The 56,562-nt window shown below is 71.7% G+C and carries 55 protein-coding genes; 25 read left to right on the forward strand and 30 right to left on the reverse strand.

The features are described 5' to 3' along the window. Positions 1-18 precede the first annotated feature (18 nt). Positions 19-1,443, forward strand: a complete 1,425-nt coding sequence (glnA, locus tag DMB66_RS28200; RefSeq protein WP_125807145.1) for a type I glutamate--ammonia ligase — start codon at positions 19-21, stop codon at positions 1,441-1,443. Between the two features lie 237 nt (positions 1,444-1,680). Here the strand turns inward: glnA and DMB66_RS61425 are convergent, their stop codons facing one another. The 3 genes from DMB66_RS61425 to DMB66_RS28210 form a co-directional block, all read right to left on the reverse strand. Then, on the reverse strand, positions 1,681-2,013 hold the full coding sequence (locus DMB66_RS61425; RefSeq protein WP_158647389.1) for a hypothetical protein: 333 nt from the start codon (positions 2,011-2,013) through the stop codon (positions 1,681-1,683). 464 nt (positions 2,014-2,477) lie between these two features. Beyond that, complete coding sequence (locus DMB66_RS61430; RefSeq protein WP_158647390.1) at positions 2,478-2,651, reverse strand: hypothetical protein; 174 nt, start codon at positions 2,649-2,651, stop codon at positions 2,478-2,480. Positions 2,652-3,280: 629 nt separating this feature from the next. Then, complete coding sequence (locus tag DMB66_RS28210; RefSeq protein WP_125807147.1) at positions 3,281-3,670, reverse strand: hypothetical protein; 390 nt, start codon at positions 3,668-3,670, stop codon at positions 3,281-3,283. 848 nt (positions 3,671-4,518) lie between these two features. Here DMB66_RS28210 and DMB66_RS61435 point away from each other — a divergent pair. Both DMB66_RS61435 and DMB66_RS61440 read left to right on the forward strand, forming a co-directional pair. After that, positions 4,519-4,803, forward strand: coding sequence for a hypothetical protein (locus tag DMB66_RS61435; RefSeq protein ID WP_158647391.1), 285 nt, complete (start codon positions 4,519-4,521; stop codon positions 4,801-4,803). Continuing rightward, positions 4,758-5,093, forward strand: a complete 336-nt coding sequence (locus tag DMB66_RS61440) for a suppressor of fused domain protein (protein WP_158647392.1) — start codon at positions 4,758-4,760, stop codon at positions 5,091-5,093. The genes DMB66_RS61435 and DMB66_RS61440 overlap by 46 nt, the downstream gene beginning before the upstream one ends. On the opposite strand, the gene DMB66_RS28220 is transcribed toward DMB66_RS61440, so the two are convergent. From DMB66_RS28220 to DMB66_RS28230, 3 genes are all read right to left on the reverse strand, one after another. Further along, complete coding sequence (locus tag DMB66_RS28220) at positions 5,094-5,453, reverse strand: hypothetical protein (protein ID WP_233624883.1); 360 nt, start codon at positions 5,451-5,453, stop codon at positions 5,094-5,096. Between the two features lie 183 nt (positions 5,454-5,636). Next, positions 5,637-6,185 carry a hypothetical protein gene (locus DMB66_RS28225; RefSeq protein WP_125807150.1) on the reverse strand — a complete coding sequence of 183 codons (549 nt, stop codon included), beginning with the start codon at positions 6,183-6,185 and terminating at the stop codon, positions 5,637-5,639. A 37-nt stretch (positions 6,186-6,222) separates the two neighbouring features. Then, the gene (locus DMB66_RS28230) at positions 6,223-6,915 is read right to left on the reverse strand and encodes a DUF4191 domain-containing protein (RefSeq protein WP_125807151.1); all 693 of its coding nucleotides are present in this window, start codon (positions 6,913-6,915) and stop codon (positions 6,223-6,225) included. Positions 6,916-7,113: 198 nt separating this feature from the next. Here DMB66_RS28230 and DMB66_RS28235 point away from each other — a divergent pair, with 198 nt between their 5' ends. After that, a complete protein-coding gene (locus DMB66_RS28235) occupies positions 7,114-7,296 on the forward strand; it encodes a hypothetical protein (RefSeq protein WP_125807152.1) in 183 nt (60 codons plus the stop codon). Beyond that, complete coding sequence (locus DMB66_RS28240; protein ID WP_233624884.1) at positions 7,293-10,208, forward strand: helix-turn-helix transcriptional regulator; 2,916 nt, start codon at positions 7,293-7,295, stop codon at positions 10,206-10,208. Before DMB66_RS28235 ends, DMB66_RS28240 begins: the two co-directional genes overlap by 4 nt. Positions 10,209-10,349: 141 nt before the next feature. Here DMB66_RS28240 and DMB66_RS28245 read toward each other — a convergent pair whose 3' ends face one another. Next, entirely contained in the window at positions 10,350-11,012 is a 663-nt protein-coding gene (locus DMB66_RS28245) for a DUF998 domain-containing protein (protein ID WP_125807153.1), read from the reverse strand. A 142-nt stretch (positions 11,013-11,154) separates the two neighbouring features. Between DMB66_RS28245 and DMB66_RS28250 the strand changes: the two genes are divergently transcribed. Together DMB66_RS28250 and DMB66_RS66040 are read left to right on the forward strand one after the other, a co-directional pair. Continuing rightward, positions 11,155-11,478, forward strand: coding sequence for a YciI family protein (locus DMB66_RS28250; RefSeq protein ID WP_125807154.1), 324 nt, complete (start codon positions 11,155-11,157; stop codon positions 11,476-11,478). Between the two features lie 40 nt (positions 11,479-11,518). Then, positions 11,519-13,648: an RNA polymerase sigma factor gene (locus tag DMB66_RS66040; protein WP_370319347.1), complete on the forward strand. Its 2,130-nt coding sequence runs from the start codon at positions 11,519-11,521 to the stop codon at positions 13,646-13,648. Between the two features lie 50 nt (positions 13,649-13,698). Here DMB66_RS66040 and lipA read toward each other — a convergent pair whose 3' ends face one another. After that, the gene (gene lipA / locus DMB66_RS28265; protein WP_125807202.1) at positions 13,699-14,595 is read right to left on the reverse strand and encodes a lipoyl synthase; all 897 of its coding nucleotides are present in this window, start codon (positions 14,593-14,595) and stop codon (positions 13,699-13,701) included. 382 nt (positions 14,596-14,977) lie between these two features. Here lipA and aspS point away from each other — a divergent pair, with 382 nt between their 5' ends. After that, positions 14,978-16,288 (forward strand): aspartate--tRNA(Asn) ligase, encoded by a 1,311-nt coding sequence (gene aspS / locus DMB66_RS28270; protein ID WP_125807155.1) that lies wholly within the window; start codon positions 14,978-14,980, stop codon positions 16,286-16,288. A gap of 52 nt (positions 16,289-16,340) precedes the next feature. Here aspS and DMB66_RS28275 read toward each other — a convergent pair whose 3' ends face one another. The 6 genes from DMB66_RS28275 to lpdA form a co-directional block, all read right to left on the reverse strand. After that, a complete protein-coding gene (locus DMB66_RS28275; protein WP_125807156.1) occupies positions 16,341-16,505 on the reverse strand; it encodes a peptide ABC transporter substrate-binding protein in 165 nt (54 codons plus the stop codon). Further along, on the reverse strand, positions 16,502-17,131 hold the full coding sequence (gene lipB, locus DMB66_RS28280) for a lipoyl(octanoyl) transferase LipB (RefSeq protein WP_125807157.1): 630 nt from the start codon (positions 17,129-17,131) through the stop codon (positions 16,502-16,504). Before lipB ends, DMB66_RS28275 begins: the two co-directional genes overlap by 4 nt. Positions 17,132-17,149: 18 nt before the next feature. Then, the gene (locus DMB66_RS28285) at positions 17,150-19,012 is read right to left on the reverse strand and encodes a DUF2079 domain-containing protein (RefSeq protein ID WP_199752663.1); all 1,863 of its coding nucleotides are present in this window, start codon (positions 19,010-19,012) and stop codon (positions 17,150-17,152) included. Positions 19,013-19,039: 27 nt separating this feature from the next. Continuing rightward, the gene (locus tag DMB66_RS28290; RefSeq protein WP_125807158.1) at positions 19,040-19,963 is read right to left on the reverse strand and encodes a TIGR01777 family oxidoreductase; all 924 of its coding nucleotides are present in this window, start codon (positions 19,961-19,963) and stop codon (positions 19,040-19,042) included. 87 nt (positions 19,964-20,050) lie between these two features. Further along, the gene (gene sucB / locus DMB66_RS28295; RefSeq protein WP_125807159.1) at positions 20,051-21,895 is read right to left on the reverse strand and encodes a 2-oxoglutarate dehydrogenase, E2 component, dihydrolipoamide succinyltransferase; all 1,845 of its coding nucleotides are present in this window, start codon (positions 21,893-21,895) and stop codon (positions 20,051-20,053) included. A gap of 41 nt (positions 21,896-21,936) precedes the next feature. After that, a complete protein-coding gene (lpdA, locus tag DMB66_RS28300) occupies positions 21,937-23,352 on the reverse strand; it encodes a dihydrolipoyl dehydrogenase (RefSeq protein ID WP_199752664.1) in 1,416 nt (471 codons plus the stop codon). Between the two features lie 72 nt (positions 23,353-23,424). On the opposite strand from lpdA, the gene DMB66_RS28305 reads away from it, so the two are divergent. Continuing rightward, positions 23,425-23,808: a hypothetical protein gene (locus tag DMB66_RS28305; RefSeq protein ID WP_370319351.1), complete on the forward strand. Its 384-nt coding sequence runs from the start codon at positions 23,425-23,427 to the stop codon at positions 23,806-23,808. Between the two features lie 22 nt (positions 23,809-23,830). Here the strand turns inward: DMB66_RS28305 and DMB66_RS28310 are convergent, their stop codons facing one another. Next, positions 23,831-25,381: a leucyl aminopeptidase gene (locus DMB66_RS28310; RefSeq protein ID WP_125807162.1), complete on the reverse strand. Its 1,551-nt coding sequence runs from the start codon at positions 25,379-25,381 to the stop codon at positions 23,831-23,833. A gap of 143 nt (positions 25,382-25,524) precedes the next feature. On the opposite strand from DMB66_RS28310, the gene gcvT reads away from it, so the two are divergent. Further along, positions 25,525-26,628 carry a glycine cleavage system aminomethyltransferase GcvT gene (gcvT, locus tag DMB66_RS28315; RefSeq protein ID WP_233624885.1) on the forward strand — a complete coding sequence of 368 codons (1,104 nt, stop codon included), beginning with the start codon at positions 25,525-25,527 and terminating at the stop codon, positions 26,626-26,628. 21 nt (positions 26,629-26,649) lie between these two features. On the opposite strand, the gene cobS is transcribed toward gcvT, so the two are convergent. Continuing rightward, a complete protein-coding gene (gene cobS, locus DMB66_RS28320; protein ID WP_233624886.1) occupies positions 26,650-27,411 on the reverse strand; it encodes an adenosylcobinamide-GDP ribazoletransferase in 762 nt (253 codons plus the stop codon). Beyond that, a complete protein-coding gene (locus DMB66_RS28325; protein WP_125807164.1) occupies positions 27,404-29,332 on the reverse strand; it encodes a bifunctional adenosylcobinamide kinase/adenosylcobinamide-phosphate guanylyltransferase in 1,929 nt (642 codons plus the stop codon). Before DMB66_RS28325 ends, cobS begins: the two co-directional genes overlap by 8 nt. Positions 29,333-29,468: 136 nt before the next feature. Between DMB66_RS28325 and DMB66_RS28330 the strand changes: the two genes are divergently transcribed. Further along, positions 29,469-29,666, forward strand: a complete 198-nt coding sequence (locus tag DMB66_RS28330; RefSeq protein ID WP_125807165.1) for a hypothetical protein — start codon at positions 29,469-29,471, stop codon at positions 29,664-29,666. Then, positions 29,663-30,490: a site-2 protease family protein gene (locus tag DMB66_RS28335; protein WP_125807166.1), complete on the forward strand. Its 828-nt coding sequence runs from the start codon at positions 29,663-29,665 to the stop codon at positions 30,488-30,490. Before DMB66_RS28330 ends, DMB66_RS28335 begins: the two co-directional genes overlap by 4 nt. Before the next feature lie 121 nt (positions 30,491-30,611). On the opposite strand, the gene DMB66_RS28340 is transcribed toward DMB66_RS28335, so the two are convergent. After that, the gene (locus DMB66_RS28340; protein ID WP_125807167.1) at positions 30,612-31,610 is read right to left on the reverse strand and encodes an aldo/keto reductase family protein; all 999 of its coding nucleotides are present in this window, start codon (positions 31,608-31,610) and stop codon (positions 30,612-30,614) included. Positions 31,611-31,631: 21 nt separating this feature from the next. Further along, a complete protein-coding gene (locus DMB66_RS61445; RefSeq protein WP_233624887.1) occupies positions 31,632-34,511 on the reverse strand; it encodes a WG repeat-containing protein in 2,880 nt (959 codons plus the stop codon). A 904-nt stretch (positions 34,512-35,415) separates the two neighbouring features. Between DMB66_RS61445 and DMB66_RS28355 the strand changes: the two genes are divergently transcribed. The 4 genes from DMB66_RS28355 (at position 35,416) to DMB66_RS28370 (ending at position 39,652) form a co-directional block, all read left to right on the forward strand. Continuing rightward, a complete protein-coding gene (locus tag DMB66_RS28355; protein WP_125807170.1) occupies positions 35,416-35,697 on the forward strand; it encodes a hypothetical protein in 282 nt (93 codons plus the stop codon). Positions 35,698-37,220: 1,523 nt separating this feature from the next. Then, positions 37,221-37,895 carry an ABC-2 family transporter protein gene (locus DMB66_RS28360; RefSeq protein WP_233624888.1) on the forward strand — a complete coding sequence of 225 codons (675 nt, stop codon included), beginning with the start codon at positions 37,221-37,223 and terminating at the stop codon, positions 37,893-37,895. Further along, the gene (locus tag DMB66_RS28365; RefSeq protein ID WP_125807172.1) at positions 37,888-38,688 is read left to right on the forward strand and encodes an ABC transporter permease; all 801 of its coding nucleotides are present in this window, start codon (positions 37,888-37,890) and stop codon (positions 38,686-38,688) included. Before DMB66_RS28360 ends, DMB66_RS28365 begins: the two co-directional genes overlap by 8 nt. A 10-nt stretch (positions 38,689-38,698) precedes the next feature. Further along, positions 38,699-39,652 (forward strand): ATP-binding cassette domain-containing protein, encoded by a 954-nt coding sequence (locus DMB66_RS28370; RefSeq protein WP_125807173.1) that lies wholly within the window; start codon positions 38,699-38,701, stop codon positions 39,650-39,652. Here DMB66_RS28370 and DMB66_RS28375 read toward each other — a convergent pair. Then, entirely contained in the window at positions 39,649-40,206 is a 558-nt protein-coding gene (locus DMB66_RS28375) for a helix-turn-helix domain-containing protein (protein WP_125807174.1), read from the reverse strand. The two genes, DMB66_RS28370 and DMB66_RS28375, sit on opposite strands and share 4 nt — an antisense overlap. Before the next feature lie 66 nt (positions 40,207-40,272). On the opposite strand from DMB66_RS28375, the gene DMB66_RS28380 reads away from it, so the two are divergent. Beyond that, positions 40,273-41,250, forward strand: a complete 978-nt coding sequence (locus tag DMB66_RS28380; protein WP_125807175.1) for an AzlC family ABC transporter permease — start codon at positions 40,273-40,275, stop codon at positions 41,248-41,250. Next, complete coding sequence (locus tag DMB66_RS28385; protein ID WP_125807176.1) at positions 41,244-41,552, forward strand: AzlD domain-containing protein; 309 nt, start codon at positions 41,244-41,246, stop codon at positions 41,550-41,552. Before DMB66_RS28380 ends, DMB66_RS28385 begins: the two co-directional genes overlap by 7 nt. Before the next feature lie 490 nt (positions 41,553-42,042). Here the strand turns inward: DMB66_RS28385 and DMB66_RS28390 are convergent, their stop codons facing one another. The 4 genes from DMB66_RS28390 to DMB66_RS62770 all read right to left on the reverse strand — a co-directional run bounded on the left by DMB66_RS28390 (position 42,043) and on the right by DMB66_RS62770 (position 45,841). After that, a complete protein-coding gene (locus DMB66_RS28390) occupies positions 42,043-42,678 on the reverse strand; it encodes a DUF3043 domain-containing protein (RefSeq protein ID WP_125807205.1) in 636 nt (211 codons plus the stop codon). Positions 42,679-42,804: 126 nt separating this feature from the next. Further along, on the reverse strand, positions 42,805-44,160 hold the full coding sequence (gene murA, locus DMB66_RS28395; protein WP_125807177.1) for a UDP-N-acetylglucosamine 1-carboxyvinyltransferase: 1,356 nt from the start codon (positions 44,158-44,160) through the stop codon (positions 42,805-42,807). A 214-nt stretch (positions 44,161-44,374) separates the two neighbouring features. After that, entirely contained in the window at positions 44,375-45,589 is a 1,215-nt protein-coding gene (gene nadA / locus DMB66_RS28400) for a quinolinate synthase NadA (protein WP_370319359.1), read from the reverse strand. 102 nt (positions 45,590-45,691) lie between these two features. Further along, positions 45,692-45,841 (reverse strand): hypothetical protein, encoded by a 150-nt coding sequence (locus DMB66_RS62770; protein WP_199752667.1) that lies wholly within the window; start codon positions 45,839-45,841, stop codon positions 45,692-45,694. A gap of 49 nt (positions 45,842-45,890) precedes the next feature. On the opposite strand from DMB66_RS62770, the gene DMB66_RS28405 reads away from it, so the two are divergent. From DMB66_RS28405 to DMB66_RS28420, 4 genes are all read left to right on the forward strand, one after another. Then, positions 45,891-47,057 (forward strand): glycerate kinase, encoded by a 1,167-nt coding sequence (locus tag DMB66_RS28405; RefSeq protein WP_125807179.1) that lies wholly within the window; start codon positions 45,891-45,893, stop codon positions 47,055-47,057. Positions 47,058-47,104: 47 nt separating this feature from the next. Continuing rightward, a complete protein-coding gene (locus tag DMB66_RS28410; RefSeq protein WP_125807180.1) occupies positions 47,105-47,479 on the forward strand; it encodes an iron-sulfur cluster assembly accessory protein in 375 nt (124 codons plus the stop codon). A gap of 134 nt (positions 47,480-47,613) precedes the next feature. Further along, on the forward strand, positions 47,614-48,597 hold the full coding sequence (locus DMB66_RS28415) for a carbohydrate kinase family protein (protein WP_125807181.1): 984 nt from the start codon (positions 47,614-47,616) through the stop codon (positions 48,595-48,597). 58 nt (positions 48,598-48,655) lie between these two features. Next, a complete protein-coding gene (locus DMB66_RS28420) occupies positions 48,656-49,171 on the forward strand; it encodes an ATP-binding protein (RefSeq protein WP_233624889.1) in 516 nt (171 codons plus the stop codon). Here DMB66_RS28420 and DMB66_RS28425 read toward each other — a convergent pair. Continuing rightward, a complete protein-coding gene (locus tag DMB66_RS28425) occupies positions 49,147-49,359 on the reverse strand; it encodes a sulfurtransferase TusA family protein (protein ID WP_125807182.1) in 213 nt (70 codons plus the stop codon). The two genes, DMB66_RS28420 and DMB66_RS28425, sit on opposite strands and share 25 nt — an antisense overlap. 145 nt (positions 49,360-49,504) lie before the next feature. Here DMB66_RS28425 and DMB66_RS28435 point away from each other — a divergent pair, with 145 nt between their 5' ends. Next, positions 49,505-50,677 (forward strand): RNA-guided endonuclease TnpB family protein, encoded by a 1,173-nt coding sequence (locus tag DMB66_RS28435; protein ID WP_125807183.1) that lies wholly within the window; start codon positions 49,505-49,507, stop codon positions 50,675-50,677. A gap of 59 nt (positions 50,678-50,736) precedes the next feature. On the opposite strand, the gene DMB66_RS28440 is transcribed toward DMB66_RS28435, so the two are convergent. After that, complete coding sequence (locus DMB66_RS28440) at positions 50,737-51,885, reverse strand: cysteine desulfurase family protein (protein ID WP_125807184.1); 1,149 nt, start codon at positions 51,883-51,885, stop codon at positions 50,737-50,739. Positions 51,886-52,124: 239 nt separating this feature from the next. Between DMB66_RS28440 and coxB the strand changes: the two genes are divergently transcribed. Together coxB and DMB66_RS28450 are read left to right on the forward strand one after the other, a co-directional pair. After that, positions 52,125-52,988: a cytochrome c oxidase subunit II gene (gene coxB, locus DMB66_RS28445; protein WP_125807207.1), complete on the forward strand. Its 864-nt coding sequence runs from the start codon at positions 52,125-52,127 to the stop codon at positions 52,986-52,988. Positions 52,989-52,997: 9 nt separating this feature from the next. Next, the gene (locus DMB66_RS28450) at positions 52,998-53,423 is read left to right on the forward strand and encodes a cytochrome c oxidase subunit 4 (protein ID WP_125807185.1); all 426 of its coding nucleotides are present in this window, start codon (positions 52,998-53,000) and stop codon (positions 53,421-53,423) included. A 67-nt stretch (positions 53,424-53,490) separates the two neighbouring features. Here DMB66_RS28450 and DMB66_RS28455 read toward each other — a convergent pair whose 3' ends face one another. From DMB66_RS28455 to DMB66_RS28470, 4 genes are all read right to left on the reverse strand, one after another. Further along, on the reverse strand, positions 53,491-53,697 hold the full coding sequence (locus DMB66_RS28455) for a hypothetical protein (protein WP_125807186.1): 207 nt from the start codon (positions 53,695-53,697) through the stop codon (positions 53,491-53,493). Positions 53,698-53,824: 127 nt separating this feature from the next. Then, complete coding sequence (gene trpD, locus DMB66_RS28460) at positions 53,825-54,913, reverse strand: anthranilate phosphoribosyltransferase (protein WP_125807187.1); 1,089 nt, start codon at positions 54,911-54,913, stop codon at positions 53,825-53,827. Positions 54,914-54,960: 47 nt separating this feature from the next. After that, the gene (locus tag DMB66_RS28465; protein WP_125807188.1) at positions 54,961-55,407 is read right to left on the reverse strand and encodes a hypothetical protein; all 447 of its coding nucleotides are present in this window, start codon (positions 55,405-55,407) and stop codon (positions 54,961-54,963) included. 51 nt (positions 55,408-55,458) lie between these two features. Next, positions 55,459-56,460, reverse strand: a complete 1,002-nt coding sequence (locus DMB66_RS28470) for a cytochrome c oxidase assembly protein (protein WP_125807208.1) — start codon at positions 56,458-56,460, stop codon at positions 55,459-55,461. Between the last annotated feature and the right edge of the window lie 102 nt (positions 56,461-56,562).

A 56,562-nucleotide genomic window follows, 5' to 3' on the forward strand; every position in this document is an offset into this window, starting at 1 on the left:
CCTGTGCCAGGAGGACGTGTGTTCGCCAATCCCGAGGAACTCCTGCGATACCTCAAAGACGAGGACGTCAAGTTCGTCGACGTACGGTTCTGTGACCTTCCCGGCGTGATGCAGCACTTCAACATGCCGGTGGAGTCGTTCGACGACAGTGTGGTCACGGACGGTCTCGCCTTCGACGGATCCTCGATCCGCGGGTTCCAGGCCATCCACGAGTCCGACATGATGCTGCTGCCGGACGTCACGACGGCCTTCGTCGACCCGTTCCGGATCCAGAAGACGCTGGCCCTGAACTTCTTCATCCACGACCCGTTCACGCGGGAGGCCTACTCGCGCGACCCGCGCAACGTGGCGAAGAAGGCCGAGACCTACCTCGCGTCCAGCGGCATCGCGGACACGGCCTACTTCGGCGCCGAGGCCGAGTTCTACATCTTCGACTCGATCCGCCACGAGACCTCTGCCCACCAGGCCTTCTACTACATCGACTCGATCGAGGGCGCCTGGAACACCGGCAAGGAGGAGGAGGGCGGCAACCGCGGCTACAAGACCGCGTACAAGGGCGGCTACTTCCCGGTGTCGCCGGTCGACCACTACTCCGACCTGCGCGACTCCATGGTGCGCCGCCTGATCGACGTCGGCTTCACCGTGGAGCGCTCGCACCACGAGGTCGGCACCGCGGGCCAGGCCGAGATCAACTACAAGTTCTCGACGCTGCTGCACGCCGGCGACCAGATGCAGATGTTCAAATACATCATCAAGAACACCGCCTGGGAGCACGGCAAGACGGCGACGTTCATGCCGAAGCCGCTCTTCGGTGACAACGGCTCCGGCATGCACACCCACCAGTCCCTCTGGCTGGGCGGCGAGCCGCTGTTCTACGACGAGACCGGCTACGCGGGCCTGTCCGACATGGCCCGCTGGTACATCGGTGGCCTGCTGCACCACGCGCCGTCGCTGCTCGCGTTCACCAACCCGACGGTCAACTCGTACCGCCGCCTGGTGCCGGGCTACGAGGCGCCGGTCAACCTGGTCTACTCGCAGCGCAACCGCTCGGCCTGCACCCGCATCCCGGTAACGGGCAGCAACCCGAAGGCCAAGCGCGTCGAGTTCCGCGTGCCGGACCCGTCGAGCAACCCGTACCTGAGCTTCTCGGCCCAGATGATGGCCGGCCTCGACGGCATCAAGAACAAGATCGAGCCCCCGGCCCCGATCGACAAGGACCTGTACGACCTGCCCCCGGAGGAGTGGGGCAGCGTCAAGCAGGTCCCGGGCTCGCTGGACGCGGTGCTGCAGTCGCTGGAGAACGACCACGAGTTCCTGACCGCCGGCGGCGTGTTCACGGACGACCTGATCTCAACCTGGATCGACTACAAGCGCGTCAACGAGATCGACCCGGTCCGGCTCCGCCCGACCCCGCACGAGTTCGAGATGTACTACAACGTCTGACCTGTTCTAACTCGCTGACCTGCGGTTCCGGCTCCGGCCGGAGGTGTGGCGACAACTCGCGAAGCGGCGGTCATGCCCGGCTCATAGCTGGCGTGACCGCCGCTTCCGGCTTTCCAAGAGCGCCGTCGACCAGGGTGCGGGTGCGATCCAGCGCGCCCGGCCACTCGTGCACGTACTCGTTGCTGGCTCCGTTGGGTCGGCGACACCTGGGCTCGCAACCGATCGGCGCCAGGAGGGCTACAGGTACCTCTCGCCGGCTTTCGTGATCTGGGCTGCCAAGTGAGTTCGAGCGGAGTTGCTGGACCATAGTTCGACGCGTTGACTTTCGGCGAGAAGCTCGTCGCCGACTACCGGTCGGCCGCGTTCCCACGGCTCCGGCCAATTTTCGAAGCGCCGAACCTCGATGAAGCCGCGGGCTTCCAAGGAGACGAGACCGGGCCCGAGGACGTCGGCGACCCGCTGCCGCGATGGAGCCTCCGGCCAGCCAAGTTCCCAGAGCGGCGCGGCAGAACCCTCTAAGTCTTCGAACACTAGGTGTTCCCCGAGGTCGAGTCCTTGGTCGTCGCCCATAGCCTGATTCTGCCGGACCTGAGTGGCCCTGACACGGGGTTTATTCGTCAGTTTCGGGTTTCGTCACAGGAAGTGTGATTGATCATCTTTGACCCCATTTGCATCGCACAGAAGCCTTCGCTCGCTGCGTGTCGCCTCTTCAGCACCCCAGGTGGACTTAATGCAAATTGGCCCCCACGGCTACGAGCATGATTAGTGTGTTTGCGGATAGGGCTCAGGAGTTGCTTGGCGGAGAAGATTTTGTAAGGGGACGGCGAGGAGTATGGCCGAGTAGAGATAGAGTGCCGCTCCATACGTCTTCAAGGCGGCCCTTCGGGCCGCGCGCGAGCCCATTCGCCGGCCGCCCGCGCCTTGCCGCTTCGCTCCCGGCGCGGCCCGGCGGTGGCTCGGCGGGTCCAGCGGATACGCCGAAGCCCGGCCGCACCGTTGTTGCTGGCGTGGCCGGGCTTCCCGCTGGGCTGCGACTACTCTTCGAGCTTTTCAAGCCGCTCGTCGTGGAGGGCCTGAAATCCCTCCAGCTCGTCCACGCGCCTCCGGAGACTTTCGAGCTCCTCGAGAACGAGCTTGCCGAAGTGCGTGTTCTTGTCAGGGCCTGCGGCTTCGATCGCGGCCTCGAACTGCTTCCTTGATTTGGGCACGCAGAAAGCCTATCGAGTGAGCGGGAACATGGTGACGGGTGGAAGTCTGCGCAAACTATCTGCCTCCGGCGGGCAGGCCTCCGGCCCTACGGCCCGGGTCAGGACTCCGGCGGCCGGGGCAGTCCGCCCCTGGACCCCAGCAGCTCTGGGATGCCCGGCCGTGCCGCAGCGACCCTTCGCACACCGAGGCAACCAGACTGCTCCCGGGTCGGGAATGTCGTTCGTCCGGTAGGGCGCTCCACCTTCCCGACCGGGTGCGGCCCCGGCCGAGCGAAGCTTGCGCGACGGGATGCCACAACAGCAATCGGTTCAGCCCGTCGCGCGAAGGTCAAGATCATGAGCGTCATCAGGGCGACAACTCCGACGCAGAAACACGAGATAACAACGAGAATCGATGCAAAGCGTTGACGCAAGTCAGACGCTGTTCCTGCGCCGTTCGTCCAGGTCGGGCGACACCCTTGATTGATTCGAGATGTACTACAACGTCTGACCTGGTCTTGGGCACAACGTGAGGAATGGCGGTCATGCTCGGCTCTCGGCCGGGGTGGCCGCCGTTTTGCGCTTGCCGAGCGCTGGCCCCGAACGTTCCGGACAGGGGAGTCCGGGGCCTCAGGTCGTCGCGAAAGGGCTCACCAGTCACGCCATTCGTCCGTCAGTTCCGCCCGGTCCACGCCGCGCCGCCTTGTGAGCGCCTCGACGTCGACTCCCGCGTCGGTCAAGGCGTCGTCGATGTAGCCCGCCAGTTCCTCGGCCGTCGTTGTCTCGATCTGACCGGAGTCAGCCGCGTTGATCGCGACGACGACGCGCTCAACCGCGGCCCAGGCCGCCGAGTCGTGTGCCGGATCGAGACGACTGACGTCGCGCTCATAACGCTCGAGGGCACCATCGATCCGAGCGACGAAGTCCTCCGGCCACCACGCCGCCGCGTACGCCTCATCAGGAGCTAGCGTTCCGGCGGCAACGGCTGCTGCCTGCTCCGCCACCTCACGCCGCCAGCGATGCGTCAGTCGCTCGATCATGGGCGACAGGCTAGACGGCACGGCAATGATCCAGGAAGAGCTGCCATCGGAGGGCAGGGCCTACTGTGGCCGGGGCGCTCGTCCCTGCCACTTGGCGGAGGGCTCAGATGGTCATCCGCCTGGGCCGAAGCGGGCACCCAGGCCGCCGAGCCCGCCGACGTCGGTGTGCTTGCCGCAACGCCGGCAGACCTTCAGATTGGGGTCCGGCGTGTCGCGTCGCTGAACCCATGAATGCCACCCGAGGCGGCACTTCCAGGGCTTGCTCATGCCTCGGACGCTACGCCGGTCCGATACGACAAAGCGGGCACCGATCGGACGTCAGCGGCCGGCGCCGAACGTCGTGTCGACAACGTGATGGTCATCGACACATCGGCGGCGAACTGGGCAACGTGTTGCTGCGCCTGCCGGGTCCGCTCGTCGCTTGTTGCCGCGAGGTCGGCAGCACGGGCGTCGAGGCGCTCAGCCCTCCGCTGCAATCGTTGCATTCCCCAGGAGGTGCGGGCGCGATCCGCCCTGTTCCGGACAGCTTCAGCGCCGCCGGGCAGCGTTGCCAACTCGGCGGCGGCGGACACCATCCCTTGGATGGCGGTGATGGGACCCCGCTCGGCTCGATACAGCTCCCGCCGCAGCGGACCCACGGTCAGGAGGAAGGCGTCGCTGGCCGAGCGATGGCCCAGCGCCGATGAGTCCGCCGTGCAGCTTCGCGGGATCGTGACCCTGCAGTTCGAGCTCGGCGATCGCCGCTTTCAGCATTTCTGCCACAGCCATATCTGCTCACCCTGCCATGAGCGTTCGGGGGTCGCTGTTAGGGTCTGCGCACTTCAGTCGCCGGCGCGGAACGGGGCACGATGAGGACGACGCACGAGGACACCCGGGGCTGGGATGCCATCGAGGCTGCGGTGGCGCGGATCGTCGCCGATCCGCACCCGCTGCACTGGGGGACCGGCACCGTGCCCGGCCAGACCGGGATCTACGGGCTGAGCGCCTACCGGGCCGACGGCCACTGGCTGCTCGTGACCTTCGGGCTCACCGACCTGTTCGGGCAGGATGCGGGCGCCGAGTCAGCGGCTGGGGGTTCGAGCTCGTCATGCGCGTGCCCCGGACCGGTGAGCAGCCGCCGGCCTGGTCGCTGAAGCTGCTGGACAAGCTCGGGCAGTATGTCTTCGGCAACGAGCAGCCGTTGGCCTCCGGCCACCGGATGGACCCCGGCGGGCCGATCACCGGCGAGCCCGGCACCCGCCTCACCGCGCTGGCCTTCGCCGAGGATCCGCAGTTGCCGCGCATCGAGTCGCCGCTGGGCCGGGCGCTTTTTCTGACCGTCGTGGGCATCACCGCCGACGAGTTGGCCCGGATGAAGGCCACCAGCACCGACCAGGTGCTCGCCGAGCTGTCCCCGCTCCTGATCACCGACCCGGCGCGCTGATCACCAGTCGCGCCAGGCGTCGGTCAGTTCGCCGCGGTCCAGGTTGCGGCGGGCGGTGAGGGCCGTGACGTCGACGCCCGCCGCGGTCAGCACGGCGTCGAGGTATTCGCAGATCTCCTCGCGCTCGCCGGTCTCGATCACTGCCGCTTCCTCGTCGATGGCGTTGAGGGCGAGCACGACCCGCTCGACGGCCGCCCAGGCGGCCTCGTCCGGGACGGTCGGCTGCGACTCGATCTCCTGCTCGTACGCCGCCAACGTGACGTCGATGGCGGCCGTGGCGTCAGCGGGCCACAGCTCCGCGGCGTACGCCTGATCGCGGGGCAGCGTCCCCGCCGCGACCGCAGCCTCCTGGTCCGCCACGCGGCGCTGCCACCTCTGACTCGGCCTCTCGATCATGGCCGTCAGCCTAGGGGTGTCTGGCGGATCATGACGGCCTGCGCCGGGCCCGGCTTCCGCCTCCCGGCCCACTTGCGACGCGAAACCTGGACCTCGTCTCGGCGACGCCATGATCCGCCAGGCACCCCTGGCGTGGTGGTGTGCCGCTCAGCTGGCTGCGGCGGCGTTGGCTGCTTCGACCGCCGCGCGGATGCATTGCGCCATGCCGATCGCCTGCACCAGGGTGAGCACCGGTGCGGTGATCTCGAACGCCAGGCTGTCCGGCCGCCATGACCACATGCTGCTGGTGGTGACGAGCGCCGCGACCTGACCGCCGGTGCTGTCGGCGACGGTGAAGTTGCGGGCGCTCCAGTTGCCGCTGGTGGTCAGCTCCCGGCCGTCCGCCAGCGTCACGGTTGCTCGCTTCGGGCCGCTCCAGTTGCTGAACTTGACGTTCAGCAAGGGCTCGGACAGCGGGCCGAGGAGCTCGTAACGGTTGCCCCAGAAGCCGGCCGCCATGCCGGTTGCCAGCAGCGTGGCGTCGGCGGCGTCGAAGATCTCGAATTTGTGGCGGGCCGACCATGCCTTGCGGTGGATGACGGCGACCGGACTTCCGTCGCCGAGGGTCACTTCCGCGGTGGTTCCGAAGACGGATTTCGAGGGCAGGAGGAGGACGCCGGTGAAGGTCGACGAGTGCATGGTCCCATCGTCGACCATCGCCGCCAGTGTGCCGCCGCGATCCTCGCGGCCGGGGTCAGCGGGGGCGCTGCTGGCGCATGCCCTTGCCGCCCGGGCGCATGTTCTTCGGGATCGCGCCCTTCGGCATCTGCGGGCGGGCCATCAGGGCGCCCAGGCGCTTGTCGAGCGCGTTGACGTCCTTGCCCGTCAGGTTGCGGGGCAGGCGCATCACCGTCGTGCGGAGCTTGCGGATCGAGAGCTCGCCCTCGCCCTGGCCGATCATGTAGTCGTACATCGGGGCGCTGCCGATCACCTTGGACAGGCGGCGCTTCTCCTGGCCCATCAGGTTGCGGACGCGCTGCGGCTGGCCCTCGCCGAGCAGGATCACGCCGGGGCGCCCGATCACGATGTGCACCATGTCGAACTGGGTGGTGGAGCTCGCTGCCGGGCGCACCCGCCAGTCGCCGCGCATGTTCTCCACGATCGAGGCCGCCGCGCCCGGCTGGCCCTCGGCCGCGTTCATCATCGCCGTGTTCGACCGCAGGTTGAGCACGATCAGCGCCGCCAGCAGGGCGATCATGATGCCGATCGGGATCCACACCCAGCCCAGGCCCAGGAGGACGACCAGCACGGTCAGGGCGAGCGGGATCAGCACCGCCGCGATGATCAGCGGGACGAACCATTTGTCCTGCCGCGCCGTGAACGCGAACACCTGGCCGATCTGCTTCAGGCGCTCGACGAACGACACCTTCTCCTGGGGTTTTGCCATACCCGAAAGTGTAGTGGTCAGCCGGGTGCCTTACTCGCCCAGGACCCGTAGCTGAGGAGGGCCGGGGCCCGGATATGAGGGACCTTCCCCATGCGTGACCGCCACCTTCGCGCGAAGAGTCGAAGACAGCAACGACGACTGAGCCCACCCGCAGCGGAAAACCCATGCAAGTTCGATACATGAGCGCGAGGAGTAGCGATGTTCCAGTTCACGGACGCCGGATTCCAGCTCGACCTCTACCACCAGCGCGCCGGCGAGTGGCGCCGCGCGGCCGCCGCCGACCACCTCGCCCGCGAAGCGACCGCCGACCGCCGGCACCGCCCGCGGTGGCGCTGGCCGGCCCGCCGGCCCCGGGCGGTACGCGCTCCCGCCGCGTCATGACCGTGCTCTTCGGGGCGGGCGCGCCCGCCCAGTGGCATGACATGCTCGATGGTGTGACATCGCACGCCAGCAGTGACGTCCTGGTCGGCCGGGAGGCCGATCTCGCCGTGCTGCGTGACGCCCTGAAGGGCACCCGCAACGCCGAGCCGTCGACCGTCCTGGTCGGCGGCGAGGCGGGGGTCGGCAAGACCCGCCTGGTGGAGGAGTTCTGCCGGGTGGCCACCGGTGAGGGCGCCCGCGTCCTCACCGGCCAGTGCCTCGAGCTCGGCGAGGAGGGCCTGCCCTTCGCACCGTTCGCCGCCGCGCTGCGCCGGCTCGTGCACACCGACGGCCCGGCCGTCCTGGACGGACGCGAGCAGGACTTCGCGCGCCTGCTGCCCGAGCTGGGCCCGCCGCCGCCGGACGCGGTCGGTGAGGCTCGCCGCGGCTACCTGTTCGAGCTGGTCGCGGCCCTGTTCGAGCGGCTCTCCGCGCGGCAGCCCCTGGTGCTGGTGATCGAGGATCTGCACTGGGCGGACAGGTCGACCCGGGACCTGATCGGCTTCCTGGTCCGCTCGGCCCGGCTGCCACACGTGCTGCTGCTGGCCACGTACCGGACTGATGAACTGCACCGCGGCCACCCGCTGCGGCCGTTCCTGGCCGAGCTGGATCGGGTACGCGGCGTGCAGCGCGCCGACCTGGACCGGCTCGACCGTGACGGCACCGCCGAGATGCTGGCCCACCTGCTCGGCGCGGAGCCGGAACCGCGGACGGTCGACACCATCCACGAGCGTGCCCAGGGCAACCCGTTCTTCATCGAGCAGTTCGCCGCGTCCGCCGACCCGAGGTGCAGCGACATCCCGCACAGCCTGCGCGACCTGCTGCTGACCCGGGTCGACCAGCTCACCGACGCCGCGCAGCGGGTGCTGCGGGTGGCCGCGGTCGGCGGCACCAAGTTCGGTCACGAGCTGCTCTGCCGGGTGGCCGGGGTCGACGAGGCCGACCTGGAGTCCGCGCTGCGCGCCGTCGTCGCGGCCCAGCTGATCGTCGTCGACACCGACGGCGGCTACGAGTTCCGGCACGCTCTGGTCCGCGAGGCCGTGCACGACGATCTGCTGCCGGGTGAGCACGCCCGCCTGCACGCCCGGTATGCCGAGGCGGTCGAGGCGGAGCCGAGCCTGGTCGCGGTGGGCCGCGCCCCGGTGGAGATCGCCCATCACTGGTACGCCGCGAACGACCACCCGAAGGCCCTGACCTCGTCGCGCCGGGCGGCGGAGACGGCCGGCCGGCGGTACGCGTACGCGGAGCAGGCCCGGCTGCTGGAGCGCGTGCTGGAGCTGTGGGAGCTGGTCCCGGACGCGGCGGAGCTGCTCGGCGCCAGCCACCTCGACCTGCTTGAGCAGACCGGGCTGGTGGCCATCGACGCCGGCGACCATCAGCGCGCACTGAAGCTGACGAAGGCGGCGCTGGCCGACCTGGACGCGGAGGCCGAACCGCTGCGCGCCGCCCGGCTGCTGGTCCGGCGCAGCAAGCTGCTCTTCAACGCGGGCACCAGCGACGGCGCGGCCGAGGCCCGCGAGGCGTACCGCCTGCTGCAGGGGGCGCCGCCCGCGCCGGAGCGGTTGGCCCTGATCGCCGACGTCGCCTACGCGCTGGGCAAGGTCGACGACGACGAGGCCGAGCGGGTGGCGAGCGAGGCGATCGCCGCCGCCGGCGAGATGGGCGACGTGTCCGCCCAGGTGTCCGCCACCATCACGTACGGGCAGGTGTGCGGTGGCCGGCTGTCGGCCCGGGAGGCGCTGCCCGCGATGGAGGCGGCCGCGGCGCGCGCCCGCGAGACCGATGACCTGCCCAACCTGGCCCGGGCCCTGGTGAACATCTCCGACTCCCTGTACGAGCTGGGCCGCTACGAGGAGTCGGCGACTGCGGCGGCCGAGGGCGTCCCGTACGCGGACCGGGTCGGGGTGCACCGCACCACCGGGGTGTTCCTGCTGGCCAACCACGCCGAGGCGTTGATCGCCCTGGGCCGCTGGGACGAGGCGGACGCCCGGTGCGCGGAAGCGGCGCGGCTGGACCCGCCCGGCACGCTGGCGGTGCCGTGGATGCGGCTGCGCGCCGGGCTGCGGCTGGCCCGCGGTCACGAGGGCGCGGAGCCGCTGGCGCACCGGGCCATCGGCTTCCTCGGCCGGCAGTTCGTGCAGCGGGAGAACAGGCTGTCACTGTCGGAGCTGCGCATCCAGGCCGCCCAGCAGGCCGGGGACAAGGCGGCGGCGCTGACCGCGGCCCGGGCGGCGGTGGCCGAGCCGGCGATCGCCGACCGACCCCGGTACGGCTGGCCCCTGCTCGCCGCAGCGGCCACGGTCGCCGCGGAGTCGGCCGACGGCGAGCTGGCCGCGCGGATCCGGCAGCTAGCCGGGGCGATGCCGCAGCGCCACCCCGCCGACCGGGCGCACGCGGCGCAGTTGGCCGCGACGCTGACGGGCCGGGCGGAGCTGTGGCGCGAGGCGGTCGCCGCCTGGCGGGTCGACGGGCAGCGATATCCGCTGGCGGTGGCGCTGCTGGGCCTGGCGTCCGCGGCGGCGGGCGCGGGCGACCGTCCCGGCGCGGCGGCCGCGGTCGAGGAGGTCGCGGCGGTGGCGGGCGCGCTGGGCGCCAAGCCGCTGTCCGAGGCCGCGGACACCCTGGCCCGCCGGATCGGGTTGCGCTCGGCGGCGCATCCGGTCGCCACGGGTACGGAGACACTGACCGACCGGGAACGTGAGGTGCTGCGGCTGGTGGCCGAGGGGCGCAGCAACAGCGGGATCGCGCAGCAGCTCTACATCTCGCCGAAGACAGCCAGCGTGCACGTCTCCCGGATCATCGCGAAGCTGGCGGTGGCGAACCGCGGCGAGGCCGCCGCGGTCGCACACCGCCTGGGACTGCTGGACGACTGACCGATCCAGGCCGGGCCAGCCGCCGCCGCGGGGGCTCGCCGGCCGGGGTTGGGCCTTGTCGGCGGGGGACGGGGCCTTGTCTGCTGGGTCGGGGTTGGCCCTGTCGGCCGATGGCCGTGGATGGGGCTCTGTCGGCCAGGGTCAGCTTCGGGCGTGCTGGGCCTGCCGGGCGGTGACCGCAGCGACCGCGGAGACCCAGAGCATCGCGGTGATCGCGCCGATCGCCAGAGTCAGGGAGCCGGCCGCGCCGCCGCTCATCGCCCACAGGTCGCCGGCCAGCAGCGCGGTGCCGGCCACCACGGAACCCACGGCGGCGCCGCGCTGTCCAGCCCGGCCGAAGTGCCGGGCCAGCACGTAGCAGGCGGCGATCGAGGCGGTGAAGGCGATCGTGCCGGCGGCCATGTGGCCGTAGCTGTGCCAGCTCAGCGTCGCGGGCATCCCCGCCGGCGTGCCGGCCGGGAAGCCGTCCGCGGCGTCCATCACGAAGACCCCGGCGGCGAGCATGCCGGCGCCGTTCGCCGCGACCAGGCGGGGCAGCCACTTGCTGGGCAATGCCCGGCGCAGCCCGGCCGCACCGGCCATGGTCAGCAGCCCGGCGACGACGAAGTTGGTGATCTGCAGCCAGCCGAGAGCGCCGTTGCTCAGCACGCTGAGCGGATGCCGGGTCAGGTCGAAGCCGTCGCGGGTGGCGGCCTGGGCGAGGGCGACGGTCGCCCACAGCGGCCCGGCGATCGCGGCGCAGGCGAGCAGGGAACGGGTACGGACGGCGACAGTGGGCACGGTACGGGCGGTGAGCGCGGTCATGTCTGGGCCTCTCTCGGATTCGTATGCTGCGGTTCTGCCGCTACGTCGCTCCCACGATGTGACAGAGAATGCTTTCATTACCTGTCACATCAATCGTTCGACGCTGGGGCACACGACCACCACCGAGAACGGAGCACCTCCCATGCGTTACCTGATGATGTCGAAGCCCTCCGACCAGCCCGCCGACGAGAAGCTGTACGCGGAGATGGGCAAGTTCATCGAGGAACTGACCGCGTCCGGCGTGCTGTTGGCCACCGGCGGCCTGGAGGCGGGAGGCGTGCGGGTGACGTCGGTCGGCGACGAGATCACCGTGACGGACGGCCCGTTCACCGAGGCCAAGGAGGCGGTGGCCGGCTTCGCGCTGGTCGAGGTCCGGTCCCGCGCGGAGGCCATCGAGCTGACCCGCCGCTTCCGCAAGATCGTCGGCGACGGCGAGAGCGTGATCCAGGAGGTCTTCGGCCCGTGACCCACCCGCGGAGCACCGTCGGCCCGGAGGTGGGCCGGCGGTGACCGACGTAGCCGCCAGGATCGACGCGGTCGTCAAGCTGGAGTCGGCCAGGATCGTGGCCGCCCTGATGCGCATCGTCCACGACGTCGGCCTGGCCGAGGAGTTGGCACAGGACGCGCTGGTCGCCGCCCTCGAACAATGGCCGGCTGCCGGCGTACCGGAAAATCCCGGCGCCTGGCTGATGACGATCGCCAAACGCCGCGCGGTCGACCACATCCGACGCTCCAAGCTGCACGAACGCAAGGCCGAGCAGCACGCCCGCGAGCTGGACCAGCCGGCGCCCGCCTCGGAGCGGGACGATGTGCTCCGGCTGATGTTCATCTCCTGCCATCCGGTGCTGCCGACCGAGGCCCGGGTGGCGCTGACCCTGCGGGTGGTCGGCGGCCTCACCGCCGCCGAGATCGCCCGCGCGTTCCTGGTCACCGAGCCGGTCGTGGCCCGCCGGCTCGCGACGGCGAAGCGCACGCTGGCCGAGGCCCGGGTGCCGTTCGCCCTGCCGGAGGCGGACGACCTGGCCCCGCGGCTGTCGTCGGTCCTCGAAGTCATCTACTTGATCTTCAACGAGGGCTACTCGGCCAGCTCGGGCGACGACCTGATCCGGCCGGCGCTGTGCCTGGAAGCGCTGCGGCTGGGCCGGCTGCTCGCCGACCTCGCATCCGGCGAGGGCGAGGTGCACGGCCTGGTCGCGCTGATGGAGATCCAGGCGTCCCGCGCGGCCGCGCGCACCGGCCCGGCGGGCGAGCCGATCCAGCTGCACGAGCAGAACCGCGGCCGATGGGATCAATTGCTCATCCGCCGCGGCTTCACCGCGATGCTGCGGGCCCGCGAGATCGGCGGTACGCCGGGACCGTACGTGCTGCAGGCGGCGATCGCGGTCTGCCACGCCCAGGCCCGCACGGCGCAGGACACCGACTGGCCCCGCATCGCCGCCCTGTACGACGCCCTGGCCCGGCTACGGCCGACACCGATCGTCCAGCTGAACCGGGCGGTGGCGGTCGGGATGGCCCGTGGCCCGCAGGCGGGGCTCGACCTGGCGGACGCGCTGCTGACCGACCTGGCGCTGCGCGACTACCACCTGCTGCCGGGCGTCCGGGGCGACCTGCTGGCACGGTTGGGCCGCACCGGCGAGGCCCGCCGGGAGTTCGAGCGGGCCGCCGGCCTGGCACGCAACGCCGCCGAGGGCGCCTTCCTGCGCCGCCGGGCCGATGAGATCACCGTGGCGGGGGCGGCCGGCCGCACGCTGGGGGAGGCGGCCGGTGAATTCCTGGCCCGCGAGGATCTGGACGCGGCGACGCTGCGGTCTTACGGCCAGACGCTGACCCGGCTGTGCCGGACGGTGGGCGAGCGGCTGCCGCTGGCCGAGCTGACGGCGGAACGGGTGGCCGAGGCCTGTGCCACGGCGTGGGGCGACGCGGCGGCCAGGACCTGGAACCGGCACGTGTCGGCGATCCGCTCCTTCAGCGCCTGGGTGTCCACCGCCGACCCCGCTCTGGTTGCTGCGGCTGGCCCTGCGCTGGGTCCTGCGGTTGGCGTTGGGCCGGGTTCGGTGGCTGGCCTTGCGGCGGGTCCTGCGGTTGGCCTTGCGGCGGGTCCTGCGGTTGGCCTTGCGCCGGGTTCTGCGGTTGGCCTTGCGCCGGGTTTGGCGGCTGGCACCGGGCCGGATTTGGTGGGTGTTCGGGTGGGCTTCGCGACTGGTCTCGGGCGGCGCCCGGAGGTTGGGGCTCGGACCGCGCCGTTGGCCGGGCCGGATCTGGACGGGCTGTGGGAGCGGGCCGACGTGGCGTTGCGTGAGCGCACGCTGTGGCGGTTGCTGCATGAGTCCGGCGCCACCGTGCGGGCGGTGCTGGCGTTGAACGTCGAGGAGCTGGATCTGGCGGACCGCCGGGGGCGCAGCGGGACCGGTTATGTGAGCTGGCGGTCCGGGACGGCCAGGCTGCTGCCCGAGCTGCTGGCGGGGCGGGCGCGTGGGCCGGTCTTCCTGGCCGATCGCCGGCCGGGGCCGGGGCGGATGCCGGCGGAGGCGGACCGCTGCCCCGAGACGGGCCGGGGTCGGCTCTCCTACGAGCGCGCGGAATACCTCTTCAAGCGGGCAACCGGCGCCACCCTCCGCCGCCTCAAGCCGCGTTGACCGGTCACCGCGTCGCGTTCGCATCCGCTGCATCAGCGGCGGGCCTCGGGTCAGGCGCGGGCGGCCAGGGCCTGCTGGTAGAGGCGGCCGGCGCGGTAGGACGAGCGGACCAGTGGGCCGCTCATCACGCCGGCGAAGCCGATCTCCTCGGCCTCCGCGTTGAGCTCGACGAACTCTTCCGGCTTGACCCAGCGCTCCACCGGGTGGTGGCGTGGGGTCGGCCGCAGGTATTGCGTGATGGTGATCAGCTCGCAGCCCGCCGCGTGCAGGTCGCGCAGGGCCTGGGAGACCTCGGCGCGTTCTTCGCCCATGCCCAGGATCAGGTTGCTCTTGGTGACCAGGCCGGCCGCGCGGGCCTGGGTGATCACGTCGAGGGAGCGGTCGTAGCGGAAGCCCGGGCGGATGCGCTTGAAGATGCGGGGGACCGTCTCCACGTTGTGGGCGAGGACCTCGGGCGCCGCGCCGAAGACCTCGGCGAGCTGGTCGGGCTCCGCGTTGAAGTCGGGGATCAGCAGCTCGACGCCGCAGCCCGGCTGCAGCTTGTGGATCTGGCGGACGGTCTCCGCGTAGAGCCAGGCGCCGCCGTCCGGGAGGTCGTCGCGGGCCACGCCGGTGACCGTCGCGTATTTCAGGCCCATGGTGGCGACGGACTCGCCGACGCGGCGGGGCTCGTCGGCGTCGAACTCGGCCGGCTTGCCCGTGTCGATCTGGCAGAAGTCGCAGCGGCGGGTGCACTGATCACCGCCGATGAGGAAGGTCGCCTCGCGGTCTTCCCAGCACTCGTAGATGTTGGGACAGCCGGCCTCCTGGCAGACCGTGTGCAGACCTTCCTTTTGCACGAGGCCGCGCATGTGGGTGTATTCCGGGCCCATTTTTGCTTTGACTTTGATCCACGGCGGCTTGCGCTCGATGGGAACTTCGGCGTTGCGCGCCTCGATGCGCAGCATGCGGCGGCCCTCGGGAGCAATAGTCACAGGGCTGAGGTTACGCCGATTACAAGATCAACCGTTGCAGGGGCGGCGAGGCTCACATACCTGATCCTGTGAGCGCCCTCACGCTCGACCGGGAAACCCGGTTTGCCGGTCGTCCGACCGCTGTTAACGTCCCGTGCACGGTGCTGACGGAACCGAGTAGCGCTCCGAATCGCCGGCCGAGAGAGCCACCACGAGCTGTGACGGTGGCCCGGTGCCGGGGCGTGAAGACACTCCCGAGCCGAGTTCTACAAGAGGCGCCCGCATGGCGGGCGTGAAGGTGTGGTGGCACCGCGAGGATCCCGCTCGCCCACACCTCCCTGGGGCCGCGTTGCAGTCACCGAGGAGGTCAACAGCCATGCAACGCATCCTCTCCACCGAACTGGCCCGGCACACCGGCGAGATCGTCACGGTCGCCGGCTGGGTCCATCGCCGCCGGCTGCTCAAGGCCGTCGCTTTTCTGATCCTCCGGGACTCCGCCGGGCTCACCCAGGTCGTCGTCGCCCATCCTGCGGTCCGCGCCCTGGTCGAAGGGCTGGGCGAGGAGTCCGTGGTCGAGCTGACCGGCACGGTCACGGCGAACCCGGCCGCGCCCGCCGGGGTCGAGCTGACTGCTCCCGTGCTGCGGATTCTGAACGCTGTGGACGTACCGCTGCCTTTTGATCTGCATCGGCCCGCGCTCAGCGCGACCCTGCCCACCCAGCTCGACCATGCCGCTCTCTCTTTGCGGCATCCGAGCCGGGCCGGGGCGCTGCGGATCGCGGCGGCCGCGACCGCGGGCTTTCGGGCCGCGCTGGAGCAGCGGCGGTTCGTCGAGATCCACACACCGAAGATCGTCGCCCAGGCTTCGGAGTCTTCAGTCCAGTCAAGGGCGGTGGCGGGGCGGTCGGACGGGGGATCTGGTGCGAATGTGTTCGCGCTCGACTATTTCGGGCGGCCCGCCTACCTGGCGCAGTCGCCGCAGTTCTACAAGCAGCTGATGGTCGGGGTGTTCGAGCGGGTTTACGAGGTCGGCCCGGTGTTCCGTGCCGAGCCGCACGACACCGCCCGGCACCTGGCGCAGTACACGTCGCTCGACGCCGAGCTGGGCTTCATTGCCGACCATCGGGACGTGATGGCCGTGCTCACCGAGGTGGTGGCCGGGATGACCGCCACCGTCGCCGAGCGGACCGGTGCCGCCGTGCCGAAGGTGCCGGCCGAGATCCCGGCGCTGCACTTCGCGGAGGCGTTGCGGATCGCGGGTGCGCCCGCCGACGAGCCCGACCTGGCCCCGGCGCACGAGCGGGCGTTGGGGGAGTGGGCGCTGCGTGAGCACGGGTCGGAGTTCGTCTTCGTCACCGGCTATCCGATGCGCAAGCGGCCGTTCTACACCCATCCGCAGCCGTCGGACCCGGTCTGGTCCAACAGCTTCGACCTGCTGTTTCGCGGGCTTGAGCTGGTCACCGGCGGCCAGCGGCTGCACCGCTACGCCGACTACGAGGCCGCGCTGGCCGCGCGGGGCGAGACGACTGCGGCTTATCGGGGCTACCTCGACGGATTCCGGTACGGGATGCCACCGCACGGCGGCTTCGCGATCGGCCTGGAGCGCTTCGTGGCCCGGCTGACCGGCGCCGCCAACGTCCGAGAGGTCACCGCATTCCCCCGCGACCTGCACCGGGTCACGCCGTGAGGCCGGCGGTGAGACCGTGACCTGCCCCGGGTCGCGGCCGTGAGGTCGGTGGTCAGATGAAGACGGCGATCGTTACGGCGACCACGACGATCAGCGGGATGATCGTGGTGCTGATCAGGATCCACCAGGCGATCGGGTGGCCGAAGTTCAGCGCGACCCCGCCGCCCTTCTTCGGCACGAAGACCCGCTTGTCGCGCGGGTCGCGGTAGAGGATCACAGCAGCGTCGGCAGGTGGCGTTCGACGACCGGCAGCAGGTCGTCGACCGTCACCGGCCGGCCCAGCTCCGCGGTGAGCGATGTCACGCCCGCGTCGCGGATGCCGCAGGGCACGAAGCGGTCGAAGTTGGCCAGGTCGCAGTCGCCGTTGATGGCGAAGCCGTGCTGGGTGACGCCCCGGGCCACCCGGATGCCGATCGCGGCGATCTTGCGGTCGGGGCCGCGCTCGTCCGCGCGGACCCAGGCGCCGCTGCGGCCCTCGACCCGGTCGGTGGTGACGCCGAACTCCGCGCACACCTCGATCAGCAGTTGCTCGACGCGGCGGACGTAGGCGACCACGTCGATCGGGTCGGTGAGCTTGACGATCGGGTAGCCGACGAGCTGGCCCGGACCGTGCCAGGTGAGCTTGCCGCCGCGGTCGACGTCGACCACCGGCGTGCCGTCCATCGGGCGGTCCAGCGGCTCGGTGCGCTTGCCGGCGGTGAAGACACTGGGGTGTTCGAGCAGCAGGATCGTGTCCGGCTGGGTGCCCGCCACCACGGCGTCGTGCAGCTGGCGCTGGGTCTCCCAGGCCTCGCGGTAGTCGACCAGGCCAGGGCGCAGCACCTGCAACGTAGAAGTCGTCACGCCCGCCAGCCTAGTCCGTCAGCTGCCGCGGGCCACCGGGTCGATCCCCGGGCGGATGCGCCACAGCAGGACGCCGCCGACGTGCTCCGGCTCGCCGAACAGGTCGGTCGCCATGACCTCCAGCGCCGCCCGGAACACCGGGCCCTGCGAGCCGGTCACCTGCGGGGGCAGGAACACCGCCTCGACCTTCCAGTACGCCAGGTCCTGCCGGGCCTGGTCGCGGTCGAAGTCGCCGATCGGCTGGGTGTAGCCGTACATGGCGGCGCGCAGGAAGAGCCAGTCGGTCTGGTGCGGGGTGGCCCCGATCTGGCCGGTGCCCTCCGGGCCGCCGGGGCCGAGGAAGTAGCCGTCCGGGATCCGGAACTGCTTGCCGCCGCGGGCCATCGTGTATGCCTGCCAGCGCTGCCCGTCGGCGGTGTCGGTGGTGGCGAACGGCAGCGCGGTGAGCACGCCGCCGTCGCTCACGTACTGCTTCCAGATGCCGTCGGCGATGAAGGCGGGCTCGGGCGCGCGCTCGCTGGTCAGCACCGGCAGCGGGAAGAGCGGCACCAGCGCGACCGCGTAGCCGGCCGCCCACAGGGTGTGCGAGCCCACCGACGGCATCGGCTCGGTCAGCAGGTAGTCCGCGGTGAGCGCCAGCAGGATGCCGATCACGCAGGCCACCACCAGGGCGAAGCGGCCGGGCAGGGCGGAGTCGAAGAGTGGCAGGTCCAGCAGCGCCGCGTACGGCAGCTTGATCTCGCTGGTCTCCTTGAAGTATTTGAGCTGCGGCCCCAGGGACAGCACGAGGAAGACGGCTCCCACGGCGTAGATCGCGACCAGGGTCTCGAGCCGCCCGGGCTTCGCCTTCTGGCGCAGCGTCACCGCGCACGCGATGGCCAGCACCATCAGCGGCAGGCCGAAGAACGACGTCTCCTCGGTCGGGTTCGGCGCCAGGTCGCTGCCGAACCCCAGCCAGCCGGCCAGCGAACGGGTCGGGTATTCCAGGAAGGCCCCGACGTCCTCGACGTAATGTGCCTGGTTGAAGCCGGTGCCGCTGAAGGTCTGCGGCCCGGCGAAGTGCATGTAGAGCGGGTATGCCAGCAGCGTCCCGGCGACCACCGCCGTCACGCCCAGCCCGGCGAGCACGGTCGGCAGCGCGGCGCGGGCCGCCGCCCGGCAGTGCGGCAGCAGCGACCGGGTGCCGAGGAAGACCCCGCTGGCCAGCGCCGTGAAGAACAGCCCCTCGGCGGCGATGGAGAAGCCGACCGCCACCACCACGCCCAGGATCACGCCGTGCCGCAGCCAGCGGCGCGGCTCGGGCAGCTTGAGGACCCACCAGAGCACCAGCGGCGCGACCCAGCCCGCGGTCCAGTTCAGGTGACCGTTGGCGTGCGAGATGAAGCCGGGCGCGAAGCCGCAGAACAGGCCGCCCAGGGCCGCGGCGGCCGGCCGGCGGACCAGATGGCGGCGGAGGAACAGATACCAGCCGAAGGCCGAGCCGGCGAGATTCAGCGTGAGGATCGTCACGAAGCTGACCTGTGGGCCGGCCAGGATGGTCAGCGGCGAGAAGAACACGATGAAGACCGTGATCGACGTGTTGGCGGCCAGGTTGACGCCGACCGGCGCGTTCATCATGTCGGTGAAGAACGGATCACCGCCGTTTCCCAGCAGGTAGACGCCGTAGCCCAGCAGCCACTCGAAGAAGGCCTGGTCGCCGGCGTTCTTCACGAGGACGTGCCCGGCCGGGTCCTGCCACAGGCCGTTGGTCACATAACCGGCGAGGGCCAGCGCGACGGCCGCGACGGTCAGATGCGGGCGCCATGATCCGCCGCCGCGGCGGGTCGGGGACTCGACCGGCGGATCGGCGGACTCGGACGGGGCTGCGGCGACGACGGACACCAGGCGCAGGCTACCAAGTTCGAGCCGTCACGGTCGGCCCGCCGGGCTTGAATGTTGATCGATCGCCGCCCGCAGCGCCGCCTCCAGGGTCGGCAGGGTGAAGGTGAAACCGGCCCGCTGCAGGACGCCCGGCAGCGCCCGTTGGCTGCGCAGCGCCTCGTGGGCGAACTCACCGAGGGCTATCTGCAGGGCGATGCCCGGGACCTGCAGCACGGCCGGACGGTGCAGAACCTGCCCGAAAACCTGGGTGAAAGTGGCGTTGGTGACCGGCTCCGGGCCGACCATGTTGACCGGGCCGGCCAGGTCGTCGCGATGGAGCAGGAACTCGGCCGCGCCGAGCCAGTCGGCCAGGCCGATCCACGGGACCCACTGCTTGCCGCCGCCGAGCTTGGCGCCGGCACCCATCCGGAAGAGCATCATCTGCGGCTTGAGCAGGCCGCCGGTCGCGTCCAGCGGCAGGCCCGTACGCAGCAGTACGACCCGGGTGCCGGCGTCCTCGGCGGGCCGGACGGCGGCCTCCCACACCCGGCACAGATCGGCCAGGAAACCGGTGCCGGCCGGTTCCTCCTCGGTGACCGCGCGGTCGCCGGTTTCGCCGTACCAGCCGACGGCGGAGGACTGCAGCAGGACGCCGGGGCGGTCGGCGGCCGGCAGGCTTTTGATCGCGTGGGCGATCGTGCCGGCCGAGTCCACCCGGCTGCTGCGGATCAGGCTCTTGTAGCGGGCGTTCCAGCGCTTGTCGCCGACCCCGGCTCCGGCCAGGTTGATCACCGCGTCGGCGCCGGCGACCACCGCCTGGTCGAGCTGACCGGAGGACGGCTTCCAGGTGGCCTCGTCGGGAGCCTGGGCCGGGCGGCGGACGAGACGGGTGATGTCGTGGCCGGCGGCACGCAACCGCTCGGCGAGCCGGGTGCCGAGGAAACCGGACGCGCCGGCCAGGAGAATCCGCATATCTCCATCATTCCCGAAGTTGAACCCGCTCAAAACAAAGAAGGGGCGCCGAAGCGCCCCTTCCTCACATTCGTCGCGGATCGCAGGTCATGACGACAGGCCGAGGTCTCCCTCGAACTGGCCTGCCTCCAGGCGCTCCTTCACCGTCACCAGGAAGCGGGCGGCGTCCGCGCCGTCCACGATCCGGTGGTCGTAGCTGAGCGCCAGGTAGATCATCGAGCGCGGCACGATCAGCTCGCCCAGGTTCGGGTCGTCGACGACCACGGCGCGCTTGACCACCGCGCCGGTGCCGAGGATGCCGACCTGCGGCTGGTTGATGATCGGTGTGTCGAAGAGCGCACCGCGGCTGCCCGTGTTGGTCAGCGTGAAGGTGCCGCCGGAGATCTCGTCCGGGCTGATCTTGTTGTTCCGGGTGCGCTCGGCCACGTCGGCGATCCGCTTGGCCAGGCCGGCCAGGTTGAGGTCGCCGGCGTCGCGGATGACCGGGACGATCAGGCCCTTCTGGGTGTCCACCGCGATGCCGAGGTGCTCGCCGTCGTGGTAGGTGACCGTGCCGGCCTCCTGGTCGATGGACGAGTTGACCACCGGGTGCATCCGCAGGGCCTCGACCGCGGCCAGGGCCAGGAACGGCAGGTAGGTCAGCTTCACGCCGTTCTTGACCAGGAAGTCGGCCTTGGCCTTGGCCCGCAGGTTGGCGACCTTGGTGAGGTCGACCTCGACCACCGTGGTGAGCTGCGCCGAGGTCTGCAGCGACTCGACCATGCGGCGGGCGATGGTCGCGCGCATCCGGGTCAGCTTCTCGGTGCGGCCACGCAGCGGGCTGGGCGCCGCCTTCGGCGCGGCGGCCGCGGGAGCGGGCTTTACGGCCTCGACCTTGGCGGCGGACTCAGCGGCAGCGGCCTTGTCGGCCGCCTCGATGACGTCCTGCTTGCGGATCCGGCCGCCGACGCCGGTGCCGGTGATCGACGCGAGGTCGACACCCTTCTCGGCGGCGAGCTTGCGGACCAGCGGGGTCACGTAACCGGCGTCACCGGCGCCGTTGGCCTTGACCGTCTCGGCGGCCGGGGCGGCGGCCTGAGCGGGCGCGGCCGGGGCCGGCTCCGGGGCGGGCTTCGACTCGACCAGCGGCGCGGGCTGCTGCTGCGGCGCGGGCTTGGGTGCCTCGGCCTTGGGTGCCTCGGCCTTCGGCGCCTCAGCCTTCGGGGCCTCGGCCTTGGGCGCCTCAGCCTTGGGGGCCTCGGCCTGCGGGGCCGGGGCGGACGGTGCGGGCGCCGCGGCGGGCGCGCCGCCCGGGGTGCCGATGATGGCCAGTTCGGCGCCGACGTCGGCGGTCTCGTCCTCGGGGACCTTGATCTCCAGGACCGTGCCGGCGACCGGCGACGGGATCTCCGTGTCGACCTTGTCGGTGGAGACCTCGAGCAGCGGCTCGTCGACCTCGATGGTGTCGCCGACCTGCTTGAGCCAGCGGGTGACCGTGCCCTCGGTGACGCTCTCGCCCAGGGCGGGCATCTTCACGGCCGTGCCCTCGCCGCCGGTGGGCGCGGCGGCCTGCGGGGCGGGAGCCTCCTCCTCGACCGGCTTCTCGGTCGACGGGGTGTCCAACGCGGCGGGCTCGGGCTCGGCCTCCTCGGCGGGAGCGGGCTCCTGGGCGGCAGGGGCGGCCGGGGCGGGGGCAGCCGAGCCCGCGTCCTCGCCGTCGCCCGCGATGACCGCGAGCTCGCTGCCGACGTCCGCCGTCTCGTCCTCGCCGACGACGATGCGCGTGAGCACACCGGCGGCGGGCGACGGGATCTCCGTGTCGACCTTGTCGGTGGAGACCTCGAGCAGCGGCTCGTCGGCCTCGACCCGTTCGCCCTCCTGCTTGAGCCAGCGCGTGACGGTGCCCTCGGTGACGCTCTCACCCAGCCGCGGCATGGTGACCGATACCGGCATCTCTCAGAACTCCTTAACCGCTTGCGAACGGGGATCGAAAATCAGGCGTGTGCGTGCAGGGGCTTGCCGGCCAGCGCCAGGAACGCCTCGCCGAGCGCCTCGTTCTGCGTGGGGTGGGCGTGCACCAGCTGGGCGACCTCCTCTGGGAAGGCCTCCCAGTTGTAGATCAGCTGCGCCTCCCCGACGAGCTCGCCCATCCGGGCGCCGACCATGTGCACGCCGACGACCGGGCCGTCGTTGACCCGGACCAGCTTCACGAAGCCCTGCGTCTTGAGGATCTGGCTCTTGCCGTTGCCGCCGAGGTTGTAGTTGTACGTCGAGATCTTGTCGGCGCCGTACTGCTCCTTGGCCTTGGCCTCGGTGAGGCCGACCGAGGCGACCTCGGGGTCGGAGTAGGTGACCCGGGGGATGCCGTTCTCGTCGATGACCGCCGGGTTTCGGCCCGCGATCTCCTCGGCGACGAAGATGCCCTGCTGGAAACCGCGGTGCGCGAGCTGCAGGCCGGGCACGATGTCGCCGACCGCGTAGATGTTGCCGACGCCGGTGTGCATCCGCTCGTTGGTGATCACGAAGCCCCGGTCGAGCGTGATGCCCTGCTGCTCGTACCCCAGGTCCTGGGTCGTCGGGCCGCGGCCGACCGCGACCAGCAGGATCTCGGCCTCCACCGTCTCGCCGCCGGCGAGGTAAGCCTTGACGCCGCCCTCGGTGTATTCGACCTTCTCGAACGGCTTGCCGACCTTGAAGTTGATCTTCCGCTTGCGGAAGGCCCGCTCGACGGCCTTGGAGATCTCCTCGTCCTCGGCGGCGACCAGCCGGGGCAGCGCCTCCAGGATGGTCACGTCGGCGCCGAAGGACTTCCACACGCTGGCGAACTCGACGCCGATGACGCCGCCGCCGAGCACGATCGCGGAGCTGGGCACCCGGTCGAGCTTGAGGGCGTGCTCGCTGGCCAGCACCCGCTTGCCGTCGATCTCGAGGCCGGGCAGCGAGCGGGAATAGGAGCCGGTGGCCAGGATGACGTTGCGGCCGGTGTAGCGCCGGCCCGCCACCTCGACCGTGTCCGGGGCGACCAGCTTGCCGGCGCCCTGCACCACGGTGATGTTCGGCTGCTTGAGCAGGCCCTGCAGGCCCTTGTAGAGCCGGCCGACGACGCCGTCCTTGTAGGCGTTCACGCCCGCCATGTCGATGCCGATCAGGTCGGCCTTGATGCCGAACTGCTCGCTCTCGCGGGTCTGGTCGGCCAGCTCGGCCGCGTGCAGCAGCGCCTTGGTCGGGATGCAGCCGCGGTGCAGGCAGGTGCCGCCCAGCTCGGCCTTGTCGATCAGGGCCACCGACAGGTTGAGCTCGGCCGCGCGCAGGGCCGCGGCATAGCCGCCGCTGCCGGCGCCGAGGATCACGATGTCGAAGGTTCCACCCGGCTGGCTCACGTCTACTCCCAGAAAGCGTCGTTGCCACATGGGTCACATGGTGGAAACGGTCACAGCTGTCCTGGCCATCTTGTCACTTGCCGCACCGATCGATGTAGCCAGGTGCCCGAGAACACCGGTCGAGGACGTACCCTGACCGCAGTCAAACGTGAGGAGTGCGGCGTGGCCTGGTTCCGCCGGCGCAGGGAGCCGTCCCGTGGGAGCGGCCGGACGGCCGATCGCGCCGATTTCGAGCACCTCGCGGAGTTCTTCCGCTCGCGCCGGGGTGTCGAGGGTTTCATCGAGCCGAAAACGACGGTGACCGAGACCACGCTGTTGCTCGTGGCACACGACGGCGAGTGGACCCGGCGGCGGGTCGACTCCCCGGAGGGCGCCCGGCGCTTCGCGCACCAGCTCGCGATGCCGATCTACGACATCCGGCTGATGGGCTACCCGCAGCGGATGCGCGACTACAACGAGCGGCAGAAGCGCCGCCCGGCCTCCTAGCGGGCCGGGCAGCGGCTCCGCGCTAGCCGTTGGCGGCGACGTCGTCGATCAGCGCCAGCAGCGTGCGCACCGGCACGCCGGTGCCACCCTTGGTCCAGTAGCCGTTCGGCTCGCCCGTGTGGTAGGACGGCCCGGCGATGTCGATGTGCGCCCACTCGACGCCCTCGGCCACGAACTCACGCAGGAAGACGCCGCCCTGCAGCATGTGCCCGGCGCGGTCCATGCTCGCGTTGACCTGGCTGATGTCGGCGATCTCCGAATCCATGCCCTTGCGCACGTCGTCGGGCAGCGGCATCGGCCAGGCCGGCTCGCCGACCGCGTCGCCGGCCACCTTGACCCGCTCGCAGGTCGCCGGGCTGCCCATCACGCCGGCGATCCGCTTGCCCAGCGCCACCACCTGACCGCCGGTCAGCGTGGAGGTCTCGAAGACGTAGTCGGTGCCGTCGGCGCAGGCCCGGGCGATCGCGTCGGCGAGCACCATCCGGCCCTCGGCGTCGGTGTTGAGCACCTCGACCCGCTTGCCGCTGAACATCGTGATGACATCGCCCGGCCGGTACGCCGCACCGGAGGGCATGTTCTCCGCCATGGCCAGATAGCCGGTGACCGCGACCGCCGGCTTGAGCGCGGCGACGGCCAGCAGGGCCGCGCCGACGGCGGCGGCGCCCGCCATGTCCGACTTCATCTCCCACATGCCCGCGGTCGGCTTGATGCTGATGCCGCCGGTGTCGAAGGTGATGCCCTTGCCGACCAGGGCGACCCGCTTCGGGTTGGCCACGCCCTGCGGGGTGTAGGTGAGCTTGACCAGCCGCGGCGGCGCCTCGGAGCCCTGGCCGACCGCGACGATGCCGCCGTAGCCACCCGCCTTGAGCGCGTCGAAGTCGAGCACCTCGACCTCGAGGCCGGTGCCGTCCGCGGCGGCGACCACGGCATCGGCGAACTGCGGCGGGCGCAGGTCGTTCGGGGCGGTGTTGACCCAGTCGCGGGTGAGCCGCACGACCTTGGCGACCACCTCCGCGCGGGTCACCTCGGCCCGCGCGGCCGAGTCGGCCGCGTCGGGCACGGTGACCTGCAGGGCTCGCACGGGGTCGCGGCGGGACGGCTGCGGCTTGGTCTTGTAGCCGGCGAACCGGTACGAGCCGAGCAGTGCGCCCTCGAGGATGGCCCGCAGCACACCGGGTGCGTCGGTGTCGTCGGGCACCGGCAGCGCCAGAGCGACGGTCTCGCTGCCGGCGAGCGCGCGGACCGCGGCCCCCGTGCCCCGCCGCAGCGTCTCGGTGGCGGGCGCGGAACCGGACGGCTCGTCGCCGAGGCCGACGGCGACGACCAGCGGCGCGGCGATGGTGCCCAGGGTGGCCAGCTTGGTCACCTCGCCGGGGGCGCCGGTGGCGCCCAGCAGGGCGAGGGTCGACGTCAGCTTCCCGTCGAACGCGGCGGCGATGCTCTCCGCGCCGGCGGCCGGCAGCAGCGCGCCACCCTCGTCGGGCTGACTGTGCAGCCCGATGACGATCGCATCGACGGCCAGTTCGGCGGGGTCGTTGTCGACCAGGGTGAGGGAGGGGGCGGGGTGGGTCACTCGGGCTCTCCGCGACGATGAGGGGCCGGAGCCCCCTCGTGGGCCGCTCCGACGGTGTGGTCACCCCGGCGCGGGTCGCGCCGGACGGTGATGGTGTCCCGCCGATGCTAACCACACACGAGGTCACGGGTAAGTTGCCACTCATGTCGACCGAGGCCGCAACCCCGCTCCGTTCGCCTCTGCACGAGCGCCACGTCGCGCTGGGTGCCAAGTTCGCCGCCTTCGGCGGCTGGGAGATGCCGCTGGAGTATGCCGGCGGCGGCGTCCTGCGTGAACACGCCGCCGTCCGCGAGGCCGTCGGCGTTTTCGACGTGTCGCACCTCGGCAAGGCCCGCGTCACCGGCCCCGGCGCGGCGGACTTCGTGAACTCCTGCCTCAGCAACGACCTGGGCCGTATCGGCCCCGGCAAGGCGCAGTACACCCTCTGCTGCGACGACGCCTCCGGTGGCGTGGTCGACGACCTGATCGCGTACCTGATCGGGCCGGACGAGGTCTTCCTCATCCCGAACGCCGCCAACACCGCCGAGGTGGTGCGGCGGCTCGCCGCCGCGGCGCCCGAGGGCATCACGGTCACCGGCGAGCACCGCCGCTACGCGATCCTGGCCGTCCAGGGCCCGCAGTCCGCCGAGACGGTCACCCGGCTGGGGCTGCCCACCGGCCACGACTACATGTCGTTCAACCCGGCGAAGATCGACGGCGTCGACCTGATCGTCTGCCGCACCGGCTACACCGGCGAGCAAGGTTACGAACTGGTCGTGCCCTGGGACGACGCGGTCACCGTCTGGGACGCGCTGGTCACCGCCGGCGTCCGCCCGTGCGGGCTCGGCGCCCGCGACACGCTGCGCACCGAGATGGGCTATCCGCTGCACGGCCAGGAGCTCTCGCTGGAGATCACCCCGGTGCAGGCCCGCTCCGGCTGGGCGGTCGGCTGGTCCAAGCCGGCGTTCTGGGGCCGCGACGCGCTGCTCGCCGAGAAGGCGGCCGGCCCGCGCCGGCTGCTGCGCGGGCTGGAGCTGACCGGTCGCGGCATCCCGCGGGGTCACATGCACGTGTACGCGGGCGACACGCTCGTCGGCGAGGTCACCAGCGGCACCTTCTCCCCGACGAAGAAGATCGGCATCGCGCTGGCCCTGCTGGACACCGCCGCCGGGCTCGCCGAGGGCGACCTGGTCGAGATCGACATCCGGGGGCGCCGGACGGAGGCACGGATCGTGAAGCCGCCGTTCGTGCAGCCGTCGGTGCGCTGAACCGGGACGTGGTGCCGGCCCTCAGCCCAGGGCCAGCCCGATCAAGGTGACGGTGGTGGTCAGTTCCACGGCCGCGCCGAGCACGTCACCGGTGATGCCGCCGAACCGGCGTACCGCATGGCGCAGCAGCAGGGCCACGACCAGCAGTGCGGCGACGACGGCGGCCGGGCCCTGCCACGGCCGGCCGGGCACCGCCCACACCGCCCCGGCCGCGACGACGGCCGCGGCCGCGACGACCACCGGCGTGGGCACGGTCGACGCGACCAGCGCACCCAGGCCCTCGGGCCGCGCGGCCGGCACGCCGCGGCGGCAGCACAGGGTGACCCCGAGGCGCCCGGCGGCGCACGCCGCGATGATCGCCCACGGACCCACCTCGGTCAGGGCGGCGGCCTGGATCAGCAGGGCCAGCGCGATGGCCGCGACACCGAACGGGCCGATGTCGGACTTCTTCATGATCTCCAGGGCCGCGGCGCCGACGCGGTAGGAGCCCAGCGCGTCGACCGTGTCCGCGAGGCCGTCCAGGTGCAGGCCGCGGGTGAGCAGAGCGCCCGCCGCGACGGTCACCGTGGCGGCGACCGGGCCCTGGCCCAGCAGCACGAACAGCGCGGCCAGGGCCGCGCCCAGCAGGGCGCCGACCAGCGGCGCGACGGTCATCGCGACGGCGGCGCTGCGCCGGTCGACGCGGCCGGTCCGGATCGGCAGCACCGTGAGGGTGGTCAGCGCCAGCCGGAGGCCGTCGAGCACCGGCGGCCGCCCACCGGCCGGCGGGGTCTCGTCAGACACTGGCCGGGCCGGGGCCGGCTGGCTCCGGCTCGGTGAAGTCCTGCTCCTCGTCGCTGCCGGCGGGATCAGGCTCGTCCCCGGGAAGCTCGGCCGGGCCCGCGGCGTCGTGCCCGGCGAGCAGCGCCGGGTGCACCGGCAGCGCGCCGGCCAGGGCGATCGCCGAGCGCAGCAGCGGCAGCACGGCCAGCGCGTTCGCCCCCTCGCCGAGATCCATGCCCAGCTGCACGACCGGGGTCAACCCGAGCACGTCGGCGCCCTGCCGAACCAGCGCCTGGGTGCCCGCGTCGGGCAGCAGGCACCAGTGCCGGGACTGGCTGGCCAGGTCGCGGGCCACCAGCCCCGCCGCGATGCCCAGCGGCCCGTCCAGCAGCACCGGCATCCGCCGGGCCGCCGCGCCGAGCAGCGCGCCCGTGGCGACGGCCAGGTCGGCGCCGCCGAGCTGGGCCAGGATGTCCTTGGCGCCGCGCGACTCCTGCCGGATGCGGTGCATCGCGTCGCGGACGGCCGCGCACCGGACCATCCACGCCGCGTCGTCGTAGAAGCCGCCGGGCACCAGCACCCGGGGCAGGACCGCCACCGGCTCGGCGCCCGTGGTCGCGGCCAGCACGGCGGCCGCCGCGGCTTCCGTGCCCACCCCGCAGGAACCCAGGACGAGCACGTCCCGGCCGGCCTCGGCGGCCGCGTCGGCCAGCTTCCAGCCCTGCAGCAGCGCCGCGTCGACCGCCTCGGCATCCAGCACCGGGCCGTCCTCCATGGCCCCCGAGGCGGGGGTGCGCACCACCACGATGTCGGCCTCCGCGGTGGCCGCGAGCCGGGCCAGCGCACCCTCGCCGGCCTCGGCCTCGTCTGCCCGGCGGGCGGCGTCGGTCACGTCGGCGCCGGCCGCCGCGCCGCCGCCGTGCCGGCCGTCGATCAGCAGGACGCGGACCGGGCCCCAGGCCCGTGGCGTCGCGGTGCCCTGGGTCGCGGCCGCGAACTCGACGGCCTCCAGCAGCGCGCCGAGGCCGCCACCGGGCAGGTCGACCCCGGCGAGCCGGTCGCGGGCGTCCGGACCGGCGTCGCTGTCCGGCAGCGGCAGGTCCATGCCCGCCTCGATGATCGTGCCGGTGGCGACCAGCGGCAGCACCATGGTCGGGGCGTGCAGGGCGTCGGTGGCGGCGTTCGCCGTCCGGGCCCGGTGCGCGGCGACGACATCCTCGGCACTCGGCGGCTGGGTCTGCGTTGGGGCCTGGGTCTGCGCTTCGGGTTGGGGCAGCACCGGCGTGCCGGTGGCCGGAGTGTGCGCGGTCATCGCGTCGTGCATGGCCGCCGCGTCGACCGTCAGCGGTGCCGCGTCGTTTTCCGCCTGCGGCTCGGTGCCGATCGCCGGCGCGTCGGGGCCGGTCTTCAGCCAGGTCGGGCGGCCGGCGACCACGAACGCCACCCGGTCGCACGCGCCGGCCAGCGCCTGGTTGGCGGTGCCCAGCGCGTCGGCGAAGGCCCGGCCGACCGGCGTGGTGGGCACCAGCGACAGGCCCACCTCGGGGCTGACCAGCACCACCCGCGCGGCGCACGCGCGCACCGCCGCCGCCAGCGCCGTCACGGTGGCCGGGTCGTCGTTCGGCTGCTGGGCGGGGTCGAGCAGCGCGGCGACCCAGCCGCCCAGGTCGTCCACGAGCAGCGTGTCGTCGGGCTTCGCCTCGGCGAGCACCGCGGTCAGCCGCGCCGGGTCAGCGCCGGTCTCCTCTGTGGTCCAGGACTGCGGGCGGCGCCGCTGATGGGTCTCGATCCGGGCCCGCCACTCCGGGTCGTCCTCGCCGCCGACGGCCGTGGCGACATAGCGGACCGACGCGGCACCGGCGACCAGCGTCTCGGCGAACGCGGACTTGCCGGACCGGATCCCGCCGAGCACCAGGACCGAACTCCACCCGTCAGCAGACATGCCCGTACTTTAGAGCCGCCCGCCGCGATCACGCGGGGCGACCCGGCCCCGATGGGCCCGGGCGTGCCGGGCGCACCTGCGATCACACCGTAGGGTGGTATCAGGACCACAGATCGACACCTGAGGAGGCGGCGGGATGCCGTGGAGTTGGCGGTACGAGGGCGTCGACGGGCAGCCGGTGGCCGGCCCGGCCGAGACGTTCAGCAGCCAGGCCGACGCCGAGTCGTGGATCGGCCAGGCGTGGCGTGAGCTGGCCGCCGCCGGGGTCACCCAGGTCACCCTGGTCGAGGACGACCGGGTGGACTACCAGATGAGTCTGCTGCCGGCAGAGTGAGCTACCAGGTCTCCCGGGGCGCTCCGAAGAGCGCCTTCGTGCCCAGTCCGGTCTTCGTCGGGATCCTGGCGGTCACGGTCGTCTCGGGCTGGATGGCGTGGATCGGCTACGGCAACGTGCGGGTCGATGTCTTCCTGCTGATCGTGTCCGGCTGGGTGCTCTCGCTCTGCCTGCACGAGTACGCCCACGCGATCGTCGCGTACTTCTCCGGCGACCGGGGCGTGGCCGACCGCGGCTACCTGCGGCTGAACCCGCTGAAATACACCCACCCGATCCTGTCCATCGTGCTGCCGCTGGTCGCGGTGGTGCTCGGTGGCATCGGCCTGCCCGGCGGCGCGGTGTGGGTGGACCACGCGCACATCCGCAGCAAGGCCAGGGAATCACTGATCAGCGCGGCCGGCCCGGCGACCAATGTGGTGTTCGCGCTGATCCTGGCCGTGCCGTTCGCGTTCGGTGCGGGCAGCGACGTCGTGCTCTACAGCGACGGCTCCGGCGGCTTCACCGTCGGCGGCAGCCACGGCGCGTTCTGGGTGGCGCTGGCCGCGCTGGCGTTCCTGCAGGTCACGGCGAGCCTGCTCAACCTGCTGCCGGTGCCCGGACTGGACGGCGGCAACATCGTCCAGCCCTGGCTCAGCGCGCCCTACCAGCGCGCCTACAACCTGTTCGCCCCGTACGGCTTCATCCTGCTGTTCGTGCTGCTCTGGCAGTCGAAGATCAACGTGTGGTTCTTCACGCTGGTGAGCTGGCTCAGCGGGCTGATCGGCGTGCCCGACAGCATGGGTGAGATCGGGCTCGCCTACATGCGCTTCTGGCAGTCGCTCTAGGGGTTGCTTCGCGGGTCATGGCCCGCGCCGCGAGGCGGAAGCTGGGCCCGGCGCAGGCCGTCATGACCCGCGAAGCACCCCCTGGCCCGGCGCCCCGATGTCGGGGCGCCGGGGCACGAGATCAGGGACGCTTCGCCGGGCTGACCGTCTTCGCCGGGTCCCGCTCGGTGACCGGCGAGAGCACCTCGTCGATCGCCTTCATCAGGTCGCTCTCCAGCTTGACCCCGGACGCCTTGGCGTTGTCACGCACCTGCTCCGGCCGGGAAGCGCCGATGATCGCCGCCGAGACATTGTCGTTCTGCAGCACCCAGGCCACCGCGAGCTGCGCCAGCGACAGGCCGGCCTGCTCGGCGAGCGGCTTGAGCTGCTGCACCGCGGTCAGCACCTCGTCGCTGAGCCAGCGCGAGATGAAGTCGGCGCCCGACTTGTCGTCGGTGGCCCGCGAACCCGACGGCGGCTGCTTGCCCGGCTCGTACTTGCCGGTGAGCACGCCCTGGGCGATCGGCGACCAGACCACCTGGCCGACGCCGAGCTCGATCGAGGTCGGCACCACCTCGGCCTCGATGACCCGCCACAGCGCGGAATACTGCGGCTGGTTCGAGACGAACTGGATCTTCAGATCCTGGGCCAGCTCCCAGCCCGCCCGGATCTCGGAGGCCGACCACTCCGACACCCCGATGTAGAGGGCCTTGCCGGAACGCACGATGTCGGCGAACGCCTGCATCGTCTCCTCGAGCGGCGTGGTGTAGTCGAAGCGGTGCGCCTGGTACAGGTCGACGTAGTCCACCTGCAGGCGGCGCAGCGAGCCGTTGATCGACTCCATGATGTGCTTGCGGGACAGGCTGCGGTCGTTCGGCCCCGGCCCGGTCGGCCAGTAGACCTTGGTGAAGATCTCCAAGCCCTCGCGGCGCTCGCCCTTGAGCGCGCGGCCCAGGACCTCCTCCGCGCGGGTGCCGGCGTACACGTCGGCGGTGTCGAACGTGGTGATGCCCACATCGAGGGCGGCCCGCACGCACGCGGCGGCGGCTTCCTCCTCGACCTGGGAGCCGTGGGTGATCCAGTTGCCGTACGCGATTTCACTGATCAGCAGGCCGGAACGGCCGAGATGACGGAACTCCATGCCTGGGACCCTACCGGCCCCTTACAGAACCGTCCGGGTCCCGGAGAGCAGCCGTTCTATCTCGTCCACCACATCGCCGGGCCGCTCCCGGGTCACCTCGACGATCGGATCGCCGTTGCGGTCCAGCGCACCCCAGTGCCCGTCGCGGTCTCCGACCAGGAACGCCAGCGGATGGATCAGCAGCCGGGAGTGCACGGGAGCCACCAGCAACTGCCCGCCACGGTTCACCACGCCGAGCCGGTCACCGGCGTCGATCACGGCCAGCCCGTCGGCGGTGAAACCCGCCACCGGGCCACCGGCGGTCAACTCGGTGGCGAACCGCTGATACCGGAACTGCACCGCGACCCGGCCGTGCCGGTCGATGGCACCCCACCCGCCCCGCCGCACCACGGCCAGCCCGTGCCGGAACGGCCGGACGTCCTCGAACCCCCCGGGCACGATGACCCGGTTGTGCCAGTCGACGGCGAACCAGCCACCGGCCGGCTCCCGGGACACCCAGGCCAGCCCGCCGGAGAACCGGCCGACCTGCACATAACCGCTGGACGGGTCGATGACCAGCCCGCCGGTCTCGTCGATCAGCTCCCAGGCGGCGGTGCCGGGCCGGCGTACCCAGGCCACGCCCTCGTGGAACGGCTGGACCTCGGCGTACCGCTCGGGGATGACGACCTCGCCGTCGCTGTCGGCGTACCCCTGCCAGCCGGAGTCGTAGTCCAGGGCGGGGTGCGGCGGCCGGCTCCGCTGCAGAATCTCCTCGCGGGAGCGCGGATAGGGCCCCCAGCCGGCCTCCCGGACCCGGGCCATGACGGCGTCGAGCGCGGTCTCGGTCCGGGCGACCAGTCCGGGATCCTCGACCCGCCGCAGCTCCAGCGCGGCCTCGAAATGATTGCAGGCCTCGAGATAACGACCCTGCTCGTAACCCGACAAACCGGCATGAACATGCAACTCGGCCCGCAGCCGGTCGGGCAACTCGACGGAATTGATCTCCTCGAACAGCCGATCGGCCTCGGCGAAATCCCCGCGCCACTGCTGCACATGGGCGAGCCGGGCCTGAACGAGCACGATCTGCCGCAGGTCACCGGCGGCCTCGGCGTGCCGCAGGGCGTCCCGGGCGTCGGCGAGGGCGCGGCCGAGATCACCGAGCACCCGCGAGACGACGGCGCGCAGGCTCAGCAGCCGGGCCCGGATGGCGTCGCGCTCGGCGTACTCCAGCTTGTCGGTCAGCCGGTCCCGGACGGCCAGGAGCGGCTCCGGGTCGTCGGCGGTCTCCCGCAGGGTGACCGGATCGACCTTCCAGGGGTACGTGGCCAGAATCTGCTCGGGATCGGCGCGCCGCCGCTCGGGCTCGAGGATGGGCTGCGGGGGTGGGGCGACGTTGACGGTGGGCAGCTGCATGCTGGGCGTCCGGAGGGCGGCATTTCCGGTACGGGGGCGAGGGGCGGTCTCTTGCCTCGGGGTGGTCTGTTGCGCTGGCTGGGGTTGGGTCTGGTGTGGGGCTTCGACGGGCTCGGCCGCCTTCGCCTTCGCGTCTTCCTTGGCCGGTTCCGCCTTGACCGGTTCCGGCGCGGCGGTTGCTGCTGGTTCCTCGGTGCGCTGAGCCGTTGTGGTGGGGTTCTCGGGGTTGGCCGACTTTGTGTCGGCTGGCTCTGAGTCGGCCGGTTTTGCGTCGATCGGGCCTGCGTCGGTCGGCGTTGTCACTGCGGTTGGCGTTGTTTCGATCAGCTCGGCGTCGATCGGCTCGGTGGGCGCCGACGGGGCTTCTGCCGGTGTGGATTCGGTCGGCTCGGCGTCGATCAGCTCCGCGTCCACCGGTTCGGTTTCCGTTGGTTGTGGTTCGACTGGTGCCGGGTGGATCGGCGCGGTGTCGAGCACTTCGGCGTCGACGACGTCCGTGGGGCTTTCGGCGGGCGTTTCCGTCTTGGTGGCGTCTTCGGGCTCGACCAGTTCCGCGTCGATGATTTCCGCGTCGATCGGCTCGGGCAGGGTGGGTTCGACGGAGGCGGTCCCGGTCTCGGCCGGTTCCGCCGTCGCTGGCGTGGTTTCGCCCGCTTCGTCCTGGGTCTTGGCTTGATCGGTGAGGCTTTCCGCGCGTGCGGGGACCGCCTGCGTGGCCTGGGAGAGGTCAGCCTCGGCCTGGTCGGAATCCGGTTCGGCCACGTGCGGGACGACTACCGGCTCTTCGCGCGGCGGGTGGCCTTCCCGGGCGAGGTTCGGAATGACCAGGCGGGTTTCGGTGGTGGGCGAGAACCAGTCCTGCTTCGGGGCGGCGCCGCTCACGGGCTGCGAGCTGACCGGGACCGAACTGACCGGGGCTGCACTGACCGGTGCCCCGCTGATCGGAGCGCTGGTCGTGGTCCCGCTGGTCGTGGTCCCGTTGGCCGTGGTCCCGCTGGTCGTGGTTCCGCCGGTCGACATGCCGTTGGTCGTGGTGTTGTTGGTTGCGGCCTCGCTTGTCGACATGCTGCCGGTCGAGATGCTGCTGGTCGACATGTCGATGCTCGGGGGACCGCTGGCCGGTGCGTCGTTGGCTGGCGCGCCGTTGGTTGCGGCCTCGTTGGTTGAGGTGCCGTCGGTCGGGGCGGGGCTGATCGGGGCGTCGTCGGTCGGAGTGCCGGTAGTCGGAGCGTCGATGGCCGGGTCGCTGGTCGGTGCCTCCGCAGTCGCAGCAGAGGTGTCGATGATCAGGGCGGTCGGATCGGGTCCTGGCGGTCCCGGTTCCGGGGTGACCGCGCCGAGACCGCTCATCGACAGGAGCCAGCCGAGCCCGTGTGGCTCTTCCTCGCCGGTTCCCTCCTCGGCCGCCGAGTCGGTCACCGCCGCTGTTGGGACGACGGCATCGGCATCGGCCGGACCTGCGGAGTCGTCGCGGACCGATTCCGTCTCCGAGGCGCTGCCAGCGGCCACCGTCTCGCTCCGACCGGCGGCCGCCGGTTCGCTCCGAGTAGCCGTTGCTGGTTCGCTCCGACCTGTGGTTGCCGCTTCGCTCCAAGTCGCGGTTGCTGGTTCGCTCCGACCTGTGGTTGCCGCTTCGCTCAGATCTGCGGTTGCCGGTTCGCTCTGGCCTTCGGTCGCAGGATCGTTACGACCGGCGGTCGCCGGCTCGCTATGAGCACTGTTGTCTGGTCCGGTGGTGTGAACGGGCCGGATCGGTCCGGTGGTTTCCGCCTCGGGCGTGACGGGGCTGTCCGCGATGACCGGCTCGGTCGTCGGCGGTGCGCCGGCGGCTTCGGCCGGGGCCGGCTGCTGCGCTGCTCCATCGCCGGGACGTGCGGGAATGCCGAAGGGCGGCCGCAGGGCCTGTCGCTCGTCTGCCGCCGGGGCCGAAGCCGGAGTCGACGGCGGAGCAGAGACCTGGTCGGGCACCCGGGCGGGCCCCGGCGGAGGCGCGGGGGCGTGGCGCGGCTGAGGCTCGTAGGGATGCGTCGGCGGAGCCGGCCGGTAGTGCGCGGGCTGGGTGGACATCGGCCGAACAACCGGCGGGGCTTGCTGCTGCCCACCAGGAGGAGCTTCCACCGGCGGCAGAGACGGCGCGAGGTATGCGGCCGGCGCCCACGGCGACGACGTGGAACGACCCGGCTGCTCAGACTGCGACGGCGGCGCTGAGTGCGTGGACGGCGGCGTCGCCTGCGCGGGTGGCGCTGAGTGCGCGGGCGGTGCTGAGTGCGCGGGCAGAGTCGAGTGCGCAGGTGGGGCTGAGTGCGCGGGCGGCGCCGAGTGCACGGGTGGGGCTGAGTGCGCGGGCGGGGCCGAGTGCGCGGGCGGGGCCGAGTGCACGGGCGGCGCCGAGTGCACGGGCGGGGCCGCGTGGGTGTGCGGGGCCGATGGCGCGGGTGGGGCAGAGAACGGCGCGGTCGCGGACCTCGGCTGCTGCGGCTCGGTGGGTGGCACCGGGCGCAGCGGCACCGCGAAGCGGGGATCCGTCGGCGGCTCGGCGCTGTGCGACGGACGCCGGGTCGCCGGGGGCGCCGAGCGGGGCGCGACCGCGCGTGGCTCCGCCTGCGCGGACCGGGGGCCGAGCGGCGTCGCGGGCTGGGGATCGACCGGCGGCGCCCAGGTCGGGTCGGGCGGGGTCGGCCGCGGCGCCGGGTAGGGCGCGACCGGAGTAGTGGCGGCCGGCCCCTGGTACGACGGCGTCTCGCGGCTGACCGGCCGTGCCGCCTGCTGCGCCGGCGGAGTCGTCCGCTGGCCGTAGAACTGGTCGTCGCCGGTCTGGCGCGCCGACTGCTGCTCCAGCCCGGGCCGTGCCGGTGCCTGGGGCTCCGGCCCGGGCCTGGTCGACGGGTTCGGGGTGGGCCGGGCCGGAGCCGAGGGCTGCGCGGGCTGTCCGATCCGGTAGGGGACGTAGGGCTCGCCACCCGACCGCGGCTGCGGCGCCTCGGGCCCGGTGCGTTGCGCGGTGCGGGGCTCCGGGCGGGACTGCGTCTCCGGTTGCTGAGCGGCGAAGCCCGGGAACGGGCGGCGGCCCTCCCCCGACCGGTCGTCCGGCTCGGCGCGCGTGCCGGCGGACCGGGGGTCGTAGGACCGTCCGTCCGGCAAGCGCGTGCCGGCGGCGAAGCGGCTCTCCGCGGCCTGCTGACCCGTCTGATACCGAGAGTCCTGGAACCGCGGGTCCGGCCGCTGCTGCTCCGGGGAGTGGGCGTCCTGCGACGCCGGCCGGGGCGCCGGGTAGGGGGCAGCGCCGGGCCGCCCACCCTGATCCCGCCCGGGGGCGTCCGGCCGGGTCGGCTGGCTGCGTGGCGCCTCGCCGTACAGCGGCGGTGCGGATTGGGGGCGTTCGGCGGATGGGCGCTGGTGGCGGCGCTCCGCGTCCGGGAGGCGGTCCGGCAACGGCACCGCCCTGTTCCACGCCGGTCCCGGTTGCGCCGGCGGGGACTGGCGCGACGGCTCCTCCCGGGCCGGGCCCGCTACGTACGGTGTTCGGGGGCCCGGCGGGGCGTACCCCTGCTCCTCCGGGCCGGACCACGACGGCGGCGGCTGCGGGGGGCGGCCGACGGTGGCGCGGCCCGCCGCCGGTGAGATCGGGCGGGCCGCGGACGGGCCGCCCGACGACGGCGCCGGCGGGCCGGAGGCCTGGGCGATCTGCCGGAAGTCGGCGTCCCATGCCGAGGCCGCCTCGGCTGCTCGGGACGCGTCGTAGACCGGGTGGTGCACGGCCCGGCGGCGGCCCGGGTCGCCCGGGTAGCGCTGGCCCGGCTGAGGCTCCCACTCCCAGGTGATCTCGTACACCCAGGCTGGTTCGTCATCCCAGCGGTCCGCGCCGGAGTGCGAGCTCCAACCGTTCATCGGGCAGCCCTCTGGGCGCCGGATGGCTGGTTACGCTCCGTCACGACGAATATCCACCTTGTCGGAAATAGCTCGGTGGCAGGGCGGTGCACCGGGTACAGTCGCCCGGCTCCACTGCAGGGGTTGTGGAAGGAGATTAACGGCGTGGACCGGCTCGACGCCAGGGTGCCCCGGATCTCTCCACACCGTCCGTTCCGGGACTCGCTCGCTACATTCGCAGCTCTCGCATGGTCAGGTTTCCGGAGGTACATCACCTACCGGCAAGCGACGATAGCCGGATCGTTCACAAACATTGTCTTTGGGTTCCTCCGCTGTTACGTACTCCTCGCCGTGGCGGCCGGTGCGGTGGGCGGCCGGCCCGCCGGCTACGACGCCGCGCAGTTGGTCACCTTCGTCTGGGTCGGACAGGGGTTGCTCACTGTAGTCGCGCTCTGGGGCTGGACCGAGCTGGCCGACCGGATCCGTAGCGGCGACGTCACCGCGGACCTGCTGCGACCGGTGCATCCGGTGATCGGCTATCTCGCCCCGGACCTGGGCCGGGCCCTGCACGCGCTGCTCTTCCGGTTCGTGCCGCCGGTGGTCGTGGGCCTGATCTTCTTCGATCCGTACCTGCCCGGCCGCTGGTTCACCGTGCCGTTGTTCGCGCTGTCGGTGCTGCTCGCGGTGATCGGCAGCATGGGCGTGCGGTTCATGGTCAACGCCACCGCCTACTGGCTGCACGACGCGCGCGGGCCGATCATCCTATGGACGCTCTCCGCCGGAATCCTGGCCGGGCTGTACTTTCCGCTGCGTTTCCTGCCCGATTGGCTCGCGGTGACCCTGTGGGTGGCCACCCCGTTCCCCGGCTTCCTCCAGACGCCGTTGGACGTGCTGATCGAGCGGGATCCCCCACCCATGCAGGTCGGCCTGGTCCTGCTGCAGGCCTGCTGGGCGGCGGTGCTGCTGGCCCTCTGCGCGCTGGTGCAGCGCCGCGCCGAGCGCCGGCTGGTTGCTCAGGGTGGCTGAGCTGCGGGCGTACGCCGCGCTGCTGGGCGGGCATTGGCGGTCGCTGATGTCGTACCGGGCGTCGTTCGTGGTGGAGATGATCACCAACATCGGGGCCACGGCGCTCGACGTCATCGCCGTGCTGGTGATCTTCCGCACCACCCGTACCCTGGGCGGCTTCACCCTGCCCGAGGCCCTGCTGATGGTCAGCCTGTCCTCCTGCGCCTTCAACCTGGCCGACTTCGTGGTCGGCAACATCGACCGGCTCAAGACGTACGTGCGGACCGGCATGCTGGACGCCGTCCTGGTCCGGCCGCTGGGAACGCTCGCCCAGCTCGTGCTGATGGACCTGCCGCTGCGCAAGGCCCTGCGGCTCGTGCTGGCCGCCGGGGTGCTGGTGGTGGCCCTGCGGTTCAACGACATCGACTGGACGCCGGCCCGGGCCGCGCTGGTGGTCGTCGTGCCGTTCGCCGGTGCGGTCTTCTTCGGTTCGATCTTCGTGCTCAGCGCCAGCCTGGCGTTCTGGTGGGTGGACTCCGGCGAGCTCGGCAACGCGTTCACCTACGGCGGGCGCGACTTCACCGCGTACCCGGTCCCGGTCTATGCGGGCTGGTTCCGGGCCGTCTTCGCGTACGGTCTGGGGTTTGGTTTTGTGTCCTATCAGCCGGCGCTGGCGCTGCTGGGCCGCGCCGACCCGCTCGGCCTGCCCGGCTGGACCGGCTTCGTCTCACCGCTGGTCGCGCTCGCGGCGGCGGGCATCGCCGCGCTGGTCTGGCGCTCCGGCATCCGGCACTACCGCAGCACCGGATCATGAGGGGAAAACCGTGAGTGTCATCCGGATGGACGGCCTGCGCAAGGATTTCACGGTACGGGTCCGCGCCGGCCGGATGCGCCGCACGAAGCGCACCGTCACGGCGGTGGACGGCATCGACCTGCGGATCGAGCGCGGCGAGATGATCGGCTACATCGGCCCGAACGGCGCCGGCAAATCCACCACGCTGAAGATGCTGACAGGTGTGCTGACCCCGTCGGCCGGGACCGTGTCGGTGTGCGGGCTGACGCCGGTGCCGCAGCGCACCCGGCTGGCATTGCGGATCGGGGTGGTCTTCGGCCAGCGGTCGCAGCTCTGGTGGGACCTGCCGCTGTCCGAGTCGTTCGGCCTGCTGCGGCACATCTACCGGGTGCCGGCCGCCGAGCACGCGGCCCGGCTGCGGCGCTGCGTCGGCCTGCTGGACCTCGACGGCTTCCTCGACACCCCGGTACGGCAGCTCTCGCTGGGCCAGCGGATGCGCGGCGAGCTCACGGCCGCGCTGCTGCACGGGCCCGAGGTGCTGTTCCTGGACGAGCCGACGATCGGCCTGGACGTGGTCAGCAAGCAGGCGGTGCGGTCGTTCCTGGCCGAGCTGGGCGCGACCGGCGACGTCACCCTGGTGCTGACCACGCACGACCTGGCCGACATCGAGCGGCTCTGCCGGCGGCTGGTGGTGATCGACCACGGCCGGGTCGTGCACGACGGCACGATCGAGGCCCTGCACACCCGGTACGGCTCCCGCCGCCGCCTGGTGGTGGACCTCGACGTGCCGCTGCCGCCCGGCTTCACGGTGGCGGGCGCCACGCTCGTCTCGCTGGAGGCAGAGGGGCACCGCGCGTCGTTCGACCTGCTCACCGACGAGGCGGGGGCGGTGGTGGCCCGGCTGGCGGCGCTGAAGTCCCTGCGTGACCTGGCCCTGGTCGAGCCGGACATCGAGGACGTGGTCGCCCGCCTGTACGCGTCCTAGCGGTGCTCCATCAGCAGGATCGCCCAGGTCCCGGGTTCGAGGGCCTGGTAGCTGTGCGGGATGTCACCGGGAAAGGTCACGTAGTCGCCGGGCCCCAGCTCGACCTCCTCCTGTCCCGGGCCGACCAGCAACCGGCCGGCCGCGACCACCAGGTGCTCGACGCTGTCGGGCAGGTGCGCGTCGGCCTGCCGGGAGCCGCCCGGCTCCAGCTCCATCACGTAGAGGTCGCGCCGCGTGTGAGCGCTGCCGGCGGTGAGCAGCGTGGCGAAGAAGTCGGCGTGGTCCGACTGCAGCCGCGGCCCCTCGCCGGCCCGGACCACCCGGATCAGCGGGGCGGGCGGCTCGACCAGCCGGCTGAACGGCACGCCGAGCGCCACCCCGAGCGCCCAGAGGGTCTCGACGCTGGGGTTGCCGGTGCCGGATTCGAGCTGGGACAGCGTCGACTTGGCGAGCCCGGCGCGCCGGGCCAGCTCGGCCAGGGAGATGCCGACCCGCTCGCGCTCGCGGCGCAGGGCCGCGGCGATGGTGGCGAGCGGGGGAGCGGGCTGTGACATGTTCACTCCGTCGATCGAATCGTTCGGTTTGACGAACGCTATGCGCGTCGTTCATTATTTTGAACCATGCGTACGCCATCTCGAACGCCGGACCGGGCACTGCTGCGCGACGCGGCCGCCATCGCGGCGGCGATGATCGCGGTGGGTGCGTCGTTCGGCGCCATCACGATCGCGTACGGGCTGCCGACCTGGGTACCGTTCCTGATGTCCACGGCGGTGTTCGCGGGCGGGGCCCAGTTCCTGGCGGTCGGCCTGATCGCCGCCGGTAACCCGATCGCCGCCGTAGTGGCCGGCCTGCTGCTCAACGCCCGCCACCTGCCCTTCGGCCTGGCCGTCTCGGCGACGGTCGGCCCCCGGTGGCGCGACCGCCTGATCGGCAGCCACCTGATGACCGACGAGGTGGTGGCGTTCACCCTGGCCGAGGCCGACCCGGTTCGCCGCCGCCGCACGTACTGGCTGATCGGGATCACGCTGTTCACCTCGTGGAACGTGGGGACGACCCTGGGAGTGTGGCTGGGTGGCTCGACCGGCGACCCGGCGAGGCTGGGCCTGGACGCGGCGTTCCCGGCCGGGCTGATCGCCCTGATCCTGCCGTCACTGCGTGACCGCGACACCCGCCGGGTCGCGCTCGCCGGCGCGGCGGTGGCGGTCGTCCTGACTCCGGTGCTGCCGGCCGGTCTGCCGGTGCTGTGTGCGCTGGTGGGCCTGGGGGCGGTGTTCCTGCCCCGGGCCCGGCCCGGCGGTCCCGCCCGGCTGGAGGGGACACCGGCCGACGGCCTCCGGCCGACAGGAGGCCTGGCAGATCGGCCTCGGTTGGCGGGAGAGCCGGCTGATCGGCCTCGGTTGGCGGGAGAGCCGGCTGATCGGCCTCGGTTGGCGGGAGAGCCGGCCGATCGTCTGCGGTTGGTTGGAGGCTCGGATGATCGCCTGGGGTTGGTTGGAGGCTCGGATGATCGTCTGCGGGTGGTGCGGAACGAGGGCGATCCTGGCCACTCGCTGCTGCCCGGGGCCGAGGGTGACCGGCGAACCGAGGCGTCGTGCTGATCGCCGCGATCCTGATCCTGGCCGTGGGCACCTACACGATGCGGCTCGGCGGAGTGTTGCTGCGCGACCGCCTGGAACTCTCCAGCCAGGTTCAGCGCCTGCTCCCGATGGCGGCTGCGGCACTGTTGGCAGCGCTGGCGACGACAGCCGCGCTTATGGAGGGAGCCGGCTTCGCGGGCATCGCTCGCCCGGCAGGCGTCGCGGTGGGTGCCCTGCTGGCCTGGCGCCGCGCACCATTCGTGGTGGTCGTCCTCGCGGCCGCGGCAACGGCGGCCCTGCTCCGCCTTGCCGGTATCGACTAGCCAACCTCTTGCGCGGTGGTGGTGCTGCAGTGGGCGGGCGGTTCAAGGTCGGGTGTGAGGGGCTTAGCTGGCACTCCCGTGATGCCCGGGCCGCGAATTTTGCGCGTGGACGTGGGCTCGTACGGGCGATACAAGATCGGGTGCGGCTGAAGGCGGATCTTGGGGCGTGATGCACGCGCGGCAGGGGTGGGCGTCTGGTGGGGGTTTGCGCCGCCCCGGCGGTCCAGGGTGGTTGGTGTGGTTTGCGGCTTTGCCTGGTCGGGCGGGTGCCGCGGCCCGCGCCTGCCTGCCGGGCCCGCGCCTGCCTGCCGGCCAGTGCGGTGCCCGCGACTGTCGGTTTTGTCCGTGCATGGAGCTGGGTGTGGGGTTTATCCGTGCACGGAGCCGGCAGGGTGAGGGCGGCTGTCCATGAGCCGCCAGGCGATTGGCCGCCCTCGCCCGACCTCGGCGGGAGCGACGGTCAGCACCATGCAACCAGGCACGACATGAATTAGATCTTGTCGCCGAGCTCCACGTGGGGCTTCGGGACTCGCATGCGGCGGAAGGTCAGGCCGCGCATCACGCCGTACATGTAGAGCGACCCCATTCGCTGCGTCGTCTTCGGGAAGCGCTCCGTGACCAGCTTTTTCACCTTGCGGCTGATCAGGACGCTGTCGACGATCACCGCGATCGCCAGGATCGCCCAGAGCAGGTTGGCGCCGAGCTGGACCACCGTCGGCATCGCGCCGGTCGAGCCGACGAAGACGATGATCGCGCCGGCGAAGAACCAGGTGCCTGCGGTGCGCTTGGCGTCGACGATGTTGCGGACCAGGGCTCGCTCGGGGCCGCGGTCGCGGGCGAGCAGGTAGCGCTCGTCACCCGCGCGCATGCCCGCCGAGGCCTCGGCGCGCTCGACCTTCTGGCGCTCGCGCATCTGCTTGTAGGCCTCGCGCCGGTTGGCCGGGGCCTGCGCTTTGTCGTGCCGGCGCTGAGCGCTGGTGCGCTTCGGCGTCGCGACGCCGAGCTCCTTTTTCGAGGGCGTGTAGGCCTTGGTCTTGGACGCGGCCGACTGCTCGGGCTCGGCGGTCACCGTGGAGGTGGCGTCGGAGACGAGGTCGGAGGACTTTCGACGAAACAGCGAGGGCACCCCCGCAGCGTAGCCAAGAGGCCCCACAAACCCGAAACCGCGCCGACCTTTCGCCGGCGCGGTTTCGTGAAGCGGGGGAGTGAAGGTTGCCATCAGCCCGGTCAAGGGCGGTGGTGGGGCGGGCGGTCAGACGCGCTCGACCAGCGCGCCGAGGGCGGCCAGCTTGCCCTCGAAGTCCTCGTAGCCGCGGTTGATCAGGTCGACGCCGTAGACCCGGGAGGTGCCCTCGGCCGCCAGCGCGGCGATCAGGTGGCTGAAGCCCGCCCGCAGGTCGGGGATCACCAGGTCGGCCGCGTGCAGCTTGCTCGGGCCGGCGATGACCGCCGAGTGCTTGAAGTTGCGCCGGCCGAAGCGGCACGGGGTGCCACCCAGGCAGTCGCGGTAGACCTGGATGGTCGCGCCCATCGCGTTCAGCGCCTCGGTGTAGCCCAGGCGCTGCTCGTAGACCGTCTCGTGCATGATCGACAGGCCGCGGGCCTGGGTCAGGGCCACCACCAGCGGCTGCTGCCAGTCGGTCATGAAGCCCGGGTGCACGTCGGTCTCCAGGGCCACGGCGTTGAGCTCGCCGCCCGGGTGCCAGAACCGGATGCCGCCCTCGACGCCGGTCACGCCGGACCGGGCGACCCGGGCGTCGGTGATCTCGAACTCGCCGCCGATGGAGCGGAAGACGTTCAGGAACGTCATCATGTCGGCCTGCTGCGCGCCCAGCACCTCGATCTCGCCGCGGGTGGCGAGCGCGGCGGCGGCCCAGCTGGCGGCCTCGATGCGGTCCGGGATCGGCTTGTGGTTGTAGCCGTGCAGGCGGGGCACGCCGAGGATCTCGATGACCCGGTCGGTGTGCACCGTGATGATCGCGCCCATCTTCTGCAGCACGCAGATCAGGTCCATGATCTCCGGCTCGATGGCCGCGTTGCGCAGCTCGGTCACGCCCTCGGCGCGCACCGCGGTGAGCAGCACCTGCTCGGTGGCGCCCACGCTCGGGTACGGCAGCTCCAGCTTCGTGCCGTGCAGCCCGTTGGGCGCGGTCAGGTGCATGCCCTCGGGCGTCTTGTCGACCACCGCGCCGAACTGGCGCAGCGCCTGGATGTGGAAGTCGATCGGGCGCGGCCCGATGTGGCAACCGCCCAGGTCGGGGATGAACGCGTGGCCGAGCCGGTGCAGCAGCGGGCCGCAGAACAGGATCGGGATCCGGCTCGACCCGGCGTGCACGTTGATCTCGTCGCTGCTGGCGCTCTCCACGTTGGTGGGGTCCATCACCAGTTCGCCGTCGTCGGCGCCGTCGGTGACCTTGACGCCGTGCAGGCCGAGCAGGCCGCGGACCACTTCCACGTCGCGGATGCGCGGCACATCGAAGAGCCGGCTCGGGGACTCGCCCAGCAGGGCGGCCACCATAGCCTTGGAAACCAGATTCTTGGCGCCACGGACCCGGATCTGCCCGTGCAGCGGCGTGCCGCCGTGTACGGCCAGGACGTCGTCGGTCAACGCAACCTCCAGAGGCGGGCGCCTCAGCGCGCCCGGATGCGAATAGGGGTGCAGCCGACAGGGGGACTGGCGACCGCCGCCCGGGCAGCATAGCCCTGAGTGACCAGAGCAGAAATCATCACAACGCTCAGGACGGCACGAATTGCTGATGATTAAGCCAAGACAAAGGTAGGGCTGTGCGCTCGGCTCAAGAGCAGTTACCCAGGGTGATTATTTACGGCAATGCCAGCATCTGATCGAGGGCCACCCGCGCGTGCTTCGCGGTGTGCGGGTCGACGGTGATCTGGTTGGGCACCCGGCCCGCCACGAGCTCCTCGAGCGTCCACACCAGGTGCGGCAGATCGATGCGGTTCATCGTCGAGCAGTAGCAGACCGTCCGGTCCAGGAATGTGATGTGCTTGTCCGGGTGGGCCAGCGCCATCCGGCGGACCAGGTTGAGCTCGGTGCCCACCGCCCAGGCCGAGCCGGCGGGCGCCGCGTCCAGGGCGCGGATGATGTATTCCGTCGAGCCGACCTCGTCGGCCGCGCGGACCACCTCGTGCTTGCACTCCGGGTGCACCAGCACCCGCACGCCGGGGACCCGCTCGCGCACCTCGCGCACGCTGTCGATGGTGAACCGGCCGTGCACCGAGCAGTGCCCGCGCCAGAGGATCATCTTGGCGTCGCGAAGCTGCTCGGAGGTGAGGCCGCCGTTCGGCTTGTGCGGGTCGTAGAGCACGCAGTCGTCGAGGTCGAAGCCCATCTCCAGCACCGCCGTGTTGCGGCCCAGGTGCTGGTCGGGCAGGAAGAAGACCTTCGGGCTGCCTTCAGTCCGGTTAAGGGCGGTGGTGGGGTGGTTGGACGGGGCCTGCTCGAACGCCCAGTCCAGCGCCCGCTTGGCGTTGGACGAGGTGCAGACCACGCCGTTGTTGCGCCCGACGAAGCCCTTGATGTCGGCCGAGCTGTTCATGTAGGTGACCGGGACCACGTCACCGGCGATGCCCAGGTCGGTGAACTGCTCCCAGGCCGTCTCCACCTGGCCCAGCACGGCCATGTCGGCCATCGAGCAGCCGGCGGCCAGGTCGGGCAGGATCACCTGCTGGCCGGGGCCGGTCAGGATGTCCGCGCTCTCGGCCATGAAGTGCACGCCGCAGAAGACGATGAACTCGGCCTCCGGCCGGGCCGCCGCCTCGCGGGCGAGCTTGAAGGAGTCGCCGGTGACGTCGGCGAACTGGATGACCTCGTCACGCTGGTAGTGGTGCCCCAGCACGAAGACCCGGTCGCCGAGCGCGGCCTTGGCGGCCGTGGCTCGGGCGACCAGGTCGGGGTCGCTGGGCGCCGGCAGGTCGCCGGGGCAGTCGACGCCGCGCTCGCTGGCGGGATCGGTGCCACGGCCGAGCAGCAGCAGCGCCGTGGCGGTGTTTCCGGGTTCGGTCCAGGTCGACGTCACGCCACCCATGTTTCCACAACGTTGCCGCAGCGTCGGTGGGGGAAAGAGTGTCCTACCGCACTCAGACAACGAACTTGCATGGGTTTTCCGCTGCGGGTGGGCTCAGCGCCGGCGGCCCTGGAGCTTGGTCGCGATCCGGCGGAGCTTCGCCTGGTTCTCGGGCTTGGCCAGCTGGCGCTGACCCTGTTGGACGATCTTCTGCCCCCGCGGGCTGCGCAGGAACATCTGCAGTCGCTGCATGAGAGTGGCCATGGACCCAGCGTGACACCGCAACCTGTGCGGTACCTGTACCTTTCGCACCGTGCGCGTATTGATCTGCCCTGACAAGTTCGCCGGCACCCTGACCGCCTCCGAGGTCGCCATCGCGGTGGCCGAGGGCTGGCACTCCACGGCACCGGGCGACGAGACCGTGCTGCGTCCGCTGTCCGACGGCGGCCCCGGCTTCGTCGAGGTGCTCGGCACCGCGCTCGGCGGCCGCCGGCTTCCCGTCGACACCGTCGACCCGCTCGGGCGCCCGGCCCGCGGCGAGGTCCTGCTGGTCGGCGGCACGGCGTATGTGGAAAGTGCCCAGGCCTGCGGCCTGCACCTGCTGAGCAAGGCCGAGCGCGACGTCAACGCCGCCACCTCGTACGGGCTGGGCCTGCTGCTCGCCGCCGCGGTCGAGGCCGGCGCCACCGAGATCGTGGTGGGGCTCGGTGGTTCCGCGGTCAACGACGCCGGCGCCGGGATGCTGGCCGCGCTGGGTGCGGCCCCGATCGACGAGAGCGGGTACGCGCTGCCGTACGGCGGAGCCCCGCTGATCACCGCGGCCGCGCTCGGCGGCGCGCCCCAGTTGCGCCAGGCGCGGATCGTGGCCGCCACCGACGTCGACAGCCCGCTGGTCGGCCTGCACGGCGCCAGCAACGTCTACGGCCCGCAGAAGGGCGCCACCCGCGAGGACGTGCTGCGGCTGGACGCGGCGCTCGACCACTTCGCGGGCGTGCTGGAGCGGGCGTTCGGCGTCGAGCACCTGCGCACGCTGCCCGGCGGCGGCGCGGCCGGCGGGATCGGCGCGGCCCTGCTCGCCCTCGGCGGCCGGGTGGTCTCCGGGATCGGCCTGGTCACCAGCCTGATCGGGCTGGAGGCGCAGCTCGACGCCGCGGATCTGGTGATCACCGGCGAGGGATCGTTCGACCACCAGTCGCTGCGGGGCAAGGTCGCCGCCGGCATCGCGGGCGGCGCCCGCGACCGCGGCCTGCCCTGCGTGGTGATCGCCGGGCGCAACGAGACCGGCCACCGCGAGGCCGCCGGCGCCGGGGTCACCGAGACGTACGCCCTGATCGAGCACTTCGGCTCCGAGGAGCAGGCGCTCGCCGAGCCGGCCCGGGGCCTGCGCGAGGTCTCCGCGCGCCTCGCCCGGCAGTGGAGCCCTGATCAGGTGGCCGACATCTCCGCCCCGGCAATTGGGAATACACCCGAACAGAGTTAGCGTTGGTCGGTACGGCACATCACCGGACCCGGCAGGAGAACCGCAACGTGACAACTGAAGCGCACACCGAGTCGACCGAGGCCACCACGGCCGCGCCGACCGGCGTCATTTTGACCGACGTCGCGGCCGGCAATGTCAAGCGCCTCCTGGAGCAGGAAGGTCGCGATGACCTGCGCCTGCGCATCGCCGTGCAGCCCGGCGGCTGCTCCGGCCTGCGATACCAGCTCTTCTTCGACGAGCGGTCGCTCGACGGTGACGTCGTCAGCGACTTCGACGGTGTCGAGGTCGTGGTCGACCGGATGAGCTCGCCGTACCTGGCGGGTGCCACGATCGACTTCGCCGACCGGATCGACGCCCAGGGCTTCACCATCGACAACCCGAACGCGCAGAATTCCTGCGCCTGCGGTGATTCGTTCCACTGATCCGCTTTCGCACCGGCCGTCCCCTCGCTGAGGGGGCGGCCGTTGCCGTATTGCGGCGAGGTGACGCCCGGATGTCCGGGAAGCCGACGGCCGGTAGGCTCACCGGGTAATCGCACCCGACCCCGAGGGCCGACATGAAGATCGCCGTTACCGGCTCGATCGCCACCGACCACCTGATGCATTTCCCCGGCAGGTTCGCCGAGCAGTTGATCGCCGACCAGCTGCACAAGGTCTCGCTCTCGTTCCTCGTCGACGACCTGGTCGTGCGGCGCGGCGGCGTGGCGTCGAACATCGCCTACGGCATGGGCAAGCTCGGCCTGCGCCCGATCCTGGTCGGTGCTGTCGGCGCCGACTTCGCCGACTACCGGTCCTGGCTCGAGCGGCACGGGGTCGACTGCGGCTCGGTGCACGTCAGCGAGGTCGCCCACACGGCCCGCTTCGTCTGCACCACCGACGACGACCTGAACCAGATCGCGTCGTTCTACGCCGGCGCGATGAGCGAGGCCCGCAACATCGAGCTGGCGCCGGTCGCCGCCCGCGCGGGCGGCCTCGACCTGGTGCTGGTCAGCGCGAACGACCCGGCCGCGATGATCCGCCACTCGCAGGAGTGCCGCGCCCGCGGCTACGCGTTCGCGGCCGACCCGTCGCAGCAGCTCGCCCGGATGGACGGCAGCGACGTGCTGACGCTGATCAGCGGCGCCGAATATCTGCTGACCAACGACTACGAGCGCTCGCTGCTGGAGTCCAAGGCCGGCCTCACCAGCGAGCAGGTTCTCGAGCAGGTCCGGATCCGGGTCACCACGCTCGGCAAGGACGGCGTGGAGATCACCGGCCGCGACATCGAGCGCATCCACGTGCCGGTCGCCCGCGACGTCGTCCCGGACGACCCGACCGGCGTCGGCGACGGCTTCCGGGCCGGCTTCTTCGCCGCCCTGGGCTGGGGCGTCTCCCTGGAGCGAGCCGCGCAGGTGGGCTCGCTGGTCGCCGCGCTCGTGCTCGAGACGGTCGGCCCGCAGGAATACGACATCAAGCCGGACTTCTTCCTCAAGCGCCTGGCCGACTCCTACGGCGACGCGGCTGCCGCCGAGGTCCAGCCGCACCTGCCCGCCGCGGCCTGACGCTCAGCCCGCGAGCCGCGGCCCGCGGCTCGCGGCTGAAGATCTAAGGAAAGAGTGCATGGTGGTCCTCGCCGTCTTCGCCGGCCTGCCGGGCGTGGGCAAGAGCACGCTCGCCGAGCAGGTGGGGAGGGTGCTGCCCGCCGCGGTGCTGCCGGTCGATACCGTCGACTTCACGATGGCGGCCTACGACGTCACCGAGGCCCGGCCCGGCTATGCCGCGTACGGGGTGGTGGCGGCGCTCGCGGAGGTCCAGCTCCGGATGGGCCACAGCGTGATCATCGACGCGGTGCACCCGGTGAAGGCGGCCCGGCAGCAGTGGGTCGAGCTCGCGGAACGCCTCGACGTCCCGCTGCGGGTCGTCGAGGTGGTCTGCGGCGACGACGCCGAGCACCGCCGCCGGGTCGAGGCGCGGTATGCGGCCCGCGCCCACGACGGCATCCCGGGCTGGGTGCGGGTCCTGGAGCGCCAGGCCGAATACGAGCCGTACCTGGGTCCCCGCCTGGTCGTCGACACGTTCCTGGCCGACGATCCGGTCGGCCCGGTGGTCGACTACCTGAGCCTGCGCACCTCGTAGACGTCCGGCGCCGGGCTGCCCAGGTATTCCTGGCCCTTCATCCGGCACCACGCCGGGATGTCGTTGGCCGCCGCCGGGTCGTCCGCCAGCACCCGGACCACCGCGCCGACGGCCACGGACGGCATCCGCCTCGCCAGGTCGATGATCGGCAACGGGCAGCGCCGGCCGCGCGAGTCCACCTCGATCACCGGATCCTCCGGAGGGTGCCCCGGCCTTCAGGTCGGAGAGGCATCCCAGCTCCGCCACGGCGGAGCCGTGAGAGCCCAAGAACGCAGTTCGCCGGTCCGCAGCATGTCGGCTTACTCAAAGTGCCTCCTCGTGTAAGACTTCGGCGTGCGTGCGGCATACAAGTGTCGGGCCTATCCGACTCCTGAGCAGGCTGTGGTGTTCAACCGCACCTTCGGGTGTGTGCGCCTGGTCTGGAACAAGACCCTCGCCGACCGGCACGCGGCGTTCTACCAGCGCGGGGAGCGGACCTCGTACAAGCAGACCGACGCGGCGCTGACGGACTGGAAGAAGACCGAAGACCTGGCGTTCCTGTCCGAGGTGTCCTCGGTGCCGTTGCAGCAGACCCTGCGCCACCAGCACACCGCGTACGTCAACTTCTTCGCCGGACGTGCCCGCTACCCGCGGTTCAAGTCCCGCACCGCCCGCCAGTCGGCGCACTACACCCGCTCCGGGTTCCGGATGAAGAACGGTGAGTTGCACGTCGCCAAGACCATCGGCCCGGTGGAGGTGGCGTGGTCGTGGCCGGACGTCGACAGGGCCGAACTGGACCCGACCACGGTGGTCGTGTCCCGCGACACCGACGGCCGCTGGTTCGTGACGTTCGCCGTCGACACCGACCAGCCGACCCCGCTGGAGGCGACCGGGCATGAGGTCGGCGTCGACCTGGGCATCAAAGACTTCGCCGTGATCAGCGACGGCGACCGTATCGCCAATCCCCGGCACCTGCGACGCAAGGCCCGGAACCTGGCCCGCTATCAGCGGCTGCTGGCCCGCTGCCAGCGTGGCTCGGCGAACCGGCGCAAGGCCAAAGCCAAGGTCGCCCGCGCCCATCGCAAGGTCCGTAACGCCCGGCAGGACTTCCTGCACCGCACCAGCACGAGGCTGGTCCGCCGCGCGGACCTGATCGTGGTCGAAGACCTCGCCGTCAAGAACATGGTCCGCAACCGCGGCCTCGCCAAGGCGATCTCCGACTGCGGGTGGGGCGAGTTCCGCCGCCAGCTGGAATACAAGACCGAACGGTACGGCCGCGCCCTCGTGGTGATCGACCGTTGGTTCCCGTCCAGCAAGACCTGCTCCGCCTGCGGGCACCTGCTCGCCAAGCTGGATCTGTCCACCCGGGCCTGGACATGCCCAGGGTGCCGCACCCGACACGATCGGGACCTGAACGCGGCCAAGAACATCCTTGCGGCTGGTCGAGCCGTAGCCAGGGACAACCCCGGCGATGCCTGCGGAGCTGATGTCAGACAGCAAGGGTCCTCCCTTTCTGCGATCGGCTGAGAAACAGGAAACCTCTGGGGCGACCCAGAGAATCCCCCGCCTTCAGGTGGGGGAAGAAGTCAAATCCCCGCCTCCTCGCGGATCCCGGCGACGATGCCGGGCAGGACCGCCAGGAAGCGGTCCACCTCATCCTCGGTCGTCTCGCGGTGCAGCGACACCCGTACGTTGCCGTGGCTGAGCACCCCCATCGCCTCCAGCACGTGACTGGGCCGCAGCGTCGACGCGGTGCACGACGAGCCCGACGAGACCGCGAAGCCCCGCCGGTCCAGCGCGTGCAGCAGGGCCTCGCCGTCGACGTACAGGCAGGAGAAGGTCACTAGGTGCGGCAGCCGCCGTACCGGGTCGCCGACCACCTCGACGTCGGGCACGGTGGCCGCGACGGTCGCCCGGATCCGGTCCACCAGGGCGGTGAGCCGCGCGGCCTCGGTCCGCGACTCGGCCAGCACGGCCCGCAGCGAGGCCGCGGCCGCGACGACGGCCGGCAGATCGAGCGCGCCCACCGGCCGTGGCCGGTGACGATCATCACCCGGGTACGGCGACAGCCACCGCACCCCCTTGCGCACCACCAGCACGCCCACTCCCGCCGGACCGCCCCACTTGTGCGCGCTGGCCGTCAGCATTGACCAGCCCGGCGGCACCGGAACCCGCCCGATCGACTGCGCCGCGTCCACGAACAGCGGGACGCCGTGCTCCGCGCAGGCCTCGGCGGCGTCGGCCACCGGCTGCACGGTGCCGACCTCGTGACTGGCGCTGATCAGGCTGGCCAGGGCCACCCCGTCCGCGCCGACAGCCGTGCGCCAGGCGTCCAGATCCAGCCGCCCGGTCAGATCGACGCCGACCGGCACCGCGGCGCCGGCCCGCGCCGCCGCGTGCAGCACGGCCGAGTGCTCGATCGCCGAGTGGACCAGGGTCCGGCCGGCCCGGGCGCGACCGGCGAGTCCGCCGAGGACGGCGGCGTGCACCGCGGCCGTGCCCGAGGGCTGGAAGGACACCTCGTCGGGGCGTACCCCCAGGGACTCGGCGACGCTGCCCTGCGCCGCCTCCCGCAGCTGCTGGGCCCGCCGGCCGGCGGCGTAGAGCCGGTCCGGATCGGCCCAGCCGTCGGCCAGGGCAGCCAGCAGGGCCTGCCGCGCGACGGGGTGCGGGGGAGCGGCACTGGCCGCGTCGAGGTAGGCCGGCGTACCGGCGGGATCGGCCCTGTCATCCACCTTCCGAACGGTATCGTCCACATGATCAGCGGTTACCCGGGCACCCCGAAGATCCGACCCCCGGTCAGCGGGGGGCCGGGCCAGGTCGAGTAGTGTGCGACCGTCGGTGACACCTTGCCGCCGGTGTCCGGATTTCCGCACCGGGCGGTGCTCTAGGGAGGCAGGAGCAGGTGGTCTCAAGGAGTTCGGTCGCACGGCCGCGTGTCGTACGGCTCGCCGGGCTCGGTGTCGGCGGTGCCATGCTGCTGGCCCTGCTGTCGGGCTGTTCCGTGGCCGGTGTCGGAAGCGCCTTCGGCGGGTTCGGCTGGCCCGAGGGCGGCATCAGCCTGCAGGCGCACAAGATGTATGACCTGTGGATCGCGTCAACGATCGCGGCACTGGTCGTGGGCGTCTTCGTGTGGGGTCTGATCTTCTGGTGCGTCATCCGGTATCGCAAGCGCGGCGACACCCTGCCCGTGCAGACCCGGTTCAACATGCCGCTCGAGGTCCTGTACACGGTTACCCCGGTGCTGATCGTCGCGGTGCTCTTCTACTACACGGCGATCGTGCAGACCGACGTGGACAAGCTGTCGGCCAAGCCGGACATGACCGTCGAGGTCGTGGCCTTCAAGTGGAACTGGCAGTTCAACTACCGCGACGCGCCCGGCGCCGAGGCGAAGACCGTGGCGTCGACGCTCGGCTCGACCGACGTGATCCCGCTGCTGGTCCTGCCCACGGGCAAGAAGATCCGCTTCGAGGAGACCAGCCGCGACGTCATCCACTCGTTCTGGGTGCCGGAGATGCTCTTCAAACGTGACGTGTTCCCGGGCAACGTGCGCAACACCTTCGAGGTGACCCTCGACAAGGAGGGCCGCTACGTCGGTCGCTGCGCCGAGCTCTGCGGCACCTACCACGCCTTCATGCAGTTCGAGCTGGTCGTCGTCTCCCCGGCGGAGTTCGACCAGTTCCTCGCCGCCAAGGTGGCCGGCGGCTCCACGCAGGACGCGATGGGTGCGATCGGTTTCACCGGCGACGAGCGTTTCGCCATCACGACGCAGCCGTTCGACAGCCGCCGGACCGGACAGTCCTGGAACCAGTCCGGCGCCGTCGCGGCAGGGAAGTAGGGACCAGAGTTGAAGACCGAATACAAGATCTTCGCCGGGGTCGCTGTCTTCCTGTTCGGTGCGGCCGCGGTCTACGGGGCGTACACCCACGGTGAGTCCGGCCAGCTCGAATGGATCGGCTTCATCGCCCTGATCCTGTCCGGCCTGCTCTGCTCGATGTGCGGTGGCTTCTTCTGGTTCGTGGCCCGGCGCATCGACCTGCGGCCCGAGGACCGCGAGGACGGCGAGATCGCCGAGGCCGCCGGCGAGGTCGGCTTCTTCAGCCCCGGCAGCTACTGGCCGTTCGGCCTGGCGCTGGCCGCCTCGACGGCCGGCATGGGCCTGGTGTTCTGGCAGTGGTGGCTGGTCGCCCTGGGCATGGTCCTGGTGGTCTTCGCGGCCTGCGGCCTGCTGTTCGAGTACTACTCGGGCACCCGGCACCCGGCCGAGCACTGATCCGGCCCGCAACGAAAGGAAAGGCCCGCACCCCCGAGGGGATGCGGGCCTTTCTGCTCGTGTGGGGTCAGGCGGCCCGGCGCTGCTGAGGTGCCACCCGGGCCCCGCCGGCGGACAACAGCACGCGGAAGGTGACCGGGGCGATGATCTCCGCCGCGCCACAGCGCGTGCAGAGCATCTCGGGGCACTCATCGTCGTGGCCGTCGGCGCAGGGCGGTGTCTCGAACGGCAGCTCGGCGTCGCAGATGAAGCAGCGCAGTTCACGATCTCGCACGGGTGGCTCCTCTTCGCCGGAAGGTGGATTTACCCGAATGTCATTCAAACGTTGTCATGCGCCGCCGCCGACCGGAGGAACCCGGCCCGGCGTGTCAGGAAAATATTCAGCTCAGCCTTTAGCCCGGTTAAGGGCGGCGGCCGGGGTGGTCGGCCGGGGTCTCGGCGGCTTTCGCGGCTTTCGCGGCCTCGACCCAGCGGCTGAGCAGCGCGGTGGCCGCCCCCGAGTCCACTGTCGCCGCGGCGCGGGCGATCCCGGCGCGCATCGTGTCGGCGAAGGAGCCGGGGAAGCCCGCGTGCGCCGCGAACGCCGCGGCCGCGTTGAGCAGGACCGCGTCGCGGATCGGGCCCTTCTCGCCGGCGAACATGCTCATCGCCGCGGCGGCGTTGAACGTCGCGTCGCCGCCGCGCAGGTCGCCCGGGTTGCTGCGGGGCAGGCCGAGGTCGACCGCGTCCACCACGGACTCGGTCACCGTCCCGTCCTTGACCGTCCAGAGCCGGGTGGGCGCCGCCGTGGTGAACTCGTCGAGCCCGTCCTCGCCGCGCATCACCAGCGCGGAGTCGCCGCGCCGGGCGAAGACCGCGGCCATCACCGGCGCCATCCGCTGGTCGAAGCAGCCGACCGCCGCCGCGCGCGGCCGGGCCGGGTTGGTCAGCGGGCCCAGCACGTTGAAGAACGTCGGGTGGCCCAGCTCGCGCCGGGTCACGGCCGCGTGCCGCATGCCGGGGTGGTAGCGGGCGGCGAAGCAGAAGCCGATGCCGGCCTCGGCGACCGTGCGGGCCACCCCCTCGGGGCCCAGGTCCAGCGGAATGCCGAAGAACTCCAGCAGGTCGGCCGTGCCGCAGGCGGACGAGGCCGCACGGTTGCCGTGCTTGACCACCTTGACGCCGGCCGCCGCCGTGATGATCGCGGCCATCGTGGAGATGTTGACCGTGTGGGCCCGGTCGCCGCCGGTGCCCACCACGTCGACGGCGTCCGCGCGGACCTCCGCCGGCAGATCGACCACGGTGGCGTTGGCCAGCATCGCCTGGACCAGCCCGGCGAGCTCGCCGGGCGTCTCGCCCTTGGCCCGCAGCGCCACCGCGAAGCCGGCGATCTGCACCGGGGTGGCGTCGCCGGCCATGATCTCGCCCATGGCCCAGGCGGTGTCCTGCGCCGACAACTCCTCCGCCCGCAGCAGGGCGCTCAGCAGGTTCGGCCAGGTCGGTGCTCCCATGCGGGGCACTCCTTCAGTCCGGTCGGGGTGGGGTGGTTGGAAGGAGATCAGCCCAGCTTGCCCAGGGTGCCCAGCGGAACGACGCCGTTGCGGCGGCCACGGAGCATGCCGGCGATGGTCTGCCCGGTGGTCACCGGGTCGAGCGGGTGCACCAGGGTCGCGTCGACCTGGGCGAACGCGGCCAGCCAGCGGTCGGCGGCGCGGGCGATCACGACGCAGGTGGGCGGCGGGGTCGCATACTCGTCCTTGGTCTGGCGGGCGATGCCCAAGCCGCCGGCCGGGGCCGCCTCGCCGTCGAGGACCATCAGGTCGATCTCGTACGTGTCCAGCAGGATCCGGCATTCCTCCCAGGTGGAGGCGTCGACGAACTCCACGGACAGGTCGGCGGCGGGGCGGACGCCGATCGCCATCCTGATCCGGTCGCGGACCGCGAGGTCGTCGCTATACAGCAGGACCGTGTACTTGTCCGGCTGCGGCTTGCTGTCGTCGCTCATATGTGCCCCGGTTCCGACGCTCGTAGGTGCCCGCTGATGGTACCGAACCGGCTAGTGCGCGTCCGGCTGTGGTCGTACCGTCGGGGCCGGCTCTGTGATCTTGCTCGCCGCGGCCGTGCCCGGCGCGGCGGGGTCTGGCTCCGGCGGGCCGGCGCGCCGCTCGTCCTCGGCCTCCGCGCGGTCCAGGGCCCGGTCGATCCGCCTGGCCTCGCGCTCGGACTGCTTGATCCATTGCAGCACCAGGATGCCCAGCATCGTGACGCTGACGATCTCGCCGCCGGCCCAGAGGATGCCGCCGGCCACCACCTGGTCGTTCCACGGGTCCGACCAGGCCAGCCGCAGGCTCGGGTACCAGTCGCCGCCGAGCAGGGTCTTGCTCTGCATGATCGTCAGGCCCAGCACCGTGTGGAACGGTACGGACAGCACCATCAGCAGGGCCCGGGCCGGATAGGGCCAGCGGTTCGGCAGCGGGTCCAGGCCCAGCAGCGGCCAGAAGAACAGGCAGCCGGTGATGATGAAGTGCACGTGGATCAGCTCGTGCAGCCAGACGTGCTCCAGGGTGGCCCGGTAGAGCCCGGTGAAGTAGAGGACGAACGGGTTCGCGACGAAGATCCCGAACGCGACCAGCGGGAACGTCAGCACCCCGGCGGCCCGGCTGTGCAGGACCCGCAGCAGCTGCTTGCGGTTCGCCGCCGGCAGCGTGCGCAGGGCCAGCGTCACCGGCGCGCCCAGGGCCAGGAAGATCGGCCCCACCATGGACAGCACCATGTGCTGCACCATGTGCACGCTGAGCAGCGCGGTGTCGTAGGCCTCGAGACCGGTCACGGTGACCGCGGCGATCGAGCCCAGGCCGCCGGCCAGGAAGGCCACGGTGCGGCCCGGGGGCCAGTGGTCGCCACGACGCCGCAGGCGGTGCACCCCGTACAGGTAGACGGCTCCGGCGATCACCAGGAACAGGGCCAGCAAGCTGGTCAGCCTGATCTGGGTGAAGATCTCGGCGACGCTGAACGGCGGGGGACCAGTATCCCCCGAAGGCGCCGCGAGCATGGGCATTTCGACTGGCTGCACCCCCCGAGGCTAGGCCCCGGCCGGTCCGCGTCGGCGTACGGGGCGGGGACACAGCCCGGATTAGGCCCCCCGCGACATGTTCGAGTG

It is taken from the genome of Actinoplanes sp. ATCC 53533 (assembly GCF_003947245.1).

Coding starts and splice junctions, on each gene's coding strand:
- DMB66_RS28470 (WP_125807208.1), bottom strand. CDS start 56,460: ATGCCCATGCTCGCGGCGCCTTCGGGGGATACTGGTCCCCCGCCGTTC.
- DMB66_RS28465 (WP_125807188.1), bottom strand. CDS start 55,407: ATGAGCGACGACAGCAAGCCGCAGCCGGACAAGTACACGGTCCTGCTG.
- lpdA (WP_199752664.1), bottom strand. CDS start 23,352: ATGTGGCAACGACGCTTTCTGGGAGTAGACGTGAGCCAGCCGGGTGGA.
- DMB66_RS28235 (WP_125807152.1), top strand. CDS start 7,114: ATGTTCCAGTTCACGGACGCCGGATTCCAGCTCGACCTCTACCACCAG.
- DMB66_RS28420 (WP_233624889.1), top strand. CDS start 48,656: ATGGTGGTCCTCGCCGTCTTCGCCGGCCTGCCGGGCGTGGGCAAGAGC.
- DMB66_RS28415 (WP_125807181.1), top strand. CDS start 47,614: ATGAAGATCGCCGTTACCGGCTCGATCGCCACCGACCACCTGATGCAT.
- DMB66_RS28330 (WP_125807165.1), top strand. CDS start 29,469: ATGCCGTGGAGTTGGCGGTACGAGGGCGTCGACGGGCAGCCGGTGGCC.
- lipA (WP_125807202.1), bottom strand. CDS start 14,595: ATGCTGCGCATCGAGGCGCGCAACGCCGAAGTTCCCATCGAGCGCAAG.
- DMB66_RS28210 (WP_125807147.1), bottom strand. CDS start 3,670: ATGATCGAGCGACTGACGCATCGCTGGCGGCGTGAGGTGGCGGAGCAG.
- DMB66_RS28375 (WP_125807174.1), bottom strand. CDS start 40,206: ATGTCACAGCCCGCTCCCCCGCTCGCCACCATCGCCGCGGCCCTGCGC.
- gcvT (WP_233624885.1), top strand. CDS start 25,525: ATGTCGACCGAGGCCGCAACCCCGCTCCGTTCGCCTCTGCACGAGCGC.
- DMB66_RS28230 (WP_125807151.1), bottom strand. CDS start 6,915: ATGGCAAAACCCCAGGAGAAGGTGTCGTTCGTCGAGCGCCTGAAGCAG.
- DMB66_RS28250 (WP_125807154.1), top strand. CDS start 11,155: ATGCGTTACCTGATGATGTCGAAGCCCTCCGACCAGCCCGCCGACGAG.
- DMB66_RS28225 (WP_125807150.1), bottom strand. CDS start 6,185: ATGGTCGACGATGGGACCATGCACTCGTCGACCTTCACCGGCGTCCTC.
- DMB66_RS61440 (WP_158647392.1), top strand. CDS start 4,758: ATGCGCGTGCCCCGGACCGGTGAGCAGCCGCCGGCCTGGTCGCTGAAG.
- DMB66_RS28245 (WP_125807153.1), bottom strand. CDS start 11,012: ATGACCGCGCTCACCGCCCGTACCGTGCCCACTGTCGCCGTCCGTACC.
- sucB (WP_125807159.1), bottom strand. CDS start 21,895: ATGCCGGTATCGGTCACCATGCCGCGGCTGGGTGAGAGCGTCACCGAG.
- coxB (WP_125807207.1), top strand. CDS start 52,125: ATGCTGCTGGCCCTGCTGTCGGGCTGTTCCGTGGCCGGTGTCGGAAGC.
- DMB66_RS28340 (WP_125807167.1), bottom strand. CDS start 31,610: ATGGAGTTCCGTCATCTCGGCCGTTCCGGCCTGCTGATCAGTGAAATC.
- DMB66_RS28240 (WP_233624884.1), top strand. CDS start 7,293: ATGACCGTGCTCTTCGGGGCGGGCGCGCCCGCCCAGTGGCATGACATG.
- DMB66_RS28380 (WP_125807175.1), top strand. CDS start 40,273: ATGCGTACGCCATCTCGAACGCCGGACCGGGCACTGCTGCGCGACGCG.
- trpD (WP_125807187.1), bottom strand. CDS start 54,913: ATGGGAGCACCGACCTGGCCGAACCTGCTGAGCGCCCTGCTGCGGGCG.
- aspS (WP_125807155.1), top strand. CDS start 14,978: ATGCAACGCATCCTCTCCACCGAACTGGCCCGGCACACCGGCGAGATC.
- DMB66_RS61425 (WP_158647389.1), bottom strand. CDS start 2,013: ATGGGCGACGACCAAGGACTCGACCTCGGGGAACACCTAGTGTTCGAA.
- DMB66_RS62770 (WP_199752667.1), bottom strand. CDS start 45,841: ATGGCCACTCTCATGCAGCGACTGCAGATGTTCCTGCGCAGCCCGCGG.
- DMB66_RS28290 (WP_125807158.1), bottom strand. CDS start 19,963: ATGCGGATTCTCCTGGCCGGCGCGTCCGGTTTCCTCGGCACCCGGCTC.
- DMB66_RS61435 (WP_158647391.1), top strand. CDS start 4,519: ATGAGGACGACGCACGAGGACACCCGGGGCTGGGATGCCATCGAGGCT.
- DMB66_RS28325 (WP_125807164.1), bottom strand. CDS start 29,332: ATGTCTGCTGACGGGTGGAGTTCGGTCCTGGTGCTCGGCGGGATCCGG.